We start from the raw sequence: 43,093 nt of genomic DNA, 5'->3' as shown, positions 1-43,093 counted from the left end.
GCGTTCGTGCGGGGGGGGGGGGGTCCTCGGCTCAAAGAGAAGCCCCCGGCGCGTTGGCGGAAACCGCCAACGCGCCGGGGGCCGGTTTTGCTTCGGCCGCTTTGGTCTGGGGTCTATTTGCCGAGCTCCGGATGGAGCAGCGAGGGGGCCGCTCCCAGAAGCAGACGCGTGTAGTCGTCCTTGGGATGCTCGAACACCTCTTTGGCGGTGCCGCGCTCGACGGCCTCTCCGGCGTTCATGACGATGATCTCGTCGGAGATGTAGCGCACCGTTTGGATGTCGTGGCTGATGAACACCATCGACAGACCCAGGTTGCGCTTGAGGTCCATGAGCAGGTTCAGGATCTGCGCGCGCACGGACACGTCGAGGGCGCTCGTGGGCTCGTCGGCGATGATGGCGTCGGGCTCGAGCGATAGGGCGCGTGCGATGGCGACGCGCTGGCGCTGGCCGCCGGACATCTGGCCCGGCAGCGCGTCGAGCACCGATTCCGGCAGACCTACCATCTCGATGAGGTCGTGGACGCGCTTCTCGCGCGAGGCCTTGTCGCCCACCTTGTGCACGAGCATCGGATCCATCAGCTGGTCGTGCACCGTCATGCGCGCGTTGAGCGCCGTGGCGGGATCCTGGAACACCACCGAGATCACGCGCCCGATGAGACGGCGCTGCGCGGCCGAGCGCTTCGTCACGTCCTCGCCCTTGAAGTACACCTTGCCAGCCGTGGGCTGCTGCAAGCCGCACATCACGTTGGCCGTGGTGGACTTGCCGCAGCCGGACTCGCCCACGATGCCGAGCGTTTGCCCGGGCATGAGCTTGAGCGTGAGCCCGCGTACGGCTTGCACCTTGTTCGGGTGCAGAAGGGAACCGGTGCGCGTCTTGAACGTCACGCGGACGTCGTCGAGGAAGATGATGGGCGTCTGCTCGCCCACCGCGCCCACGGCAGGCGCCGCGGTTGCAGCCGCAATCGTTTCAAGCTCGCTCATAGCAGCACACCTCCTGGAACGTACGGCTTGATGCCGAGGCGCTTGAGCTCGCTGTCAGGCAGCTCGGCGTAGTAATGGTCGGTGTCCTCCACGCGCTTGAGCACGGGGCGCAGCTGCGACACCTTGTCGGGGTGGCTCGAACGCGGCGTGAAGCGGTCGCCGGCGGGGAAGTCCTTCGGGCTGGGGACGCTGCCGGGCACCTGGTGCAAGCGGTCGCCACCGGCCTCGATGGACAGCACCGAGCCGAGGAGGCCGCGCGTGTACTCGTGCACCGGGTGACACAGGATGTCCTTGACAGGGCCCTGTTCCACCACCTGGCCGGCGTACATGACCGTGATGGAGTTCGCTACCTCGGCCACGAGCGCCAGGTCGTGGCTCACGAACACCATCGCGAAGCCCAGCTCCTTCTGCAGACGGTTCAAAAGCTCGATGACCTGCTTCTGCACGGTCACGTCGAGGGCCGTGGTGGGCTCGTCGGCGATGACCACCTTCGGGTCGCGCGTGAGCGCCATGGCGATGAGCACGCGCTGGCGCTGGCCGCCGGAAAGCTCGTGCGGGTAAGAGTCGAGCGTGCGCTTCGGGTCGAGGCCCACCAGCTCCAAAAGCTCCTCGGCGCTGCGGGTGCCGCCGCGCTTGGTGAGCTGCTTCATCTGCGATTTGATGAGCATCGAGGGGTTGAGCGACGACAGCGCGTCCTGGTAGATCATCGCGATCTCGCGGCCGCGCAGGGCGTTCATCTCCTTCTGGCTCATGTCGAGCAGGTTCTGCCCGTCGTAGAGCACTTCGCCGGAGATCTGCGCCTTCGGGTCGAGCAGGCCCATGATGGTGAGCGAGGTGATGGACTTGCCGCAGCCGGACTCGCCCACAAGCCCCATGGTCTGGCGCGGGCGCACGACGAAGCTCACATGGTCGACCACGTTCACGTCGCCATGGCGCGGGAACTTGATGCACAGATCCCTGACTTCGAGGATGGGGGGCACGTCGGTGCGCGCCTCGAAGCGGTCGGTGCGCGTCTTCTCGACGGCTTGCAGCTCGGCGAGGCGACGCTTGAGCGATTCGGCTTGGGCCTTGTAGGCCAGCGTCGGGTCGGCCACGAGGCGGTCGGCCTCGCGCTCGCCCGTCACGGCGTCGTCAGCCGCGGCGATGGGGGCCTTGGGTGCGGCGGCCATCGCGTCGGTCATGCCCTCGGAGAGGATGTTGAGGCACAGAACCGTGATCATGATGGCAAGGCCCGGGAACAGCGCCTGCCACCACTGGCCGGACAGCACGCCCGCGCGCGCGTCAGCGAGAATGTTGCCCCAGGTGGGATCGGGCTCGGGGATGCCGGCCGAGATGAAGGACAGCGAGGCCTCGAACACGATGGCGTCGGCCACGAGCACGATGGTGTACACGAGCACGGGCGCGATGCAGTTGCGCACGACGTGCTTCCAGAGTATCCACGGGGCGCGCGCGCCGGACACGACGACCGCGCGCACGTAGTCTTGACCGTACTCGCTCACGACGTTCGCGCGCACGACGCGGGCGATCTGCGGGATGTACAGAAAGCCGATGGCGAAGATGAGCGAGGGCAGCGAGTTGCCGAACACCACCACGAACACGGCGGCCAGCGCGATGCCGGGGAACGACATGATGACGTCCATGCAGCGCATGATGATCTCGGACACCCACTTGCGCGACACGGCGGCGATCGATCCCAAGATGGAGCCGGCGACGAGGGCCCACGCGGTGGCGCACAGGCCGATGGTGAGCGAGTAGCGCGCGCCGTAGATCATGCGCGACAGCACGTCGCGGCCTTTGTTGTCCGTGCCGAACAGGAACTGCCCGTCGGGCGCTTGGCGCGCGGTGAAGATCTCGTAGGGGCTGTGGGGCGACACGAGCGGGGCGAACACAGCCGCCAGCACGAACGCCACTAGCACCACGAGCGAGATGCGGGCGCCGATGCTCATCGCCTTCCAGCGGCGGAAGCGCACGCGTCCGGCGTTCGCCTCCATTTTGTTGGCGAGGTTGCCACGTAGCTGCACCATGGGTCTACACCGTCCTAATCCGCGGGTCGATGAGGATGTAGAGCATGTCCACGACGACGTTGATCACGATGAACGTCAAAGCCACCGTGAGCGTGACGCCTTGGACGAGCGTGGGGTAGTTGTTCTGCACGCCTTGGACGATGGTCATGCCCATGCCGGGCAGGTTGAAGATGACCTCGATGACCACAGCGCCGCCGATGAGATAGCCGATGCGCAGGCCCAGCACCGTGACCGGCGTGATGAGCGCGTTGCGCAGCACGTTGCGCGCGATGACGATGCTGCGCGGGATGCCCGCGCCGATGGCCGTGCGCACGTAGTCTTTGTCGAGCTCCTCCACCATGGAGGTGCGGATAACGCGGGTGAGCTGGCCCGCCACGGGCACGCCCAAGGCGAACGAGGGAAGCGCCATGCGGGCGAAGTAGCCGGCAGGATCCTTGGAGATGTCGGGAAGCGCGCCTGCAGCCGGCAGCATGTTGTTGAGCGTCACCGTGAACAGCAAGATCAACAGCACGGCCAGCCAGAAAGACGGCGTGGCGATGCAGGCGATGGAGAACACGCGGATGATCTGGTCGGGCCACTTGTCGCGGTACACAGCGGATACCACGCCGAGGATGGTGGCGAGCACGACGGCGATCACCAGGCCGAAAAACGTCAGCTGCAGAGTGATCGGCAGTGCCTGGGCGATCTTGTCGCCGACGGACGCCTCGTTCGCACCGTAGGTGCCCAAGTCTCCTTGGAACAAGCCCACCATGAAGTTCCCGTACTGCACGATCCACGGATCGTTCAGCCCGTGACTTTCGCGGTACGCGTTGAGGGCTTCCTGCGACGCTCCCTCGCCCAACGCCGAGTATGCCGGATCGATGGGGGAGAACGACATGAGGAAGAAGACGAGGATGGTGACGCCGAACACCATGATGGGCAAGGCGATCAGTCGGTTGCCGATCAAGCGGAGAAGGTTGTTCACCACGTCCTCCTTTCGCGCGTTCGTGGGCTCCGACCCTTGCGCGGAACCCGCCTGCCTCGCGGGCTTTCGGCCCGTCTTGCTAAGAAACGGCCCGCACCGCAGCGAAGCGATACGGGCCGTTTTCGATTATAGCGCAGAACATGCGTCCTGTGCTCGGGTATTGCGCAGCGACTATGCGGTGGCTGCGGCGTCGAGCAGGTTCAGGCCGGTCGTGCTGATGGGCTTGAAGCCCGTGACCATGGACTCGTAGTAGGCCGTGGTCATCTGGCGGTGGAACAGCGGGTACAGCGGCACCTGCTCGGCGATGATGTCGAAGCACCGGTTCCACAGCTCCTGCTGCTCGCTGCCGGTGGTTTCGACGGCCTGGCTCATGAGCTCGTGCAGCTGCTCGTACTCCGCAGAACCCTTCCAACTCGAGCGCTTCTGAGTCCAGCTGTTATCGCCGTACCACCAGTTCATCAACAGGTCGGGGTCGTTGCCGAACACGGTGGGGTCGCCCGGCGCCAGCACCACGTCGAAGGGCTGCACCTCTTCGTCGGTGTCGCAGCGGTTCGAGTACAGCGCGGCAGACGCCTGCTCCTGGATGGTGACGTTGATGCCCACCTTGCCCAGATCCTCCTTGATGGAGGGCGACAGGTCCTTGATCCAAGAGGCGTCCGTGGTGTCGAGCGTGCAGTCGATGGTGGTCACGCCGGCCTCTTCCAGCAAGCGCTTGGCCATGTCGGCGTTCTGCTCGTAGACCGTCGATGCCTCGTGGAAGTTCGCGTGATCCTCGGGCAGGAAGCTCTTCACCGGGGCGGCCAGGCCGCTCATGGCGTTGCTGATGAGCTTGTTCACGTCGATGGCGTAGAAGAACGCCTGACGCACGCGCGCGTCGTCGAAGGGGGCCTTCTTCGTGTTGAACATGAGGAAGGGCAGGTTGAAGCCCTGCACCGACTCGACCGCGGCGCCGGCACCGGTCAGCTGGTCGGCCACGGTGGCGGGGACGTTCTCCATGACGGCGACGGTGGCCGACTGCATGGCCGTCGTGCGGGCCGTGTCGTCCTTGATGATGTCCCAGTGCATGGTGTCGGCCTTGGCCGGCTTGGAGCCGGTGTAGTGCTCGTTGGGCACGAACTCGATGGCGGACTCGCTGATGGACTGGTACATCCACGGACCGGAGCCGACGGGCTGCTTCGTGAGGTCGGCGTCGGTGGCCGACTCGGGAACCACCTTGATGAGCGCGAGGCGCTCCTTCACGAGCGAGAACGGGTGCGCAAGCTTGAAGGTGACCGTCGTGTCGTCCTTGGCCTCGACGCTGTCGATGAAGTCGAGCATCGACAGGTACAGCGCGCCCTCGGCGCCCACCGTGCGCTCGTAGGAGGCCACCACGTCGGATGCCTTCACGTCGGTGCCGTCGGAGAACTTCGCGCCGTCGCGCAGCGTCACCTCGTACTCGGTCTCGGACACCTCGACCGGGTCGCCCGCGGCCAGTGCCGCGTAGGGCTTGTAGGTGGCCATGTCGAGCTCGTAGAGGCCCTCCACCACGTGCCAGTTCGCGCCAACCGCCAGCGCCGAGGAGTTGTTCGGCGGCAGGTAGTTGTTCGTCTCGTAGGCCACGGCCGCCGTCAGCGTGCCGCCCTGGGCCACCGTGCCGTTATCGGTCGTCGTGGTGGAGCCGGTGTCGCCGCCACCGCCGCCGCACCCGGCGAGGGTGAGGCCCGCCGCGGCCGCCGCAACAGCGCTGCCCGCCAAAAACGTGCGACGAGACAAAGTTGCCTTGATGGGCTGTTCCATAGGTTTCCCTCCGTTCTGGATATCGGGGCGTGGGCCCCGAGCGTACGTGCGTGCCTAGGGCACGCGCACAACAGCGCCCCCATTATCTCGGAAAACCTTCAGAAAATAAAGGACTTGTAAAGCGTTTTTATCAGCGATCTTCCCGCTTGTAAAAGATTGATCTGGGGAGATGCGTGGTATCATGCTGCGAATGACCGTTTGTCAACATATCGATCATGCGGCTTTTGCGGCTGCCGACTGCCGCGATTCCTCTTTGAGCTGCTCGCTTGCCGCGCTTGAGTGCGCTCTTGCCGCTCGCCCCGCGTTGCCTGCCGCTCGCCGCATCGAGCCTCCTCCGGCCACCAACGAGCATGTGCGCAAGTCGATGAAGGGCAACAAGCGCGCCAACACCAAGCCGGAGCTTCTCGTGCGCGCGCGGTTGCGTGCGGCGGGGCTTGGGGGCTACCGTCTGCAGTGGAAGGTGCCGGGCCGTCCCGACGTGGCGTGGCCGGGCAAGAAAACGGCCCTGTTCATCAACGGATGTTTCTGGCACCGGTGCCCGCGCTGCAAGCCGCGCATGCCGAAGAGCAACGTGGAATACTGGGTGGTGAAGTTCCAACGCAACGTCGAGCGCGACGAGCGCAGCGTGGCCGAGCTCGAGGCCCTGGGGTGGAAGGTCCACGTCATCTGGGAGTGTCAGCTGAAGAAGAAGGAGATCGACGCCACGTTCGCCGAACTGCTCCCCGTGTTGGCCGAGGAGCTGGGCAAGGAGCTGCGGGTGTAGGATGCGGCCCTGGTTCGTGCGGGCTTCCCGTGCGTCCCGGCGAGTTTTCTGGCGTCCATGGTGCGTGTTTCGTAGCGCGTGCCGGGGGAGGGGGCTGACGACGGGTTCGCCGCCGCTTTTCGCGCGGTGTTCTTCTTTGGGGGTCGGTCGATGCATGCGGATGCGGCGGGCGCATCGCGGGTTGCGGCTCTCCTCTTTCGCACGCAAGCGGCTTCTTCTCCGTCAAGCCGGGATTGGTGCAGGCTGGGGTGGCTCGTCGAGTCACCGGGCAAAGCCCTATACGCGGGTTGGGCTTGCGGGGCCGCAACGCTCTCCACGCCCCCGTCACATTTCGGGGCCGCTTGCCGACGAACGGCGACCGCGGCGAACCACCCGCCGTCGTGCGCCGCGCCGTGCGAATGCGCGCTGGTATCATAAGGTTCGATGCGTGCTCGCGCGCGAGCTTCCGACGGGGCAGGTTCCCCCCTTCAAAGGAGAGGAAGATATGACGAGAGAATTCAAATCGATGGACGGCAACAACGCCGCAGCCTACGTCTCCTATGCGTTCACCGAGGTGGCGGGCATCTACCCCATCACCCCCTCGAGCCCCATGGCCGACCTTGTCGATCAGTGGTCGGCGGCCGGCAAGAAGAACATCTTCGGCACCACGGTGAAGGTGTGCGAGATGCAGTCCGAGGGGGGCGCTGCGGGCGCGGTGCACGGCTCTTTGGCCGCCGGCGCGCTGACCACCACGTACACGGCCTCGCAGGGCCTGCTTCTCATGATTCCCAACATGTACAAGATCGCCGCCGAGATGCTGCCGTGCGTGCTGCACGTGAGCGCCCGCACGGTCGCCACGCAGGCGCTGTCCATCTTCGGCGACCATTCCGACGTCATGGCGTGCAGGCAGACCGGTTTCGCCATGCTCGCCGAGACGAACGTGCAGGAGGTCATGGACCTCTCCGCGGTGGCGCATCTTTCCGCCATCAAGGGCCGCATCCCCTTCATCAACTTCTTCGACGGCTTCCGCACCTCCCACGAGGTGCAGAAGATCGCCGTGTGGGACTACGACGATTTGGCCGAGATGTGCGACATGGACGCGGTGCGTGCCTTCCGCGAGCACGCGCTCAACCCCGAGCGGCCGGCCATGCGCGGTAGCCACGAGAACGGCGACATCTTCTTCCAGCATCGCGAGGCGTGCAACGGCGTCTACGATGCGCTGCCCGCCGTCGTCGAGGACTACATGGCCCAGGTGAACGCGAAGCTGGGCACGAACTACCAGCTGTTCAACTACTACGGCGCACCCGACGCCGACCGCGTGATCGTGGCGATGGGCTCGTTCTGCGACGTGGTGGAGGAGGTCGTGGACTACCTGAACGCGCACGGGGAGAAGGTGGGCCTCGTGAAGGTGCGCCTGTACCGCCCGTTCGTGTCGGCGAGGTTCGCAGAGGCGCTGCCCGCGACGGCGAAGAAGGTGGCCGTCATGGACCGCACGAAGGAGCCGGGCGCGCTCGGCGAGCCGTTGTACATGGACGTGGTGAACGCGCTTGCGCACGAGGGCCGCGAGGACGTCGTCGTGACGGGCGGCCGCTACGGCCTCTCTTCGAAGGACACCCCGCCCTCGTCGGTGTTCGCCATCTTCACCGAGCTTGCGAAGGACGAGCCACGCCGCGAGTTCACCGTGGGCATCGTGGACGACGTGACGAATCTGTCGCTTCCCGAGGATCCGAACTGCCCCAACACGGCGGCCGAGGGCACCATCGAGTGCAAGTTCTGGGGCCTCGGCGGCGACGGCACGGTGGGCGCGAACAAGAACTCCATCAAGATCATCGGCGACCACACCGACAAGTACGTGCAGGCCTACTTCCAGTACGACTCGAAGAAGACCGGCGGCGTGACCATCAGCCACCTGCGCTTCGGCGACGCGCCCATCCGCAGCACCTACTATGTGAACAAGGCTGACTTCGTGGCCTGCCACAACCCGTCCTACGTCACCAAGGGCTTCCGCATGGTGAACGATGTGAAGCCGGGCGGCACGTTCATGATCAACTGCCAGTGGACGCCCGAGGAGCTTGAGCACCACCTGAACGCCGAGGCGAAGCGCTACATCGCCGAGAACGACATCAAGCTCTACACCATCAACGCCATCGACCTCGCCCGCGAGATCGGCATGGGCAAGCGCACGAACACCATCCTGCAGTCCGCCTTCTTCACGCTGGCGAACGTCATGCCGCAGGCCGAGGCCATCCAGTACATGAAGGATGCGGCCACGAAGTCCTACCTGAAGAAGGGTCAGGACGTCGTGGACATGAACCACCGCGCCATCGATGCGGGCGCCACGGCGTTCAAGCAGGTGGAGGTGCCGGCCGCGTGGGCGAACGCCACGGACGACGCGCCGGAGCCCGAGCTTGCGGGACGCCCCGAGCTCGTGAAGATGGTCCGCGAGATCATGGAGCCGGTGGGCCGCATGGACGGCGACCGCCTGCCCGTGTCCGCGTTCGTCGCGCACGTCGACGGCCAGTTCGAGCAGGGTGCGGCCGCCTACGAGAAGCGCGGCGTGGCCGTGAGCGTGCCCGCATGGGACGCCGCCACCTGCATCCAGTGCAACCAGTGCGCCTTCGCGTGTCCGCACGCCACCATCCGTCCCTTCGCCCTCACGGACGAGGAGGCTGCCGCCGCCCCCGCCGCCATCAAGCTCGCGCCCGCCAAGGGCAAGGCTGCGGCCGGCCTGCAGTACACGCTGGCCATCTCTCCGCTCGACTGCATGGGCTGCGGCGTGTGCGTGAACGTGTGCCCGTCCGACTCGCTGGCCATGGTTCCCACCGAGAGCCAGCTGGCCGAGCAGGACGTGTTCGACTACTGCGTGGACAGCGTGGCGCCGAAGCCGGAGCTGGAGGACGCCTCGGTCAAGGGCAGCCAGTTCAAGCAGCCGCTGCTGGAGTTCTCCGGCGCCTGCGCGGGCTGCGCCGAGACGGCTTACGCGAAGCTGGTCACGCAGCTCTTCGGCGACCGCATGTACATCACGAACGCCACCGGCTGCTCGTCCATCTGGGGCGGTCCGGCCGCCACGTCGCCGTACACGGTGAACAAGGAGGGCCACGGCCCGGCGTGGTCGAACTCGCTGTTCGAGGACAACGCCGAGCACGGTCTGGGCATGCTGCTCGGCCACGAGGCGGTGCGCAACCGTCTGGTGGGCAAGCTTGAGGAGATGGCCGCCAGCGACAAGACGCCCGAGGCCACGAAGGAGCTCATCGCGGCGTTCCTGGACACGCGCGACGACGGCGAGGCGAATGCCGCGGCCGCCAAGGCGCTCATCCCGGCGCTCGAGGCCGCAGCCGCCGACGGCTGCCCTGCGGCGCCCGAGATCTTGGCCGACAAGGATTACCTGGCCAAGAAGTCCGTCTGGATCTTCGGCGGCGACGGCTGGGCCTACGACATCGGCTACGGCGGCCTTGACCACGTCCTGGCGTCCGGCGAGGATGTGAACGTGTTCGTGTTCGACACCGAGGTGTACTCCAACACCGGTGGTCAGGCGTCGAAAGCTTCCAACATCGGCCAGGTGGCCCAGTTCGCGGCTTCGGGCAAGGACATCACGAAGAAGAGCCTCACCGAGATCGCCATGGCCTACGGCTACGTGTACGTGGCGCAGGTGGCCATGGGCGCCAAGCCGGCGCAGACCATCAAGGCCATCGCCGAGGCCGAGGCGTATCCGGGGCCGTCGCTTATCATTGGCTACTCGCCGTGCGAGATGCACTCCATCAAGGGCGGCATGGCGAACTGCCAGGACGAGATGAAGAAGGCCGTGGAGTGCGGGTACTGGAACCTGTTCCGCTACAACCCGGCGGCTCCCGCGGGCAAGAAGTTCACGCTCGATTCCAAGGAGCCGGCGGGTGGCTACCAGGAGTTCCTCATGAACGAGGCGCGCTACAGCCGCTTGACGCGCGAGTTTCCCGAGCGCGCCGCCGAGCTGTTTGAGCGCAACGAGAAAGCCGCCATGGATCGCTACGAGCACTTGGTGAAGCTCAAGGAGCTGTACGCGGATGCGTAACGCTGCGGCGCAGCTGCGCGAGTAGTTGACTGCGTTTTTGCGGGCCCCGGCAGTGCCGGGGCCCGTTGTTTTTTGCGAGCGAGGAGGCGCGGGGCGCGGGACGGGCGGTTCTTGGAGGTGGGGTAGGCGGGCCAGATGAGATGGGCGGATCGAGTGGGTCGGGCGAGGCGGGTTGGTCGGGCGGGCCTAATGAGTTGCGCACGTCGGGCGGGTCGGCGTGCGCGTGCGCGAAATCGGCCTGAAAATGGCCACGAAACCGCGTTCTGGCACGCAAAGCGGCGCTTTTCGTCTGTTTCCGGAGCGCTGGAGCTTCCTCGCTCAGAGAAACCCCAGGTCGCTGATCGTCTGTCGAAGAGCGCACAGGCAACATCGTGCCAGAATGCGGTTTCGTGGCCAAAAACGAGCGATTCTGCGACACGGCCAGAGCCGAACGCAAAACTGCGAACGCGATGCGCGAGGGCGGGGGCGTGGGAACAGAGGTGCAAGGGCGGGAGCGGGAAGAAGGAAGAAGGGCGGGCAAGGGGTGAAAGTGTGACAAAAGGACGGGGATATTGTCACGTTTCATTCGCAACCCCCCCCCGCTTCCTCCTGTCGCCTTCTCGCAGGGTGTTTCACGTGAAACATCTGGTTTCGAGGGCTGATGGAGAGGGTGTCTCGCCGAGCTACCGGATGGGAGCGCTGTTTCGTGGTCGGGCGTGCTATGGGGTCGAAGCGGGCGGTCTTTCGATTATCGCCTCTCCGAGGGAGGCTTGTGCCCCTCTCGAGAAGGGTTCGCTCGTCCTGCTCGGACGTGAATGTTCGCGCGGCATGCGCTCCTTCGCGCTCGTTCGGTTCCGATGAGCCGTCTGCGTATCGCACGGAAGGCGCCGCCGCATCATTCCCAGCCGGGCTTGCCCACGCCTCCCTGCTCGATGGTGTCGAGCAGCCCCTGCCGGTCGAACACGCCCACTTTGCGATAGATGCTGCTCACGTGGTGTTTCGCCGTACCTTGGGCTATGGAGAGCTTGTCGCAGATGGCGCGCACGGTGCGTCCGCGCGCCAGCAGCACAAGCACCTCGGCTTCGCGGTTCGTGAGACGGCACATCTGCGCGATGCGGTCGCATTTCTCTTCGAGGCTCGCATCGATCGGTTCGGCGCGCGGCGTGGCGTAAAGCTTCTGCACGTCGCTTTGCGTGAGAAACAGCATGCCCACCAGCACGAGCGCCAGCACGCCGACGAGAAGCGCCGCGGAGCGCGTCTCGTCCGACCACAGCGCCGAATTCAGCAGCCCGTCCGCGCCGATGGAGCCGACGAGCGTTCCCGTGCGTGCGCAAAGGATGACCAGCCCGAACGACAGCGCCACGGGAATGCGCCCTCGAAAGGCCACGTCGGTGGACACGAGCATCATGAGCATGTCGAGGCAGTACACCCCCATGATGACGAGCCCTGCGCCCAAAAAGCGGTACGGCTCGGGCAGCAGCAACAGCAGGATGAGGCCCGCCGCCATGGCGGGGATGACAGGGCGGTACAGCGCAAGGGGCTCGGCTTCGGAGGGCGCCACCGCCATCGACAGGGTGATCGCGGCAAGGGCGAGCCCGGCGAACAACATCGTCTTGAACATGAAGGTTGCGTCGTTGCCGGCGAACGTGTTCACCATGCCCTGCGAAAGGCCGTACACCGTGCTGATGGCCAGAATGCAGCAAAGGATGCGTCCTGCGGGGACGGTGCGCACGTCGAGCGGCAGCACCGAAGGCTCGCGTCGGGGCTCCCGCTTGCAGGCCGCCAAGACCGCTGCCGACACGACGGGCAGCGTCGCCGTGAACGCCGCGGCTGCCGCGCTGGGCAACGCGCATGCGATGAAGAACAGCACGAACGCGAACGTGTACGACACGTAGAGATGCCGTCCCACGCGGCCGGTGGCCAGCGCGCTCCACAGCTCGCCCCACATGATGAGCAGAAGCGCGTTGCCTACGGACACGGCGATCGCGGCGGCCAGGAAGCAGACGAACCCCGACGCTCCCGAGCATACCGAGAGCGACGCCGGCAGCAGCGCGGTGCCCGCGGCGGTCAGCCCTCCGGCCAGCGCGAAGCATGAGCGGCGTGCGAGGAACGGCGAGAATTGTCGCGACAGCGCCACCACGCCCACGTAGCCTGCGGTGGTCAGCACGAGCACCCACAGCGTCGTGTTCCCAGCGGCAGGATAGTGCCCGACGGTGGGCAGCACGACGCCCGTGCACATGCTGATCATCCACCATGCCTGCCAAAATCCCAAGCCGAGCAGCCGCCAGCCGGAGAACCCGGCGCGGCCCTTGCCGTCTTCGCGTTGCGCTTGTCCTGGGGAGTCGCCCATTCCCTCGCGCTGTTCCCGCCCCGAGGACCTCCCGGCTCCCTCGCGTTGCGTCCGTCCCATGAACTGCCCCCACCCTCGCGTCCCGTGTCGCTTTGACGAGAACCTAGCAAATCGGTCGGTCGGATGCAAGCGCGCAAAAAGCCGAGTGGTATGGGCCACAGTGGCCCATATGCCGCTGTTCTGCGGAAATGGGCCGCTTTGTTCGATGACTGAATCGCTTTGCTTGTGCAGCATGGATGGCGAAGGAAGGAGGCCGTCCGCTCGCCGTTTGCTCGCTGTCCGTGGCTTGCCGTCTCGCCCGTCGCGCCGAATGCGGTTCGGCGCGACGGGTTGCCGCAGGGCGGTTCGTTTGGGCGCAGTGCGGCGTGCGTGCCAGCTGCCGTTTGCGATGGCGCGACCCGTTCGCGCTTTGGCGCACGCGGCGACGGCGTCATGCTTGCGGCCCGTGCCATCGCGCTCGCAGCTCGCGGCTCGGCGCCCGCCGCCCGCCGCCGCTCGCCGCCTGCCGCCGCGCGTCGACAGCCGCCTTCCCGACATTGCGGGCGGGGCTGAGGGGCCCCGCGATCGAACGAAAGGGGTTTCTCATGACGAAAAGCTTGAAGGGCGGGTTGTCCCGTCGCGCGTTCCTCGGGCTGGGCGCCACCGCCGCCGTCGCCGCTGGCGCTGGTTTGGCCGGCTGCGCTCCTGCGACGAGCGCGGACAGCGGCGCGAAGACATCGGGCGAGGATGCGTCCGGCACCGCATCGGGCGAGGCCCGCTACGCGTGGGAGGTCGCGCCTGAGCCCATCACCGATATCGCCAGCACGGTGGACACCGACATCCTCGTCATCGGCGCGGGCCTGGCCGGCTGCGCATGCGCCGCGGCGGCGGCCGAGAAGGGCGGCAAGGTGACCGTCGTCGAGAAGACGTCCAGCTGGAACGGCCGCGGCGGCGGCTTCGGCGCCATCAACTCGCACTACATGGACGAGCTGGGCATCAAGGTGGACAAGGTGAACGCCAAGCAGCACTGGATCGCCCAGTGCGCCAGCCGCGCGAACGAGGATCTCATCACGAAGTTCTTCAACAACTCCGAGGAGGCGTCGAACTGGCTGCTGGCGAAGGCCGAGGCCGTGGGCGGCACCGCGATGGTGGGCGCGTTCTACAGCCACGACGACGTGTACGCCGAGCAGCCTGGATACCACATGCTCACGATTCCCGAGGAGGCGGGCCTCACCTCGACGGGGTTCGCCGGCGCCGAACTGTGCTATAACGATGCCGTGAAGGACGGAGCTGAATTCGTGTTCGATTCTCCCGCCGTGCAGCTGGTGAAGGAGGGCGCGAGAGTCGTCGGCTGCATCTGCGAGACGGGCGACGGCTACGTGCAGTACAACGCGAGCAAGGGCGTCGTGCTGTGCACGGGCGACATCGGCGGCGATGCCGAGATGGTGAAGGCGTACGCTCCCATCTGCGCCGAGTACGGCCAGCCCCGCAGCCAGTACACGCCTGTGGGCGTGAACACGGGCGACGGCCACAAGATGGGCATGTGGGCCGGCGCGCAGCTGCAGGATCTGCCGCTGCCCACGATGATGCACCCGCAGGCGTTCTGCTGGTTCCATGGCCCGTTTTTGTTCGTCAACGACAACGGCGAGCGTTTCATGTGCGAGGACACCTGGGTGCAGGGCAAGTCGCTGGCCATCAACCGCCAGCCGAACGGCGAGGCGTGGTCCATCTTCGACGCGAACTGGCAGACCGACCTCGTGAACGGCCTGCCCTACGGCGGCGGCATGTTCTGGGATTCGTTCCGTCCCTACGGCAGCGACTTGGAGCTGGCGCCCCAGTACTTCGAGACGCAGATCCCCGCCTACATCGAGGCTGGAAACGCGTACCAGGCCGACACGCTCGACGAGCTGGCCGAGAAGATCGGCTGCGACGCGGACACCTTCAAGGCCACGGTCGAGCGCTACAACGGCATGTGCGAGGCGGGCGAGGACACCGACTACTACAAAAAGCCCGTGTTCCTGACCCCGGTGAAGGAGGGGCCGTTCTACGCGCTGAAGGTCGGTCCGGCCCTGCTGGCCATTCCCGGCGGCTTGAGCACGAACGTCGACTTTCAGTGCCTTGACGCCGAGGGTCAGCCCATCGAGGGCCTGTACGCGCTCGGCAACGTGATGGGCGACATCTGCGCCGTGGACTATCCCATCAACGTGGCCGGCAACAGCCACGGCCGCTGCATCACCTACGGGTATCTTCTGGGGCACGAGCTGGCCGAGGCGTAAGTTCTTCGCGTTTCGCCCTGCGCAGCTGGCCGTTCCTTTTGCCGGCATGTTCCTTTGCGCTCTGAGCCCTGCGCCCCCTCCCTCCCGGCGCAGGGCTTTTCGCGTTTTGCGCGCCTTTCTGCGGGCGCAGGGAAGGGCCTCGTTTGTCGGCAGGCGACGGCAATGTATCCCGTCGTGTCAGGCTCGCACATCGTGACTTGCCTGGAACCACACCACGACGCCGATGATGCGCACGCGCCGCTTATCGAGCATGAGGTCGGGCGAGGGGGCGTCGTGCGACCATGATGAGAGCACGACGGTGTCGTTGCCGGTCAGGTAGCGGCGTATGACGATGGCCGCATTGTCCACGAGCGCAACGGCCGTGCAGCTGTTGTAAGGCTTGAGCCTTTGGTCCACCAGAAGCAGAGAGCCGACGGGGTAGAGCCGAGTCATCTCCCGATAATCCATGCGCACAAACACGCTTGCCGGATGTCGTTTTGCCACGTCGGGGGGAGCGAAGGCGTGGCTTGCGAGGCGCAGCGTGGTGCCGTTGCCCGAGCGCTCGATCTTGTATACGGGGTAGCGCAGCGCTTGGAACGCGTTTGGCAGGTTCGACGCGTGCTCGAAATCGGGCTCGTCTGCGGTCGGCGATTTGAATTCGGGGGCATCCCCCACGATATCGCCGACAGGGACGTTCAGGGCTTCAGCCAGCTTCTCAAGGTGCGCTCCGCGTATGAACGACTGGCCGTTTTCCCAGCGAGACACCGTCTTCTTCGTCACGCCTACTCTTTTCGCGAAGTCTGTTTGGGACATGTGCTCGCGCATTCTGAGGGCTCGGATGTTCTCTCCGATGTCCATGGCGGCATCCCTTGGACATCTTCGCGCCACAGCGGCAGGCACAGGCTGCTGGGCCCGCCGAACCCGACGGTCATTTCCTGCACGGATACCGGATGCAGCGTCATTCCCGCTTTATCGAGAAGATCGTTCGCCACGACGTTCTCTTCGCTGACGCAGAGGTTTCCGGGGGAGAGGCACAGCATGCCGGTGGCTCCGTTGCCGTATTCAAATTCCATGCGGCTTTCCGCGCTGCTTCCGAAGTCCATAAGCCGAACCGGGCCGATGGACAGGGCCTTTCTGAAGATGTCCTTCAAGCTTCCGGATAGCTCGTCGATGCGGACGTTACCTTTGCGACGTCCTGCGCGAACCCTGAGCACCGAGGGATTGCGCGCTATGGCGGGGTCGATGACGAACGTGTCGTAATCGATTCTCGACACGTACGTGTCAAGGTGCAGCCGGTTTCCCATCTGGGGCACGAAAAAGACGTAGATATCGGCGATGTCCGATTCGCCGCGCCCCCACAGCAGTTGACGGCAGAGCACGTCGATGGCGGCTCCCTCCGTGCGGCTGGACAATCCCACCGCCACCGAGTGGGCGTTGAGGTTCACGATGTCGCCGCCTTCGAGGTGAAACGAGCAGCGATGATCGAACCAACGTTGCGTTGCGGCGAAGTCGGGATGATGGCGGGCGACGGCTTCGAGGAGATCTACTTCGCGGTTTCGATCATGCCAGTACATGTGGTTGAGGGTGATTCCCTCGCCGATGACGCTCAACGGGTCGCGCACGAAGAAAGCCGTGTTGAGCGGGCTTGCGAGGAAGGTTTCCGGATCGAATGCGTTTCCCGAGAGCGCGGCCAAGGGGAATCGGTCGGCATTGACCACGTCGGTGTCGCCATACCGAATGCCTTCGAACAAGCGCTCGACCAGCTGCGTGCTGGTGCTTGAGCTTTCCAGGTAGCACCTCGCGGCCTCTGTCAGTTCGATTCCCTCGATGCGGCTGTCGGCGAGGTAGGCATCGATAAGCGCCTTCTTTGCCTCGGGGGATGCCTCGAGGGTTTCGGCTAAAAGATCGGTTGCTTCGATCACCTCGACGTTGTGCGCGGCAAGAACCTTCGTCAGCCGATCATGCTCCGTCTGCGCCTTTTCCAGATCGAAATCCGTGCAGGAGGGGCGCAGGGGGAATGCTTGGAGGAAGTCGCCGTGAGGGTAGCGCTGAGTCTCGTGACCGGGTCGATGCACGAGGGCGCGTTTGAGCGCTCCTACTTCGTTGCTCACGTGCGTTTTGCCCATGGATGCCCCTCCTTTCCCTTTCGTTTGCGAGCAGGGTAGAGCAGTCGGCTCTTCCTGGAAAGGCGCGTATGCGAAAAGGGACGTTTCGTGTCCCTTCCGTTTCCGGAACTGACGGCAAATGTCACCTTCCGCTCCGCTGGGTGCGAGCTCTCGATCCACAGAACGGGTGACGGGGCCGGCGTTCCGCGAAGGTTGGGATGATGCGCATGCGGATCCAAGAAGCAGCCCGATCAGAAAGGAGTGAAGCGATGCAGGGAAAGACTAAAGGCAAGTTTCAAGTTCCGCACACCTATACGATCATCTTCGTGCTGATGATCATCGTTGCGGTGATGACGTGGATCATTCCTTCGGGAGCGTTCGAGACGACGGAGGTGGACGGTCGCGAGGTCACCGTTGCGGGCACGTATCAGGAGGTCGACAAGGTGTCCGTCGACGCCGAGACTGGCGAGGAGACGGATTTGCGTCAAGGGCCCGACGCCGTTCTGGAGGCTCCAATCGAGGGCATCCAGGCAGCTGCCGAGGTGGTGGCGTTCGTGTTCATCGTCGGCGGGGCGTTTCAGATCATCGCCGCCACGGGGGCCATCGACGCCGGCATGAGGCGTGTGGTCAAGCGGTTCAAAAGCAAGGACATTCTCGTTATTCCCATTGCGATGCTGCTGTTCGCTCTGGGAGGCTCCACGTTCGGCATGGCAGAGGAGACGCTGCCGTTCTTCGCCATCTTCGTGCCCATTATGATCGCGATGGGGTTTGACTCGCTCACCGCGTTCATGGTGGTGTTCATCGGCGCCAAGGCCGGATATGTCGCTTCAACGGTCAACCCGTTCAGCGTGCTTATCGCGCAGGGCGTGGTTGGCATCACGGGCAATCCGCAGCTGTGGCTGCGCGCGATCATGTTCGTCGTGATCGTGGGGTTGTCCATCGGCTGGGTCATGCTGTATGCCCGCAAGGTGCGCAAAAATCCCGAAGCCTCGCTCACGTACCGCGATGACAAAGCGAAGCGTGCGGAGATGGGGCCTGTCGACGACGAGACGCCGTTCACGGCCGCGCAGAAATGGATCCTCGTCGTGTTCCTGCTCGGCATGGCCCTCATCGTGTGGGGCCTGATCACCCAAGGGTGGTACATGGGAGAGCTCTCTGCGGTGTTCTTGGCCATGGGGCTGATCTCCGGCGTCATCGCGCGCTTCTCTCAGCAGAAGATCGCTTTGGAGTTCGTCGCCGGTTTGAAGGACTTCGCGTTTTCGGCCATCGTCATCGGTTTGGCCCGCGGGGTGCTGGTCATCGCCGACAACGGCATGATCATCGACACCATCTTAAACGGGCTCGCCACCGGTTTGGAGGGTGTGGCCCCGGCTGTGTACACGACCATTCTGTACGCCGTGGAGAACGTGCTGACCATCCTCGTGCCCAGCTCGTCGAGCTTGGCGGCGCTCACGATGCCCATTTTCGGGCCTCTGACCGAGCTCATGGGGCTCAATCCGGAAGGCGCGGTGACCGCCCTGTGCTTGGCCGAGCCGATGATGACCATCATCTGCCCCACCAGCGCCATTCTGGTCGCTGGGCTTGCGGTGTGCAAGATCAGCTTGGAGCAGTGGTGGAAGACCTGTTGGAAGTTCTGGCTTGTGCTGAGCGGGGTGTGCATCGGCTTCACGGCGATTTCGGCGATGCTGCCCGTGGCATGAGGCGCGCGCAGAGCCTTCTGCGCGTGGCAAGCGCTTACGCGCAATTCTCAATCTTGATATCGAATCGTAAGGAGGAGAAAGTATGGCTAAGAAGCCCGTTCACGTTACCAGCGAGATCGGCGCGCTGAAGAGGGTGGTTCTTCACAGGCCCGGTTATGAGCTTTCGAACGTGAAGGTCGAGGAGTTTGAAACATGCTGGATTCACGATGCGTTTTATCTGGAGTGCGCGCAGCGGGAGCATGACGCGTTCGCGCAGATCTTGCGCGATGAAGGTGCCGAAGTGCTTTACATGGAGGAGCTGTTGGCCGAGGCCATGGAGCAGAATCCTCGGGCTCGCGAGGCGTTTTTGAGCGAATACATGGACCAGGCGCCCATACCCGACCCATGGCTCGTGCCGCTTGTGCGCGAAAGGCTGGAGTCTCTTTCCGACAATCGCGAGTTCGTGGCGAAGGCGCTTTCCGGCATGCGCTTGAGGGAGTTGGACTTGGCTGCGGGTCCGCGCACCTTGTCGCGATTGGCCGGAGAGGGCTTGGCCCCGGACGATCTTGTCGTGCCCCCTTTGCCTTCCTCGTACTTCTCACGCGATCCCATCGCCTCGATCGGAACCGGCGTGGCGTTGCATCGCATGTACTACGCCCAGCGCAACCGCGAGGTTCTATTCTACAAAACGTTTCTGACGTATCACGAGGACTATGCGGGAACGCCGTTTTGGTACGACACCGCGAGCGCGGCGCATATCGAGGGCGGGGACGTGCTGAATATCAACGAGTCCACGTTGGCGGTGGGCATCTCCGAGCGCACGGAGCCCGCTGCCGTCGATCAGCTGGCTTGCAACCTGTTCTGGGGCGCGCAGCCGTCTGCCGTCGAGACGGTGTATGCGATCAAGATCCCCTACGGTTACGAGACGATGCACCTGGACACGGTGTGCACGCAAATCGACTATGACAAGTTCACGGTGTATCCGGGCATGTACGACGACTTGCGCGCCTATCGCCTTCGCAAGGGCGATGAGCACGGCGAAGTGGCGGTGGAGGAGCTGGCCGGATCGCTCAAGGAGATACTCCAGATGGCCACGGGCGTCGACGACATCATGCTCATCGAATGCGGAGGCGGCGACCCGGTTGAGGCGTCGCGCGAGCAGTGGAACGACGGCTCGAACACGCTCGCCATCGCTCCGGGCAAGGTGTGCGTCTACGAGCGCAACGTCGTGACGAACGAGGCGCTTCGCAAGGCGGGAATCGAGCTGTGCGTGGCTCCCTCCGAAGAGCTGTCCCGCGGTCGCGGCGGCCCGCGCTGCATGAGCATGCCGTTCGAGCGCGCCGATCTTTAGCCCCTTCGGCCGTCAACCGCATTGCGTTTTGCCTGTGTGCTTTCGTTTCGCATACGTTTGAAAGGAGATGTGCCATGCCTATGAACCTTTCGGGGAAAAGCCTCCTCACCTTGCTGGATTTCAGTGCCGAGGAGATCGGCTATCTGCTCGATCTTGCGGCCAGCTTCAAGACCATGAAATACGCCGGTGTGCCGCACCGCTATCTCGAGGGCAAGAACATCGTTCTGCTGTTCGAGAAGACGTCCACCCGCACCCGCTGCGCGTTCGAGGTCGGCGCCATGGACCTCGGCATGGGCGTGACCTACCTCGACCCCGGCAGCTCCCAGATGGGCAAGAAGGAGTCCATCGAGGACACGGCGCGCGTGCTCGGCCGCATGTACGACGGCATCGAGTATCGCGGCTTCGAGCAGTCCGTGGTGGAGGAGTTGGCGGCCAACGCCGGCGTGCCGGTGTGGAACGGGCTGACCGCGCAGTTCCATCCCACGCAGGCTTTGGCCGATATCCTGACCATGCGCGAAGAGTTCGGCCAAGACCTCAAAGGCCGCAAGATGGCGTTTTTCGGCCAGGTGGGCAACACCGCGTCTTCGCTCTTGGTCATCTGCGCGAAGCTGGGCATCGACTTCGTTCAGGTGGGGCCGCAAAGCGATGCGCCCGGCAACCGCACGTACAGCCCGGATCTTTGGCGCGTGTGCCAACAGCTGGCGGCGGAGAGCGGCGCGACGCTTTCCGTCACCGACAGCGTTGACGAGGGCGTGCGGGGCGTCGATGCCGTCTACACCGATGTGTGGGTCGGCTTGGGCCAATCGGCCGATCTATGGAAGGACCGCATCGCTCTTCTGGAGCCGTATCGCGTGACGGAGTCTGTCATGGCTCGAGCGAATGCCGATGCCATCTTCATGCATTGCCTGCCGTCGTTCCACGATACGAACACCACGATAGGCGCGGACATCGCCAAGCAGTTCGGCGTGCGGGAGATGGAGGTGGAAGACGCGGTTTTCGAATCGAAGCGCTCACGCGTGTTCCAAGAGGCCGAAAACCGCATGCACACCATCAAGGCGGTGATGTACGCAACGCTGCGGTAAGAGCCGTTCGTCGACGGAGGAGAGGGCTGCGGGCCGCGTCACCGTATCTGCGGCTCTGCGAAGTTTTGCGGGCGCAAGAAGGCTTTGGGTCTTCTTGCGCCCCCTTTCGCGCCGGTGTCTTTCGCTGATCCTGCTGAAGCGTCTTGCGTGCCCCGGATATCTTTGCGGGCCTACCCAGCTACCCAGCGTGTGCAGAGTGAATCACGATTCGGGCGAGAAGCGGGGGGGGGGTCTGCGTTTGCCGTGTCCCTGGATTGCATCTCGAACAAGGGTCGGGGCATCCGTTTGCCGGCAGCTAATTTCCGAAATGGATGCGGCTGAAATCTGCCTTCGAGTGCAGGATGCGTTCGACGTGCACGATACCTTCGCTCTCGTCGATCCAATAGAAAGCGGCGTACTTGCCGACAACGAGTTTCCGGCGCAATGATTCGGTGAATCCGTACGGTTTTTCGGGATTGCGTGCAGGCATGATGGAGAGATCTTCGTTCAGCCGTTCCATCACATCGTGCATCCGCTCCTTTGCTTTATCGACCGAGAAAACGAATTGAACTTCGTAAAACGTGGCTTCTTTCAAATCGAGGAGCGCGCCATGCTCGAATTCGACTTCATAGTGCATGCTTCAACTCCTCGTCGACCAGACGATCAAGTTCGTTTTTCGCTTCCTCGAGGGTGTACGTTTTAGGGTGCTTCTTGTTGTGCTCGACGGCTTCGTCGATCGCCAATCCCACGTACCTGTCGTAGTCGAATGCGGCTGCGTCCATGACCACGAGCGACGCGCGGCCGTTCTTCGTGAGGTAGATGGGCTTGCCGGTTTCCTTGGCGAGTGCCTCAATGCTGTTGTAGTCGCGACGGATGTCGGTGGAGGAGCGGATGATGGGTGCGGACATGGCGATCTCCTTTTCGCGTATGCTGAGAATAAGCATAGTATACTATGCTTATAAGTAGATTAAAAGGTGCTTTAGCGCTATGGCTGGCATGGGGGGGGGTGCGCGGGCTCCATCTGAGTGGTTCAGGTTCGGATGGTCGGCAGTCCAGGCCCAGTGACCTCAAGTCCGGATCCTTTATGCAGATCGCGCGCAATCGTGCGCAACGTCGAGGAATCCCGTTGACTTCGCGGCGGCGCGCTGTTTATACTGCAAAGGTTCGCTTTCAAAGCCCCGTGCATGCAGCGAGAAGCGGAAGCGCCAGCGAGGGAGTCCAGGCCCGAAGCAGCGTGTCGGCGTAGGAACCCGGCATCCGATCGACCTGCGCTTTTGAAACCGATCATCCGCCGTGCCGCGGCGATTCGGGCTTCTCCGAATCACCCAGCGCAGCGGGAATCCCGCCCCGCACGGCGGGGCAGGACAGGATTTTGGAGGAATACAGTGAAGACGTATTACGCGAAGCCCAACGAAGTTGAGCGCGAATGGGTCTTGATCGACGCCACCGACCAGGTGCTCGGCCGCGTCGCCGCCAAGGCCGCGCAAATCCTCAAGGGCAAGCACAAGCCGCAGTACACGCCGCACGTGGACACCGGCGATTTCGTGATCGTCATCAACGCGGACAAGATCCGCGTGACGGGCGCGAAGGCCGCCGCGAAGACCTACTATCGCCACAGCGGGTTCCCCGGCGGGCTGAAGTCCGAGACCTTCGAGCAGGCCATGGCGAAGCATCCCGAGCGCGTCATCGAGCACGCCGTCAAGGGCATGCTGCCGAAGAACACGCTGGGTCGCGCCATGGGCAAGAAGCTCAAGGTGTACGCGGGTGCCGAGCATCCGCATATGGCTCAGCAGCCCCGCGAGATCAAGATGGAGGGTTAACCCATGGCAGGTGAAGCTTTGTACTACGGCACCGGCCGTCGCAAGAACGCGGTCGCCCGCGTGCGCCTCGTTCCCGGCACCGGCAAGGTCACGATCAACGGCCGCGAGGCTCAGCAGTACTTCGGTCGCGAGGCGCTGGTGAACTACGCGCTGACGCCGTTCAAGGTGACGGACACCATCGGCCACTTCGACGTGATCGCCCGCATCAACGGCGGCGGCATTTCGGGACAGGCCGGCGCGCTGCGTCACGGCATCTCCCGCGCCCTGCTGGAGGCTGGCGACTACCGCGCCGAGCTCAAGAAGGCCGGCTACCTCACGCGCGACGCTCGTATGGTGGAGCGCAAGAAGTACGGCCTGAAGAAGGCCCGCAAGCGCCCGCAGTTCTCGAAGCGCTAGGATCGCGTTTGCGAACAGCATGCTTTCCGGAAGCGCCCGCCTCGTTGGAGGCGGGCGCTTTTTCGTGCGCTTGGGGATTTGGAGCTGGAAGGATGGTTGTCATTCGCGCGCCGTCTGTCCTGTTCGGAGAGGGGCAGTCTTCCGTGCGCTGTGCCGGAAGCTCGCTTTGGCACTGTGCGCGTGCGTGCGGCCTGCGCCGGCTGGCCGGCTCGATCGGGGTGCCCCCGCGCTCGTCCGAGGTTCCGTTGGCGGCAAGCGTATCGACGATTCGCGAACACGCGCTTGAGACACTTGTTTTCGGAGCCGGCTCGAGCAAGCGAAAGGAAGCGCGAAGGTCGAGGGTGTCCGCCGCCCTCTTTTCCCTTGCAACGCTTCCTGTCAGCGATACTGGTGTTGCGATAGCGACGAAAGCGCGATGGTGGTTACTTTCAAGTGCGTTCTTGCGTGTTCCGGTTCGCCTATAGATACTACGGAGAAGATTGTGAATAGGTGATTCCCTCAATCGCGAAAAGGCGGGGTTTGATCGGGGGCGTAAGCGGGAGGGCTGCGGACATCGGAAAGCGTGATGGGGCGACAACCGACGCTGGTCAACACCCCATGCTGCGTCATCCCCTTCGACTACTTATCGAACGCGATGCAATTGTTTTACCGATGAAGTTGTTGACGGGGGGGGGGGGTGCATTTTTCTTATAATTGCCTGGACTATCCGTCGAATCGCTCGCTGAGGAAGAGGGCTGTGAATGCTCGAGAACATGGATGATTTGACCTCGTGCTCCCTTTCGTACGTCGCTTCGATACTGGGAGGAAAATGGAAGCCTTTTATAGTGTGGTATTTGAGCATGACTCCCGACAAAAGGGCGCGTTATAGCGAGTTGAGGAAGAGTATCCCCTACAACATATCCCATAAGATGTTCAGCCAGCATCTGAGCGAGTTGGAGCGGGAGGGGATCATCGAGCGCATCGTCGTCGAGGCCAAGCCTCTTCATGTCGACTACTTGCTTACGAAAAAAGGTATCAGCTTCGCAAACGTTCTGTATTTCATTCGCGATTGGGGCGCTGTGTACGGTGGGTTTTCAGAGGAGACGCTGCTCCGGACGAAGGGAACGATGGGGGATGGGGTGGTTGTGTACGGAAGCCTGAGCGGCGATGGTTCCCGACGCGATGTGGGCGAGCGCATCATCTGGGAGTTCGATCCTTCGAATTTCTCTGCTGGCGACGAAGAGCATGGAGGGGGAGACCGGGAAAGGTAACGGCTCCTTTAATCGTCCGATCGCCGAACGTGTTGAACCTGCCATTGAGGATGCGGTTGGCCGGCCTGTCTTGGCATGGGCAAGCGCGCGGAGGTCTTACCTGTAGGTGAGGAGCGCACTAATAAGTGCGCTATTGCGCGGCTTTCGCGAGGTCGCAAGAATACAGGCAGGGCGTGTTTCGGCAACGGAGCATGCCCGGTAATGGCAGAGGGGTTCGGAAAGGACGGCCGGTATGATTTCGAGAATCAATTTGCTGAAAAAGAAAGAAGGGCTGAGCTCGGACGAGTTTGCGACGTATTTGATGCAGGCTCATGGGAAGCTTGTGGGAACCATGCCCCATTTGAAAGGGTGCGAGGCGAATGTAGTTGTCGACAATGAGCAGCGTTCGCCGTTCGATCGCGGTTCGACGGAAATCGACGGCTACACTGAAATGGTTTTCGATAGCTATGGCGACATGGCGCACGATATGGCGGCCATTGGCGATGCTCTTTCTGATGACTACGCGCAATTCGCATCTCCCGATGTCTCTGCGCTTGTCGTGGTGAAGAAGGTGGACAAGCCCGTTGCCGCTTATTTGCGGGATGAGAACCTCATCAAACGCATGTCATTCCTCGGGAGAAAGGACGGCGTGAGCGCTGCGGCCTTCCAAGAGGAATGGTGGCAGATGCATTCCGCTCTGGTCAAGACCATGACGGGATATGCTGGGTACAATCAAAATCTCGTCATCGACCGCATCGTGGCGGGGGAGTCGGCTCCGTTTGAAGCGCTGCCCATCGAGGGCGTGGTGGAGTTCTGGTTCGAAAACATGAAGGCGTTCGACGAGTGCTACGGAACCGCGGCATTCAAGCGCACCGGAGCTCACGGAGCAGAGTTCATCGACAACATCACAACGTATCTGGTGGAATCGAAGCCCATTGTGGCGGCGCGGTCTTGATGCGCTGTTAGGGGCTAGGCGTCTCTTCTCGATTTCGATAGAGGGTTTTTTTGTTTGGCACGCGCATATGCGCGTGCCTTTGGTTTGCCGGGAAGGTGGGTGCGCTCTGGCTTTGGTGCGATGATGGGTTCGGATGAAATCGCAGATCAAAAAGGCAAACCTGCTTACCTTTTCGTACGTTTCTGACTTTAAAGTGCGTTATTGAAGTCGATCTTGAATACCCGCATCATGCGGGTAAGGAAAAGCTTGCGAGCACGGGTTTTGGGGGTTCGCATTGGATGGCGTTCGAAGCTTGGAAGCGCAGGGCGGGCCGCATGTGCGGTCGCGCATATTTTCAGCCCGAAGCACAGGTGAAGGATGTTTCGAGCGGTATGAGCGTACCGGCGGGGAGGATCGACGAAAAGCGAGGGGGTGAACTGTTCGCTGGGAGTTTGTGACTCGGCGTGAATTGCGTGATCGTTTCGGGATAATTCAGGAGAGGATGAAACATGGAGGCATCTACGGCGTCCGCAAAGAAAAAGACCTCGCTAGCCAGGGCGGTGTTTTCGGGAAGCCTTGGGAATATGTTGGAATGGTTCGACTATGGGTTGTACGGGTATTTCGCAACGATTATTTCCAGGGATTTCTTTGTTTCCGATGACCCGATCGTCGGACTTCTGCTGAGCTTTCTCGTGTTTGGAACGGGTTTTCTCGTTCGTCCTATCGGCGGCATTCTTATCGGCATGTACGCTGACAAGCATGGGAGGATAAAAGCTCTGACGCTCACGATCCTCTGCATGGGAGTGTGCACTTTTTGTATGGGTCTTCTGCCTACGTATTCCCAGGTGGGAATTGTCGCGCCAATTCTTTTGACCGTGTTGCGCCTTTTGCAGGGTTTGGCGACGGGCGGGGAATTCGGGTCGTCGCTCACGTTCATCGCGGAGTACGGAACGCCGAACAACAGGGCCTTCCTTGTGAGTTGGCAGCCGTTCAGCGTGGGGTGCGGCCTTCTTCTCGGCTCTGCGGCGGGTTTGCTCGTTACGACGATCTTGCCCGAGGCGGCATTGTATGATTGGGGATGGCGCGTGCCGTTTGCCTGTGGAATACTGATCGCCGTCTATGGCGTTCACATGCGCAAGAACGTTCCCGACTCTCCGGAATTTCTCAAGATGAAAGAGCGGGAGAGCAAGGCAGACGAGCCTCATGCGCCTGTCAAGGATCTGTTTCTTCGTTATAAGAAGCCCATCGTCACGGTCGTGGGTTTGCTTGTCGGCTCCAGTGCGACGTATTACCTTCTGATAACTTATATGCCCACCTACATTTCGGAGTTCATGGACACCTCGTTATCAAGCGCGTTTGTGGTCAACACCTCGGTCATCGCGATCTATCTACTCTTGTGCCCCGTTATGGGTATGCTCATCGATAGGATCGGAAGAAGGAAGTGCCTGATCGTTGGCTGTCTCGGATTTCTTCTTTTGTCTTACCCCGTTTTCTCGGTGCTGGTGCAGCAGACGAACGCCGCTGTCATGATCGCGCTGCTGGGGATTCTCATCGTTTTCCAGACGATCCTTGCGGTGGCCATCGCGGTTGTCTCTGCCGAAGTGTTCCCCACCAAGCTTCGCAATAGCGGCGTAGGCTTTTCCTACAATCTCGCAGCGGCCATCTTTGGCGGTTTGGCCCCTCTTGCGGCGACTGCGCTCATAGCGGCGACAGGAGATCAGTTGTCCATTACGTATCTGATTCTCGGAGCCATTCTTATTACGTTTTTGACCAGCATCTTTCTTCTGAAAGGATTTTATTCCAAGGAAAGGTGATCGGGGCTGCTGGTGCGTCCTAGTTTTTCGAATGCAGGGGAAAGCGCCCCTTTCCCCTGCATTTCTTCCGCTCTTTGAGGTGCTTTGTCATTTGGGAGGGGTGCGATGTGGCCAGTGCGAAGGACCTCCTTCTTGTTACGAGAAGCGCAGTCACCTTTTGTTTCGGTATAAGTTTTATCGCGAACGTGTTTCTGAAATCTCCGTTGCTCGACTCCCTGAACTCGGGTTTGATGGTGGCTGTGGTTGCCTTGAGCTTCGTTTCTTCGAAGGGATCGGCGAGGGCAATCGGCACGTTGCTGCTGTTTTCGGGCATCGTTTTGCTCATCTGCTCGCATGCGCCGCTTTCCGCATGGGGGCAAGCGCTGCAAGAAAACTCTCAGCTTGTTGTCATGTTCATCACGGTGCCGCTTTTGGGAATTCCGATTCGCTGCGGAGGGTACGGCGATTCGCTGCGTGAGGCGTTCGGTCGCCATGCGGGTACCGGCGCGCGTTACTATGCGCTGGTGAGCGTTATGACCGCCCTTCTGGGTGTGCTGCTGAGCATCGCGGCTGTCCCCCTTTCCCACGAGGTATCTCGGACAAGCTGTCACTGTGAAAACAAGAAACTTGTAAGCACAGCTTTGAGCAGGGGATTTGTTACCTGTATGATTTGGGCTCCAACATCCGCGACAATTGCGCTGGTGGTTCAATTGACAGGCGTCGACTGGGTGGATCTCTTCCCCTCTGCTTTCGCATGTGCGCTTGTCGCCGGCGCTGTCGGTGCCTTCATGGCTTGCGCAGGGGAGAAAAGGAAGGCTTCTCCTTGCGCGATGGGAGCGAGCAAGTGTTGTTCGGATGAGCCTGCCTTGCCGAAAATCATCGAATTATGCGTGTTTTTCCTGGTCCTCATCGCCTCCATAGTTGGACTTTCCCAGATGATGGGGCTTTCCGTTATCGTTGCGGTTGCCGCGGCGTCGCTTTTCCTTCCTGTCGTGTGGATGACGTGCATCGGACGGTTGCCGGTGTATGAAAAGGAGTTCAGAGGGGATTACTTCAAAAGGAAGCTTCCTTCGGCAGGGAACCAGATAGCGCTCTTCGTTGGAGCAGGGTTTTTCGCGCAGGGCATGAGCTCTTCTCATGTGGGCGACGTTCTGATGGGGGCGCTTGCGCAGGTGGCAGGGCAAAGCGTGTTGCTGCTCACTGTGGCGGTGATCGGTCTTGTTTTGGCAACCTCGGCTGTTGGCATTCATCCTGTCGCGATCGTTGCCGTGGCGGGAGGGGCTATGAGCGCTTCCGGATGCGGCATCACGCCCACCTATGCGGCGCTTGTCTTGTCGATTAGCTGGGCGATGGGGAACGCGCTCTGTCCGGCTTCTGCGAATGTCGTCGCTGTCTCCAATTTGGTCGGGCGGTCGCCTATCGAGGTCAGTTTGCGATGGAACGGCTTGTATGTGCTGGTCGCTTCGGTTGTGTTGGTGCTCGTGCTCACCTTGCTGAGATCGGTCGGGTTGGCATAGCGTCCTTCGCTTTTCGGCAGGGAGAAGCTTTCGTTCAACGCGGCATAGGGGGTCTGGCATGGGGTTGCCACTTACTTTTCGGTGCCCTTGTGACTTTAAAGTGCGTTATTGAGGCCTTCTCCCGATGGCCATAGCATACGGTTATGCAAGGTTCGCGCGTCCCTCGCATTTTGAGGCGAGTGCGTGCGACGGTTGCGAAGGGGCAATGTCAATGCAGATGGGAGAGGGTTTCTTGACGTGCGGGATCTTTCGTGCGTCCAATCCGGAAAGGATGTCTTCGTGATCAGCAGATGCGGTTTGATGCAAAAGCGAGAGGATATGAGCGTCGAGGAGTTCCAGGACTATTGGCTGAACGTTCACGGTCCCATCGCCAGTGCCATGACGAACCTGCGCCAGTATGACCAGCATGTCGTGGTCGGTGCGGAGACTTCCCGTGCTCAGGGCCCAGTGCGCATCGACGGGTACTCGGAGTTGCAATTCGACAGCTACGGCGACATGCTCGAGGGTGTGGAATCGCTGCATGGCGAGGGGGCGAACGATGTTCCGCTGTTCGCCAACCCCCACTGCCCGATCCTCGTGCTGGCCAAGCGCAGCGTCATCAAGATCCCCGAGTACCTGCGCGGCAAGAAGCTCGTCCAGCGTGTGTCGTTCCTTGGTCGCGCCGAAGGAGTGAGCTCCGAGCGCTTCGCCAAGGAGTGGTGGAACATTCACGATCGCCTGGTGCAGACCGTTCCCGGCTGCGTGGGCTACAACCAGGACCTCTTCATCGACCGCATCGACGGCGGCGTGTCCGTATCGTACGACGAACTGCCGGTTGAGGGCATGGCTGAGCTGTGGTTTGAAACGCGGGAGGCGCTCGACGAGTTCTGCGCATCGCCCGAATTCGCCCGCGCGTCTGCGCACGCCGCGGAATTCGTCGGAACCATCGACACCTACCTGACCGAGACCTATCCCGTGGCCGTGCCTTCCGTCTAGAAAGCCGCGCCTGTCGCGCGCCAAACACGATGAACCTATTGAACGAGAAGAGGGAACGAAGCTATGAGAGCGTATGAGAAGTTGCTTGAGCCGATAACTATCGGCACCCACACTTGGCGTAACCGCATGGTCAAGGCGCCGTCGTCCGCGATGTCGTGGGATCCGGGCCAGTTCTGCAACGATCGCATCATCGGCCTGTACGACGCCATCTCCAAGGGCGGTGCGTCTGCCATCATCCTGGGTGGCATGATCTGCGACGATCCCGCCACCCTTATCGACGATGCCGACGGCGGCGTGTACACCGTGGAAACCTACCCGCTCGGCGGCCTGTACGACGACAAGTTCATTCCGGGCCTGACCCAGCTTGCCAATGTCGTGCACGATAACGGATGCGAGCTCATTGCCCAGATCTTCCAGAACGGTGCCGCCATCAAGACGAAGGGCGGGGCGTGGTGTTCGTCGACGCTGAGTGCGGAGGAACTCCCCAGTCCTGAGCCGTATTGCCATCCGACACGCGGGCTGTCTCTCGAGGAGATCGCGGCGTTCAAGGAGCGCTACTTCGCCGCTGCCGAACGTGCGAAGAGGGCCGGCCTCGACGGCGCCGAAGTGCATGCGGCGAACGGCTACTTCCTGCTGAGCTTCGTGTCGCGTGTGTGGAACCATCGCAATGACCAGTACGGTTGCCAATCGATCGAAAACCGCACGCGATTGGTGTGCGAGATTATCCGCGGCGTAAAGGAACGCTGCGGCGAGGACTTCATCGTGGGCGTGCGCACGAATGGTCAGGAGTGGGGTCATCCGGATGCCATCACTGTCGACGAAGGTGTCGAGATTGCGAAATTCTATGACGCCGCCGGAGCCGACTACATAAGCGTGACGGGCTATGGTTATGGTCCAGTTCCCATGCAGTTTGCGCTTGACTACTGGATGTACCCCTCGCCTGACGAGGATATGAAGCAGTACCTCGGTCGACTGGATGGAGAGGGGCTGGCTATACCGCCGGCGGCCGCCATCAAGCAAGCCGTTTCTGCGCCGGTGTTTGGCGTGGGCTTTGCGACGCCGGAAAAGGCCGAAGCGGCACTCGAGAAGGGCGAAGTCGATCTGGCCATGTTTGCACGCGGGCTGTGGGCCGACCCCGATATGCCCAATAAGATCGCGGAAGGGCGTGCGCAGGACATCCGACGCTGCAACCATTGCGCGACATGCGACGAGCTTCGCATGAACGAAACGCCGCACCGCCGCTGCCGCGTGAATCCGGCGTTTCTGCGCGAGCGCGAAATGGCCGTCACTGCTGCAGAAGTAAAGAAGAAGGTGCTGGTAGTGGGTGCCGGTGCGGCGGGGCTCGAGGCCGCTCGCGTCGCTGCCGAACGCGGTCACGAAGTCACGCTCTGCGAGAAGGAATCCGTTTTGGCCCTTGAGCTCAATCTTGCGACTATGGTGAAGGGCACCGTATGCGAGAACGTTCCTGCGCTCATCGACTGGTTGACGTCCCAAGCGAAGAAGACGCCAGGGTTGGTCATCAAGACCAAGACGACGGTGACGCCCGACTACGTGCGCGCCATGAAGCCCGATGCGATCATCGTCGCCACGGGAGGGGTGTACGGCACGCCTGATGTTCCGGGCATCGATCTCGGCATAGTTTCTACGGTTCCCCAGCTCACCCGCCTTGCGGAAAAACCGCTCAAGCTTTTCGGCGCAAATGCCATCAACAAGCTCTCGCAGATCGCCCTGCCGGGCATCGGCAAGAACTGCGTTGTGCTCGGCGCGCAAATCGAAGGCGTGCAGGGTGCCATCTTCCTTCGCAAGCGTGGCAAGAACGTCACCGTACTCGAGGATCTGGACACGGTGGGCGAAGGTCTGCCGCCGCGCTATAAGAGCCGCTCGCTCAAATGGCTGCAAGATAACAACGTGGATATCGTCACCGGTGTGGAATACCGCTCTATCGACAAGCGCGGTATCGCATACGCCAAAGACGGCGAAGAGCGTTATCTCAAAGCGGACAGCATCCTCGTGTTCAAATCTCCCGGCTCCGGTTTGAGCTTGTACGATCAACTGAAAGACCTGGCTCCCGAAGTGTATCCCATCGGCGCATGCAAGGGGGCGGGTTCCACGCTCATGGTCGATGCGGTGGGCCAGGGTCGTGCTGCTGCGCTCAGGCTGTAATCGGGAGACAAGGGGGAGTTGCGTGAAAAGCTACGAGAAGCTTTTGTCTCCGATAGAGATAGCGCCTAACTTCGTGCTGAAGAACAGGATGATCAAGGCACCGCAGTCATCGTGGCGCTGGAATGAGGACTGCACCGCAGACGGCAGCGACGCCATCGCCATGTACGAAAACATGGCGGAAGGAGGCGTTGCGGCCATCAATGTCGCGGCAATATTGTGGGAGCCTGCGGGCGGTATCTACCTAGGTGCCTACGATGACAGGTTCATTCCCGGCATGATCGAGCTCAACGAAGCCGTCCACAAGCATGGGTGCCTCACCATTGGGCAGCTGCACCACATTGGCCCGTCGGCCGGCCCGAATCCGAACGGGCCGGCGCCGATCTCCTCGTCGACGCTTTCCGAAGACGAGATGCCGGTCCCCAAACCATGGTGCCAAGCACCGCGCGGCTTGACCATCGACGAGATCCACGAAAAGCAGCGTCTGCAAATCGAAGCTGCCGTGCGCTTGCAGAAGGGTGGATTCGACGCAGTCGAGGTGCATGTTGCGCACGGGTACTTCCTCGACAGCTTCGTCAGCCCATTGTGGAACAAACGCGACGACGAATACGGATGCCAAAACGTTGAGAACCGCACGCGCATCGTGCGCGAGATCATCGAAGGCATTCGTGAGGCGTGCGGCCCTGATTTCGTGATTGGCTGCCGTTTGAACGGACGCGAGTTCCATCCTACGAAGCAGGGAATCACCGCCGAGCAGGCCGCCGAGAACGCGCGGGCTTTCGTGGAAGCTGGCGCGCAGTACATCAGCGTCGCGGGGTACGGGTACGGTCCCACGCCGTTTCGCTACTGTCCCGACTACTTCGCTTATCCCGAGCCCGACCCGTTCATGGAGCCGTATATGGACGAGTATCGCGGCGTGGGGCTGTGGACGGCTGTGGCACGGCAGATCAAGGACGCCGTGGACGTGCCGGTCATCACGGCGGGTCGCATGGACGAGGATTTGGCCGAGCGCGTGCTCAAAGCCGGTGATGCCGACGTCATTGCGCTTGGACGCACGCTGTGGGCCGATCCCTGGTTTGCTCGAAAGGTGCAAGAGGGCCGCACCGATGAGATCATGCGCTGCACGCGCTGTGCAAGCTGCGAGGATCCGGTGACGCAGCCTCGCATCTGCCGTGTGAACCCCACGTTGGGCCAAGAACGCCAGCTTGCCGCTCGACCGGCTGAGAAGAAGAAGCGCGTCATGGTGGTGGGTGGCGGCCCTGCTGGCATGGAATGCGCATGCACGCTTGCCGAGCGGGGGCACGAGGTGACGTTGTACGAGAAGTCAGGGGCTTTGGGCGGTCGCACCAAGTTGGCGGCCATGATCAAGAGCGGTGGATGCGAGGAGGTCATGCACATTTACGACCGCCTGACTGCCATGGTTGAAAAATCGGCTGTTAACGTGAAACTCAAGACCGAAGTGGACGAGCGCCTCATTCGTCGAGAGGCTCCTGATGCGGTGGTTTTGGCCAATTCGTCACCCTATTACATTCCCGACATCCCCGGCATCAACCGCAAGAACGTGCTTGCCATCCCCTTGATGTCGAAGCTTGCGCAGGTGCCGCTCAAGATGTTCGGCCCGGACAGGCTTGCCTCTATGAGCGAGAAGTTCTTCCCCGTGGGCAAGAAGATCGTGATATGGGGGGCCGGGGCCGAAGGTGCCCAATGCGCCGAGTTCATGCGCAAGCGCGGCAAGGACATCGTGTTGGTTGCCGAAGACGGAGACGTGGGTGGATTGATTCCGATCAAGTACAAGGAACGCATCGCACCGTGGTTCGACCGTCAAGGCGTCCGTGTTGTGCGCAACGCCACGGTAGCCGAATTCGGCAAGCGGGGGGCGTTGCTGAGGTTTGCCGAGGGCGGCGAAGAGCTGGTGGAATGCGATTCCATGATGGTCATGCTGCCCGAGCGACGCGATGCGGCGTTCTTCGAGATGGTTTCGACGATCGTTCCCGAAGTGTACGAGATCGGGTCGACGCTCGGCGGCGAGAACGCGTTTTTCAAGCATGCGTTTGCCGACGGTCGGCGTGTGGGTTGTCTGCTATAAGGCATCATCTCGCGTTCCATCGTGTTGGCGCGCGACTCGGTGGAACGCGGAATGCATGAAGAGGATCGAACTTGATTCGCATTGAAGGAGGTGGATGTCGAACGGAATTGGGATTTCACGCGAGATTAACCGCTTTTCATTTCGGAATGCAATTTCGAAGGCATGCAAGGAGGAGAACGTATGTCAGTTAAAACGTATCGCCGTGGGGTCATACTGATCTGCGCGGCCTTGTGCGGTGCGCTGACGGCATCGCTGAACATTTGGAGTATCTTTCAGAAGCCTTTGATGGAGGCTTACGGATTCTCTCCTCAGTCGGTGTCGTTCGCCTACACTATCGTCATCGCCATGATTGGCCTGAGCGGTCCCATCGGTGGATGGCTGCAGCGCAAAGCGCCGGCTCATATCATCATGACCATTGCTGGCATCGGCTTTGGCCTCGGCTGGTTTCTGACGGGCTTCGCCAGCACCATCCCGGTTTTGTATGTTTCGTTCGGTCTTCTGGTGGGCGTGTGCGACGGCATTTGCTACAACCTCGCTCTTGCTATCGCCACCAGGTGGTATCCCGACAAGCGCGGATTTGCCAATGGGGTCGCCCTGGCCATCATGGCTATTTATCCGCTGTTCTCGGCTCCGGCGGGCAACATGATCATCGAGAACTTTAATGTCAGCATCGCTTTCAATATTGTGGGTGTGTTCTGCATCGTGGGCTTCATCGTCTTGTCGCGCTTCTTGAAGATGCCTGCGGCTGATTACAGGCCCGAAGGGTGGGTTCCTCCTACCGAAAGCGACGCCAAGCATGTGAAAAACTACACCTCTGGCGAAATGCTGAAAACCCCGTTCTTCTGGACTTTGCTGCTCTTCTTCGGAACTGTTGCATGCACGGGCGTGATGATGCTGTCCACCGTGTCTTTGGTGGGCCAGGTTCAGGCGGGCATGGATGCGGCCATGGGCGCTCTTATGGTGGGAATCTTCGCTGTTGCCAACGGTGCGGGCCGTTTGGGCCTCGGTGCCATCTCCGATAGGCTCGGACGCTTCCAGACCATGTTCGTCGCTGTGGCCGTGACGGCGGTCATCCACCTGTTCTTGTTCGCCAACGCCACCAGCCCCCTGGTCTTCATCGTGGAGGCGTGCCTTTTGGGCATTTGCTTCGGCGGCATCATGGCCATCATGCCGTCCGTATGCGCGGATGCCTATGGTCCTGGCAATGCGGGTCAGAATTATGGCTTTATGTTCATCGGCTACACGATGGCGTCGTTCATCGGTCCTGTGATCTCGGCTAACGCTTTGGCCACCACAGGCAGTTACAGCTCGGCGTTCCCGATCCTCGGAATGCTGTGCGTTGTCGGCCTCGTGCTTTTGGCGCTTGCGTGGATGTTCTTCAAGAAGATGAGAGCCAAAGAGGAAGTGGGCGCGTAAGGCTGCGAGACCTGGTTGAGAGAGCAGGTCCGAAGAAGTCGCGTGTTTTGAGCGCCAAGGTGCGCGACTGTCGTTGGGATTGCTGCCGGGATCGCTGTTGGAGGGAATGGGTTTCCATTCTACGGAAGGAGTTCGATATGATTTCCAGGATCAGTTTGCTGAAGTGCCGCGAAGGAGTTTCCGAAGAGGCGTTTCGTGAAGCGATGATGGGCAATGTGCGCGAGGTTGTTGCTTCCATGCCCGGGCTCAGAAAATGCGAGATCAATTTTGTCACCGATCGTCAGCAGCGTTCCCATTTGGGCCGTGGAGCCATCGATATCGATGGGTTCATCGAGATGTTTTTTGACAGCTACGGCGACATGCAGGAGGCGTATCGCCAGTCTGGCGATGCGGTGCTGGCCGCTTTGGAGCCGATTGTCGAAACCCCTCTTTCCACATTGGTGGTCGTGAAGAAGAAGGATACGCTCGTTCCGGCTTATCTTGACGGGAAGGCTATCAAGCGGGTTTCCTTCTGTGATCGCAAAGAGGGCGTCGACGCTATGACGTTCCATGACGAATGGTGGTACACCCATTCTGTGCTCGTGAAGCTGATGAGCGGATATTGCGGATACAATCAAAACCTCGTTGTCGATCGTTTGGTGGCAGAAAAACCCGTTCATTATGCCGATCTGCCCGTCGAAGGCATGGTGGAGTTTTGGTTCGAGGACATGGACGCTTTTAACGAATGCTACAGCACGGTGGGCTTCAAGTTGCGGGCGAGCGTTCACGCAGCCGAGTTTATCGGCACGGTGACGACGTATTTCGTCGAGGCTGTTTCTGTGGAGTTGGCGAAATAGGCAGATTGGCGGCTGCGTTGCGAAACTCGGCGCAGCGCAGCCGCGATTGAGGAAAGGCGGGATTGCGATGAAATCGAAGCGATCAGAGTTTTTCGACGAGGCTGTTGTCTCCGGGCCTGGCCAAAAGGAATTCGAAGAGCGAGTCTATGCTGAGGCTCAAGCCAAACGGTGGCCACGCGTTGCCGAAGGGCAAGGGAAGTTCGAGGGCCAGGTGGCTGTTGTTACGGGCGCGGCGGGCGGTCAGGGCGAGATGGAAGCGAAGATGATTGCCCAGCAGGGTGCGAAAGTGTACATGGTCGACATCGAAGAAGAAGGGTTGAAGCGCGTCGAGTCTGCTATCGGAGCCGACGGCGGGGAGGCCGTGGCGGTTCTCATGGATGTCGCCGATGAAGGGATGTGGCAGAAGCTTGTCGAAAAAGTGCTGAACGAGAGCGGTCGGCTCGATGTGCTGGTGAACAATGCTGGCATGTGCCAGAACGGCACCGTCCTCACCGAGACGCGCGAATCGCTCAATCGCATCATGGATGTGGACTGCTGGGGAGTGTACAACGGCATGCACTACTGCGCGCCCGCCATCATAGAGAGCGGTGGAGGCGCTATCGTGAACACCTGCTCGTACCAAGGCACGCATTTCGGGCCGGGGAGCTTCATCGGTTACGCGATGGCCAAGGCGGCTGTTATGGGAATGACGCGTGCTGCCGCCACTGATCTGGGGACGTACGGCATTCGAGTCAACGCTGTCAATCCCGGTTTGGTGCTTTCGGGTATGACGCTTCCTCGCGGTCAGAACCGCAAAGGATTGGTGGAGGCGTCCTCTATGAAGCGTTATGCACTGCCTGAGGAAATAGCGTCTGTCGTTGTTTTTCTCGCCTCCGATGATTCGAGCTTCATTAACGGAGAGTTCATCGCAGCCGACGGCGGGGCTACCACCTATCTGCATTTGGCGACTGCCGACGAGAAATAGCGGCATGTCGAGGAGGAGGCCGGTTGGGTCGGCCTGCGATGGGGAAGGGGTGTATCATGGCTCGATTTGACAACAAGGTCGTGCTGGTGACTGGGGCGGCGAATGGGATCGGACGCTGCATGGTCGAGCGTTTCTTGTCCGAAGGGGTCGAGGGCGTTGCCGCAGTTGATATCGAATGCCGCACACTCAAAGACGTTTTTGCCGATGAGCGTCGCGTCCGTACGATACCGTGCGACATCACGGACTACAACGCCGTCCATCGCATGGTCGATGAGGTGATCGAACTGTTCGGGCGTATTGACATCCTCATGAACAACGCCGGCATCAGCATGAAAGATGGCGAGAGGTACGGCATGCTCACCTGTCCTAAAGAGGCGTGGGACAGCGTGGTGTCCACGAATCTCAACGGGTCGTTTTATGTGGCGCAGGCCGTCGCCCAGCGCATGGTGAAGGCGAACACGAAGGGCGTCATCGTCAACACGTCCTCGAACACGTTTCGCTTCATTCCGAAGTATTTGGGAGCGTATCCCGCTACCAAGGCGGCCATTGCCGTATTCACCAAGCAGTTTGCCAAGGAGCTTGCCGAATACGGCATACGGGTCAATGCTTTCGGGCCGGGAACGACGCTTACTCGCATGAGCGAGCCTACTCGGTCGAATCCGGAGATGAACGAGCAATTTCTCAGGGATATTCCCATGCACCGCTATGGCGAGGTGAGGGAGGCTGTGGACGTAGCGTTGTTTCTGGCTTCGGAGCAGTCGTCCTTCATGCTGGGGGAGACTATCTTCGAAGATGGCGGTCAAAGCCTTTGAGGGTTCGACGCGATGACGATGACAAGGAGCGTGACAATGGAAAAGCAACGGTTCGTGGACAAGATCGCATTGGTCACCGGGGGCGCCAACGGCTTGGGCCGGGGCATGGTGGATCAGCTTGTGAAAGAGGGCGCCCAGGTTGCCGTCTTCGATATCGAAGACGACACGATGGAGGAGGCGTTCGCACACAACGACCGCGTATGCTGCCTGCATTGCGACGTGCGTGATTACGATCAGGTGCAAAAGGGCGTTCGGGACGTCATCGAGCGGTATGGGCGCATAGACGTTCTGATGAACAATGCCGGCATCATCCATCGACAGGGATTTCTCGAATGCAGCAAAGAAGGCTGGCTTGATGTCATGGATACGAACCTGAACGGCGTGTTCTACGTTGGACAAGCCGTTGCTCGGACGATGGTTGATCTTGGCGTCGAAGGGCACATCGTGAACACGTGCTCGAACACGTCTCGCAAAACCGTTGCCGGCGTGACCCCGTACGGCCCGTCAAAAGCCGGCGTGAAAATGCTCACGCAGATCATGGCGCTTGAACTCGCGAAATACGGCATCCATGTGAATGCGGTCGCGCCGGGAACGTCGCGAACCCGCATTGCCGCCGGAACGATCAACGATCCCGAGCGAAGCGCTGCATTCTTGGCCAAGATGCCGTTCGGGCGCTATGGCGAAGTTCGCGAGATGGTGAGCGTTGCTTTGTTCCTGGCTTCGGAGGACGCTTCGTTCATCACAGGAGAGACGATTTACGAAGAGGGCGGGTTCAGCCTTCCGTAAGGCAACGTCGGAAAGGGGATGGCATGACAACGTTGGAGGATCTTGAGCGGCGAGTCGGCGATTTGGAGGACATCAGGGCTATAGAGCGGCTTCAGGCCGAGTACTGGGACGCTCTCGATGCGAAGGATTGGGAGGGCTTGCGGGCTTGCCTTGTCGAAGATTTCGTGTTCGTCAATAACACGACGGGAGGGCGTTACGAGGGACGCGAGGGAATGATCGCGACGATGCAGGCCAAATTCTCCGATGGCGTCACGTCGAGCCATCACGGTCATCATCACTGGATCGATCTGATTGGCGATGGGACGGCTGTTTCGCATTGGGCCCTTCAAGACGATCTGTACGACGCGGGGCATGGCGGCGAGTTTGTCGGCCGCGCTCATTACGATAACGCGTACGTGAAAATCGACGGGCAGTGGCGTTTTACGAAAATGTCTTTGACGTATCTGCGGGGAGAAGCCTCTATCAGGAAAAGCTCGGAGGACTGCGCCAACGCGTACAAGGTGTTCATGATGTAGAGGGCGATGCGGGGCCTGTTGGCGTTGGATGTCAGGAGGGGTAGAAGTCTGACGGGACTGGAGACGTGGTCGGGTGCGGAGAGCGTTCGGCCACAAGCGTTGCGGCACGCGGTCGGGTACAATGCGGGCGCGGTGCAGACACGACGGATTCCGGAAGTGTCCGCCTCGTTGGAGGCGGGCACTTTTTCGTGCGCTCGGGGATTTGGGGTTGGAAAGCGGCTCTTCGGAAAGCAACCCTTTCATCAAGCCGATGTCGAAGCGCAGTTTTCGAAAAGGCGGGGACGGCGGGATGCCGGGGGATGGGGCGGGGCGTCGTGCGAGTCCTTTCTTGGAAAGCTTTTGCGCTCAGGGCCCGCTCGTGCATTCGCGCACCCGATTCCGCTCCGAACCCTCGGCCTTCTCTTCGTTCTCGCCCAAGGTCGAGCTTCGATTGCGTTCGCCGGAGGCCGTGCGACGTGTGATCGGGTACAATGCGAGCACGATGCAAACGTAGCAGACGCGGGAAGGGGCGGGCATGTTGGAGGTGCGGACGGCGCGGGCCGACGAGATCGGCGCGGTCGTGGAGTTCTACACAAGGATGATCGACGAGATGCGCGGCACGGACTTCGACGTGAGGTGGAGGCACGGCGAGCATCCTTCCGAGGGCTTCCTGCGGGCGTCGGTGGAGGCGGGCGAGGTGCTTGTGGGCGTGCTGGGCGCAGATGATCCCGACGCGCCTGCGGCGGTGGGTGCGTCGCGTCTCGCGTGCGCACTCGTTATGAACGGCGAAACGGATCCCGGCTACGAACAAGGCGCGTGGCAGGTGGAGGCGCCGCCGCAGGACGTGGCCGTGCTGCACGTGGTGGCCACGCTGCCCGCGTTTCACGGACGCGGATTCGCGCGTCAGCTGGTGAACGCCAGCGCGGACGTGGCGCGCGCGTCGGGCAAGAAGGCCGTGCGCCTGGACACGTTCGCCGCCAACTTGCGCGGACGCCGGCTCTACGAATCCTGCGGCTTCGTGTGCGTAGGCGAGTGCCCCCGCTTCTATCCGGGCATTGATCCGACTCTCCCCGCCGCCCTCTACGAGCGCGTGCTGTGACCTCGCATCGCCCGCATCCGGCGAAGACCCCTCGAAACATTTCGCCGTTCGTTTGATGACCGCGTGATGACGCCCCGTTTCGCCCGCAAGCCGTGCTATCGTATGCGGATGATGCAGTCGCGCGGCCAAAGCGGCGCGCGAAGACGAGGTAAGGAGCGCGCATCCATGGCGATGGTTTCGGAGATCTACGGCTCGATGGTGTTCAACGAGCATACGATGCAGGAGCGTTTGCCCTCGGCGACGTACAAAAGCCTGCTCAAGACCATCAAGGAGGGCCAGCCGCTTGAGATCGAGGTGGCCAACGTCGTCGCGCACGCCATGAAGGAATGGGCCATCGAGAAGGGTGCCACCCACTTCACCCACTGGTTCCAGCCGCTCACCGGCATCACGTCCGAGAAGCACGACAGCTTCCTCGACCCCACCGACGACGGTCGCGCCATCATGAGCTTTTCTGGCAAGGAGCTCATCCAAGGCGAGCCCGACGCCTCGAGCTTCCCTTCCGGCGGTCTGCGCGCCACGTTCGAGGCGCGCGGCTACACCGCGTGGGATCCCACCAGCTACGCGTTCATCAAAGACGAGGTGCTGTGCATCCCCACCGCGTTCTGCAGCTACACCGGCGAGGCGCTTGACAAGAAGACGCCGCTTCTGCGCTCGATGCACGCCGTGGAGGAGCAGGCAAACCGCGTGCTTGCGCTGTTCGGCTGGGAGCGGCAGCACATCGTGCCCACGCTCGGCGCCGAGCAGGAGTATTTCCTCATCTCCGAGAAGGACTACGCCAAGCGCCAAGACCTCGTCATGTGCGGCCGCACGCTGTTCGGCTACGCGCCGTGTAAGGGCCAGGAGCTGGAGGAGCACTACTTCGGCGCGATCCGCCCCACGGTCAACGAGTTCATGAAGGAGCTCGACGACGAGCTGTGGGCGCTCGGCGTGTCGGCGCGCACGAAGCACAACGAGGTGGCTCCCGCCCAGCACGAGCTGGCGCCCATCTTCACGAACGTGAACCGCGCCATCGATGAGAACCTGCTCACGATGGAGAAGATGCGCCTTCTTGCCAGCCATCACGGCCTCGTGTGCTTGCAGCACGAGAAGCCGTTCGATGGCATCAACGGCAGCGGCAAGCACAACAACTGGTCGTTGTCTGCCGGCAAGAAGAACCTGTTCGACCCCGGCGAAAGCCCCATGGACAACCTGCGCTTCCTCGTGTTTCTCACCGGCGTCATCCAGGCGGTGGATGACTACCAGGAGCTTTTGCGCATGTCCGTCGCATCTGCCGGCAACGATCATCGTCTCGGTGCGCACGAGGCGCCGCCGGCCATCGTCTCCATCTTCTTGGGAGACGAGCTGGACGCCATCGTGGACGCGCTCATCGACGGGCACGAGTACGCGAGCGCCGAGAAGGTGGCCATGGACTTGGGCGTGGCCGTGCTGCCGAACTTCCTCATCGACAACACCGACCGCAACCGCACTTCGCCGTTCGCGTTCACGGGCAACAAGTTCGAGTTCCGCATGCCGGGCTCGGCGGTGAACCTGTCCGACTGCAACATGATCCTCAACACGGCCATGGCGAAAAGCCTCAAGGATTTTGCCGACGCGATGGAGGGGAAGGCTGGCGAGGAGTTCGAGGCGGCGGCCATCGACTACATTCGCGAGACGCTCAAGCGCCATCAGCGCATCATCTTCAACGGCAACGGCTACGCCGACGAATGGCAGGAGGAGGCCGCCCGCCGAGGGCTCGCGAACCACCGCACCACGGCCGACGCGCTGCCGTGCCTCGTCGCGCCGGAGAGCATCGAGCTGTTCGAGACGTTCGGCGTGCTCACCGAGACGGAGGTGCGCAGCCGCTACGAGGTGAAGCTGGAGAAGTACAACAAGCTGATGAACATCGAGGCCCGCACGATGAAGCGCATGGTGCGCCGCGCGTACTTGCCCGCCATCAACAGCTACGCCGCCGAGGTGGCGCGCAACATCACCGCCATCCGCGCTGCGAGCCCGACGGCCTCCGTCGACCAGCAGGAAGAGCTGCTGCGCCGTCTGACCGAGGGCGTTCGCGAGATCGACGCGCACCTGCGCGCCTTGGGCAAGCGCCACCACGAGACGCTTGAGATCTCCGACGAGCAGAAGAAGGCTGACACCTACGCGCACGAGATCGTTCCCATCATGGACAAGCTGCGTGCCGCCGTTGACGGGCTCGAGGTTCTCGTCGATCGCGATCACTGGCCTGTGCCCACGTACAACGACCTGCTGTTTTACGTGTAGGAGACGGATCCCCCCCCCCTTCGCGCTCTGCGCGGGGGGGGGGTGATCGCGCATCCTCAAGAATGCGGGGAACGCAAAAATTCGAATATTTTTGTACTCCGAGGGGGTGCGGACAAAAAGTTGGACACTCCGGTGTCCGGATTGGAGTCCGCATGTACCCGTTGGAGACCAGGGAGCTCGCCGTGGAGGCCGTCGCGGCGGGGTTCAGCCTGACCGAGGCGGCCGAG

General features: G+C 61.9%; 32 protein-coding genes. 23 read left to right on the top strand and 9 right to left on the bottom strand.

Annotated features, from left to right (window positions below; translation table 11 throughout):
• Positions 1 to 113 precede the first annotated feature (113 nt).
• The 4 genes from C2L80_RS04480 to C2L80_RS04465 all read right to left on the bottom strand — a co-directional run bounded on the left by C2L80_RS04480 (position 114) and on the right by C2L80_RS04465 (position 5,744).
• Positions 114 to 980, bottom strand: a complete 867-nt coding sequence (locus C2L80_RS04480) for an ABC transporter ATP-binding protein (RefSeq protein WP_103262749.1) — start codon at positions 978 to 980, stop codon at positions 114 to 116.
• Positions 977 to 3,004 (bottom strand): dipeptide/oligopeptide/nickel ABC transporter permease/ATP-binding protein, encoded by a 2,028-nt coding sequence (locus C2L80_RS04475; RefSeq protein ID WP_087195519.1) that lies wholly within the window; start codon positions 3,002 to 3,004, stop codon positions 977 to 979. The genes C2L80_RS04480 and C2L80_RS04475 overlap by 4 nt, the downstream gene beginning before the upstream one ends.
• A 4-nt stretch (positions 3,005 to 3,008) precedes the next feature.
• A complete protein-coding gene (locus tag C2L80_RS04470; RefSeq protein ID WP_087195518.1) occupies positions 3,009 to 3,968 on the bottom strand; it encodes an ABC transporter permease in 960 nt (319 codons plus the stop codon).
• A gap of 171 nt (positions 3,969 to 4,139) precedes the next feature.
• Positions 4,140 to 5,744 (bottom strand): ABC transporter substrate-binding protein, encoded by a 1,605-nt coding sequence (locus C2L80_RS04465; protein WP_103262748.1) that lies wholly within the window; start codon positions 5,742 to 5,744, stop codon positions 4,140 to 4,142.
• 181 nt (positions 5,745 to 5,925) lie between these two features.
• Here C2L80_RS04465 and C2L80_RS04460 point away from each other — a divergent pair, with 181 nt between their 5' ends.
• The gene (locus tag C2L80_RS04460) at positions 5,926 to 6,507 is read left to right on the top strand and encodes a very short patch repair endonuclease (RefSeq protein ID WP_224758765.1); all 582 of its coding nucleotides are present in this window, start codon (positions 5,926 to 5,928) and stop codon (positions 6,505 to 6,507) included.
• A gap of 484 nt (positions 6,508 to 6,991) precedes the next feature.
• Positions 6,992 to 10,534: a pyruvate:ferredoxin (flavodoxin) oxidoreductase gene (gene nifJ / locus C2L80_RS04455; protein WP_087195515.1), complete on the top strand. Its 3,543-nt coding sequence runs from the start codon at positions 6,992 to 6,994 to the stop codon at positions 10,532 to 10,534.
• Positions 10,535 to 11,408: 874 nt separating this feature from the next.
• Here nifJ and C2L80_RS04450 read toward each other — a convergent pair.
• Entirely contained in the window at positions 11,409 to 12,863 is a 1,455-nt protein-coding gene (locus tag C2L80_RS04450; RefSeq protein WP_087195514.1) for a helix-turn-helix domain-containing protein, read from the bottom strand.
• A gap of 584 nt (positions 12,864 to 13,447) precedes the next feature.
• Between C2L80_RS04450 and C2L80_RS04445 the strand changes: the two genes are divergently transcribed.
• Positions 13,448 to 15,118: an FAD-dependent oxidoreductase gene (locus C2L80_RS04445; protein ID WP_087195513.1), complete on the top strand. Its 1,671-nt coding sequence runs from the start codon at positions 13,448 to 13,450 to the stop codon at positions 15,116 to 15,118.
• Between the two features lie 177 nt (positions 15,119 to 15,295).
• On the opposite strand, the gene C2L80_RS04440 is transcribed toward C2L80_RS04445, so the two are convergent.
• Positions 15,296 to 15,910, bottom strand: coding sequence for a LexA family transcriptional regulator (locus C2L80_RS04440; RefSeq protein WP_157941011.1), 615 nt, complete (start codon positions 15,908 to 15,910; stop codon positions 15,296 to 15,298).
• Positions 15,880 to 17,382 (bottom strand): arginine deiminase, encoded by a 1,503-nt coding sequence (locus C2L80_RS04435; RefSeq protein ID WP_129589891.1) that lies wholly within the window; start codon positions 17,380 to 17,382, stop codon positions 15,880 to 15,882. Before C2L80_RS04435 ends, C2L80_RS04440 begins: the two co-directional genes overlap by 31 nt.
• A gap of 89 nt (positions 17,383 to 17,471) precedes the next feature.
• On the opposite strand from C2L80_RS04435, the gene C2L80_RS04430 reads away from it, so the two are divergent.
• From C2L80_RS04430 to argF, 3 genes are all read left to right on the top strand, one after another.
• Positions 17,472 to 18,902 carry a YfcC family protein gene (locus C2L80_RS04430; protein WP_087195510.1) on the top strand — a complete coding sequence of 477 codons (1,431 nt, stop codon included), beginning with the start codon at positions 17,472 to 17,474 and terminating at the stop codon, positions 18,900 to 18,902.
• Between the two features lie 82 nt (positions 18,903 to 18,984).
• Positions 18,985 to 20,232: an arginine deiminase gene (locus C2L80_RS04425; protein ID WP_087195509.1), complete on the top strand. Its 1,248-nt coding sequence runs from the start codon at positions 18,985 to 18,987 to the stop codon at positions 20,230 to 20,232.
• Between the two features lie 74 nt (positions 20,233 to 20,306).
• Positions 20,307 to 21,314, top strand: coding sequence for an ornithine carbamoyltransferase (gene argF / locus C2L80_RS04420; protein WP_087195508.1), 1,008 nt, complete (start codon positions 20,307 to 20,309; stop codon positions 21,312 to 21,314).
• A 295-nt stretch (positions 21,315 to 21,609) separates the two neighbouring features.
• Here the strand turns inward: argF and C2L80_RS04415 are convergent, their stop codons facing one another.
• Together C2L80_RS04415 and C2L80_RS04410 are read right to left on the bottom strand one after the other, a co-directional pair.
• Positions 21,610 to 21,930 carry a type II toxin-antitoxin system RelE/ParE family toxin gene (locus C2L80_RS04415; protein WP_087195507.1) on the bottom strand — a complete coding sequence of 107 codons (321 nt, stop codon included), beginning with the start codon at positions 21,928 to 21,930 and terminating at the stop codon, positions 21,610 to 21,612.
• The gene (locus C2L80_RS04410) at positions 21,920 to 22,201 is read right to left on the bottom strand and encodes a type II toxin-antitoxin system Phd/YefM family antitoxin (RefSeq protein WP_087195506.1); all 282 of its coding nucleotides are present in this window, start codon (positions 22,199 to 22,201) and stop codon (positions 21,920 to 21,922) included. The genes C2L80_RS04415 and C2L80_RS04410 overlap by 11 nt, the downstream gene beginning before the upstream one ends.
• A 477-nt stretch (positions 22,202 to 22,678) precedes the next feature.
• Between C2L80_RS04410 and rplM the strand changes: the two genes are divergently transcribed.
• From rplM to C2L80_RS04325, 17 genes are all read left to right on the top strand, one after another.
• On the top strand, positions 22,679 to 23,113 hold the full coding sequence (rplM, locus tag C2L80_RS04405; RefSeq protein WP_087194057.1) for a 50S ribosomal protein L13: 435 nt from the start codon (positions 22,679 to 22,681) through the stop codon (positions 23,111 to 23,113).
• A gap of 3 nt (positions 23,114 to 23,116) precedes the next feature.
• Positions 23,117 to 23,509 carry a 30S ribosomal protein S9 gene (gene rpsI, locus C2L80_RS04400; protein WP_087194058.1) on the top strand — a complete coding sequence of 131 codons (393 nt, stop codon included), beginning with the start codon at positions 23,117 to 23,119 and terminating at the stop codon, positions 23,507 to 23,509.
• A 740-nt stretch (positions 23,510 to 24,249) separates the two neighbouring features.
• Positions 24,250 to 24,759 carry a winged helix-turn-helix transcriptional regulator gene (locus C2L80_RS04395; protein WP_087195505.1) on the top strand — a complete coding sequence of 170 codons (510 nt, stop codon included), beginning with the start codon at positions 24,250 to 24,252 and terminating at the stop codon, positions 24,757 to 24,759.
• A 232-nt stretch (positions 24,760 to 24,991) separates the two neighbouring features.
• On the top strand, positions 24,992 to 25,693 hold the full coding sequence (locus C2L80_RS04390; RefSeq protein ID WP_092198621.1) for an EthD domain-containing protein: 702 nt from the start codon (positions 24,992 to 24,994) through the stop codon (positions 25,691 to 25,693).
• A 488-nt stretch (positions 25,694 to 26,181) separates the two neighbouring features.
• Complete coding sequence (locus C2L80_RS04385) at positions 26,182 to 27,486, top strand: MFS transporter (protein WP_087195503.1); 1,305 nt, start codon at positions 26,182 to 26,184, stop codon at positions 27,484 to 27,486.
• 107 nt (positions 27,487 to 27,593) lie between these two features.
• Positions 27,594 to 28,982: a TRAP transporter large permease subunit gene (locus C2L80_RS04380; protein WP_087195502.1), complete on the top strand. Its 1,389-nt coding sequence runs from the start codon at positions 27,594 to 27,596 to the stop codon at positions 28,980 to 28,982.
• A gap of 279 nt (positions 28,983 to 29,261) precedes the next feature.
• Positions 29,262 to 29,957, top strand: a complete 696-nt coding sequence (locus C2L80_RS04375; RefSeq protein ID WP_103262747.1) for an EthD domain-containing protein — start codon at positions 29,262 to 29,264, stop codon at positions 29,955 to 29,957.
• Positions 29,958 to 30,020: 63 nt separating this feature from the next.
• On the top strand, positions 30,021 to 32,120 hold the full coding sequence (locus tag C2L80_RS04370) for an oxidoreductase (RefSeq protein WP_103262746.1): 2,100 nt from the start codon (positions 30,021 to 30,023) through the stop codon (positions 32,118 to 32,120).
• Between the two features lie 22 nt (positions 32,121 to 32,142).
• Positions 32,143 to 34,203, top strand: a complete 2,061-nt coding sequence (locus C2L80_RS04365; protein ID WP_092198613.1) for an oxidoreductase — start codon at positions 32,143 to 32,145, stop codon at positions 34,201 to 34,203.
• 180 nt (positions 34,204 to 34,383) lie between these two features.
• Entirely contained in the window at positions 34,384 to 35,619 is a 1,236-nt protein-coding gene (locus C2L80_RS04360) for an L-lactate MFS transporter (RefSeq protein WP_087195498.1), read from the top strand.
• 137 nt (positions 35,620 to 35,756) lie between these two features.
• On the top strand, positions 35,757 to 36,455 hold the full coding sequence (locus C2L80_RS04355) for an EthD domain-containing protein (RefSeq protein WP_092198609.1): 699 nt from the start codon (positions 35,757 to 35,759) through the stop codon (positions 36,453 to 36,455).
• A gap of 211 nt (positions 36,456 to 36,666) precedes the next feature.
• A complete protein-coding gene (locus tag C2L80_RS04350) occupies positions 36,667 to 37,419 on the top strand; it encodes an SDR family NAD(P)-dependent oxidoreductase (RefSeq protein WP_239938699.1) in 753 nt (250 codons plus the stop codon).
• Between the two features lie 56 nt (positions 37,420 to 37,475).
• Entirely contained in the window at positions 37,476 to 38,231 is a 756-nt protein-coding gene (locus tag C2L80_RS04345; protein ID WP_103262745.1) for an SDR family NAD(P)-dependent oxidoreductase, read from the top strand.
• A 36-nt stretch (positions 38,232 to 38,267) separates the two neighbouring features.
• A complete protein-coding gene (locus tag C2L80_RS04340) occupies positions 38,268 to 39,017 on the top strand; it encodes an SDR family NAD(P)-dependent oxidoreductase (protein WP_103262744.1) in 750 nt (249 codons plus the stop codon).
• A 23-nt stretch (positions 39,018 to 39,040) separates the two neighbouring features.
• Positions 39,041 to 39,532, top strand: coding sequence for a nuclear transport factor 2 family protein (locus tag C2L80_RS04335; protein ID WP_092198600.1), 492 nt, complete (start codon positions 39,041 to 39,043; stop codon positions 39,530 to 39,532).
• A 514-nt stretch (positions 39,533 to 40,046) separates the two neighbouring features.
• On the top strand, positions 40,047 to 40,610 hold the full coding sequence (locus C2L80_RS04330) for a GNAT family N-acetyltransferase (RefSeq protein WP_103262743.1): 564 nt from the start codon (positions 40,047 to 40,049) through the stop codon (positions 40,608 to 40,610).
• Positions 40,611 to 40,775: 165 nt separating this feature from the next.
• Entirely contained in the window at positions 40,776 to 42,866 is a 2,091-nt protein-coding gene (locus tag C2L80_RS04325; RefSeq protein WP_103262742.1) for a glutamine synthetase III family protein, read from the top strand.
• The last annotated feature ends 227 nt before the right edge of the window (positions 42,867 to 43,093 follow it).

This window comes from Rubneribacter badeniensis, assembly GCF_002899695.1.
Lineage (GTDB): Bacteria > Actinomycetota > Coriobacteriia > Coriobacteriales > Eggerthellaceae > Rubneribacter > Rubneribacter badeniensis.
This window is presented reverse-complemented; position numbering and strand designations above follow the sequence as displayed.

What these genes read in the sequence shown, in the direction of transcription:
- C2L80_RS04425 (WP_087195509.1), top strand. Translation starts at nt 18,985, where the DNA reads ATGGCTAAGAAGCCCGTTCACGTTACCAGCGAGATCGGCGCGCTGAAG.
- C2L80_RS04430 (WP_087195510.1), top strand. Translation starts at nt 17,472, where the DNA reads ATGCAGGGAAAGACTAAAGGCAAGTTTCAAGTTCCGCACACCTATACG.
- C2L80_RS04460 (WP_224758765.1), top strand. Translation starts at nt 5,926, where the DNA reads ATGCTGCGAATGACCGTTTGTCAACATATCGATCATGCGGCTTTTGCG.
- C2L80_RS04415 (WP_087195507.1), bottom strand. Translation starts at nt 21,930, where the DNA reads ATGCACTATGAAGTCGAATTCGAGCATGGCGCGCTCCTCGATTTGAAA.
- C2L80_RS04480 (WP_103262749.1), bottom strand. Translation starts at nt 980, where the DNA reads ATGAGCGAGCTTGAAACGATTGCGGCTGCAACCGCGGCGCCTGCCGTG.
- C2L80_RS04360 (WP_087195498.1), top strand. Translation starts at nt 34,384, where the DNA reads ATGTCAGTTAAAACGTATCGCCGTGGGGTCATACTGATCTGCGCGGCC.
- C2L80_RS04390 (WP_092198621.1), top strand. Translation starts at nt 24,992, where the DNA reads ATGATTTCGAGAATCAATTTGCTGAAAAAGAAAGAAGGGCTGAGCTCG.
- C2L80_RS04345 (WP_103262745.1), top strand. Translation starts at nt 37,476, where the DNA reads ATGGCTCGATTTGACAACAAGGTCGTGCTGGTGACTGGGGCGGCGAAT.
- C2L80_RS04340 (WP_103262744.1), top strand. Translation starts at nt 38,268, where the DNA reads ATGGAAAAGCAACGGTTCGTGGACAAGATCGCATTGGTCACCGGGGGC.
- C2L80_RS04445 (WP_087195513.1), top strand. Translation starts at nt 13,448, where the DNA reads ATGACGAAAAGCTTGAAGGGCGGGTTGTCCCGTCGCGCGTTCCTCGGG.
- C2L80_RS04330 (WP_103262743.1), top strand. Translation starts at nt 40,047, where the DNA reads ATGTTGGAGGTGCGGACGGCGCGGGCCGACGAGATCGGCGCGGTCGTG.
- C2L80_RS04465 (WP_103262748.1), bottom strand. Translation starts at nt 5,744, where the DNA reads ATGGAACAGCCCATCAAGGCAACTTTGTCTCGTCGCACGTTTTTGGCG.
- C2L80_RS04355 (WP_092198609.1), top strand. Translation starts at nt 35,757, where the DNA reads ATGATTTCCAGGATCAGTTTGCTGAAGTGCCGCGAAGGAGTTTCCGAA.
- rpsI (WP_087194058.1), top strand. Translation starts at nt 23,117, where the DNA reads ATGGCAGGTGAAGCTTTGTACTACGGCACCGGCCGTCGCAAGAACGCG.
- C2L80_RS04440 (WP_157941011.1), bottom strand. Translation starts at nt 15,910, where the DNA reads ATGTCCCAAACAGACTTCGCGAAAAGAGTAGGCGTGACGAAGAAGACG.
- C2L80_RS04475 (WP_087195519.1), bottom strand. Translation starts at nt 3,004, where the DNA reads ATGGTGCAGCTACGTGGCAACCTCGCCAACAAAATGGAGGCGAACGCC.
- C2L80_RS04410 (WP_087195506.1), bottom strand. Translation starts at nt 22,201, where the DNA reads ATGTCCGCACCCATCATCCGCTCCTCCACCGACATCCGTCGCGACTAC.
- argF (WP_087195508.1), top strand. Translation starts at nt 20,307, where the DNA reads ATGCCTATGAACCTTTCGGGGAAAAGCCTCCTCACCTTGCTGGATTTC.
- C2L80_RS04450 (WP_087195514.1), bottom strand. Translation starts at nt 12,863, where the DNA reads ATGGGCGACTCCCCAGGACAAGCGCAACGCGAAGACGGCAAGGGCCGC.
- C2L80_RS04325 (WP_103262742.1), top strand. Translation starts at nt 40,776, where the DNA reads ATGGCGATGGTTTCGGAGATCTACGGCTCGATGGTGTTCAACGAGCAT.
- nifJ (WP_087195515.1), top strand. Translation starts at nt 6,992, where the DNA reads ATGACGAGAGAATTCAAATCGATGGACGGCAACAACGCCGCAGCCTAC.
- C2L80_RS04395 (WP_087195505.1), top strand. Translation starts at nt 24,250, where the DNA reads ATGCTCGAGAACATGGATGATTTGACCTCGTGCTCCCTTTCGTACGTC.
- C2L80_RS04385 (WP_087195503.1), top strand. Translation starts at nt 26,182, where the DNA reads ATGGAGGCATCTACGGCGTCCGCAAAGAAAAAGACCTCGCTAGCCAGG.
- C2L80_RS04335 (WP_092198600.1), top strand. Translation starts at nt 39,041, where the DNA reads ATGACAACGTTGGAGGATCTTGAGCGGCGAGTCGGCGATTTGGAGGAC.
- C2L80_RS04370 (WP_103262746.1), top strand. Translation starts at nt 30,021, where the DNA reads ATGAGAGCGTATGAGAAGTTGCTTGAGCCGATAACTATCGGCACCCAC.